Here is a 57671-nt window from a genome sequence, read left to right on the forward strand (position 1 = left end):
TGAGGAGAGTTGACTTATCCGGGGTTGCCAAAACAATATTTGTTAATAATTATCAAATATCTCGGCGAACCCGCCCCTACAAAAATTATTATGATATAAGGCCGAATCAAACGGAAATGATATCAGATCGTATCCAGTTGATCGACCATAGTTCCTGTAGGGGCGGGTTCACCAAATATCTACAAAGAAAACTAGAAAGTCACTAAACCCGCCCCGGCTTTAATATTACTCGCTTAACTCTATACTAAAATCAATTCACAAATTATATTAAACACCATTCAGGATGCTCAACCAACCAAAGTTTAAAAATTGCTTCACAGTCGAAATCATCAAATCAGTCGGAGTATTCCTGATCTCCGAGTCAGATTCCTTCGTCCTCTCAGGCCACCTTTACGAACTATTAACCCCCTTAATTAACGGTAACAACACCGCCGACGAAATCGTCAACCAACTGCGAGGTCAAGCCTCACCGCCAGAAATTTACTATACCCTAGCCCTGCTCGAAAAACAAGGCCACCTGATCGAAAACGACACCTCCCTCTCCGAAGAAACCGCCGCCTTCTACACCCTTTTAAACATCTCCCCCCAACAAGCCACATCCCGCTTACAATCCCTGAAAGTAGCCGTCATTTCCTACAGCCAAATCCCAGCAGAAGCTTGCATTAGCGCCCTAGAAACCCTCGGCATGCAAGTCTCAACCACCGCAGATATCACCCTGATCGTAGCCGACGATTACCTGCAACCAGAACTGGGCGAATTCAACCAAAAAGCCCTCCAAACTGGCAGCCCTTGGCTACTGATAAAACCTACAAGTTCCACAATTTGGGTTGGCCCAATTTTCCACCCCGAAACCACCGCCTGCTGGGAATGTCTCGCCCAACGCCTGAGAGCAAATCGCCCCACTCAAAGCTTCATCCAGCGTCAAAAAAACTACTCAACACCCTTATTAAATCCCCCATCTTACCTACCTTCCACCCTACAAATAAGCTTAAATTTAGCCGCCACAGAACTAGCCAAATGGATTGTCCAAGGCAACAATAAAACCTTAGAAAATACCATAATTACCTTTGACACCAAAACCCTCAAAACCACCAACCACACCATAACCAAACGCCCGCAATGCCCCGAATGCGGTGCACCTCCGCCGTCAGAAATTCAGCCCTTTATCCTCCAAAGCCAGAAAAAAACCTTTACCGCCGACGGCGGCCATCGCGGCTTTTCCCCAACCGAAACCCTGCAAAAATTTGACAGCCAAATCAGTCCCATAACCGGAGTTGTGCGCGGTTTACTCAAAGTTCCCCAAACAACCAATGTTTTAACACCAAACTACTTAGCCGGCCACAATTTCGCTACCATGTTCGATGATTTGTACTTCCTCAAAGAAAACTTGCGGGGAAGAAGTGCCGGCAAAGGCAAAACCGACGAACAAGCCAAAGCCAGCGCCTTGGGAGAAGCCATTGAGAGATATTCCGGCGTATTTCAAGGCGACGAAATCCGAAAAAAAGGCAGCTATCAAACAATGGGAGAAACCGCCATTCACCCCAATGATTGCATGGGATTTAGTGAAGCGCAATATAGCACTCGCCACGACTGGAATAAAACCTGTAAAAACTTCTTTCAAAGAGTCCCCGAACCCTTCGATACCAGCCGAGAAATTGACTGGACACCAATTTGGTCATTAACTCATCAACGAGTCAAATATTTACCCACAGCTTACTGTTATTACGGCTATCCCAAACCCGAAAAACCCGACTGTTGGGCAGACTCCAACGGTAGCGCCGCCGGCAGTACCAAAGAAGAGGCAATTTTGCAAGGCTTTATGGAATTAGTCGAGCGAGATAGCGTTGCCTTGTGGTGGTACAATCGGCTTAAAGTCCCCGCCGTTGATTTAGATAGCTTTAACGATTCCTACATTCAAGAACTCAGAAACTATTATCAAAGTATAGACCGCACTCTGTGGGTTTTAGACCTCACCAGCGATTTTAACATCCCCGTTTTTGCCGCCCTTTCTCACCGCATCGACAGAGAAATCGAAGACATTATTTTTGGTTTTGGCGCACATTTTGACCCCAAAATTGCCCTGTCTCGCGCCTTAACAGAAGTCAATCAATCTTTACCCGCAGTATTAACCTTTAACAGCGATGGTAGCACAAATTACGGCGTTTCCGACGGTCTCAGCGTTAAGTGGTACAAAACCGCCACCCTAGAAAATAAATCTTATTTAACGCCCCATACTTCCCAACCTTTAAAATTACTATCTGACTATCCCCCCTTAGCCAGCGATGATTTGAAAGCCGACGTTGAAAATTGCGTAAAAATAGCTGAAACATTAGGCTTAGAAACCTTTGTTTTAGATCAAACCCGGCCCGACATTGGCTTAAATGTCGTCAAAGTTATAGTACCAGGAATGCGGCACTTTTGGAAGCGCTTAGCAGCAGGGCGACTTTATGACATTCCCGTGAAATTAGGCTGGCTAGATGCACCAATCCCTGAACACCAAATCAACCCATTTCCGATATTCTTTTAATGTTAATTATGAGTGAAACCATCCCCCAAATTATCCTAACTTTTAAGCCAGAGATTTCTCTAATTGAGGATACCGAAAAAGGCTTAATCTTAAAAGCCCCCTACATCGACTTTAACCTCAACAAACTCTCCCCCGGAATTGTCGCCGCGATTAAAATTCTTTCTGCCGCAGGCGCAACCGAAACAGCCCTAACTCAAGTGGTAGTTGCTACCGATGGCAGTTCCGCCCTCGCTAAATTCTACTACTACCTAGAACAATTTGTCATCCTGGGTTTAGTTTACCATACCTTAGAAATAGACGGCAGTGCGATCGCTACAGCCGTCCCCATAGCCACACCCTATAAATGGCTATTATCAGAGACAATTACTGATAATAACTATCAACTTTCACGCTTTGCCTATTGCCACTCAGAAAAATCCCATTTAGTTGTCGAATCCCCCCTTTCCAAAGCTAAAATTATCCTCGAAGATTGGCGCAGTGCAGCTTTAATCAATGAACTCTCGCAACCTAAAGCCATCTCGGATTTAACCCAAATTCCGGGGATTTCTGAAGCCACGGCCCGATTATTTATCAGCTTTTTGTTAGCGACTGAAGTGCTATCATCTGTTAACAACAATAGCAGCTTAGAACAAAGTGAAACTCTAACTCAATGGGAATTTCACGATTTATTATTTCACTCCCGCAGTCGAGGTGGCAGACATTCCAATCAGATTGGTAAAACCTTTCGATTTTTAGGGCAAATAGAACCAACACCTGTGCTCAAAGACAAACCATCCAACGAGATTATTAATCTTTATAAACCCGACATAGACAGTTTGAAACAAACAGATAGACCTTTTACAGCAATTTTAGAATCAAGAAAATCCATTCGGCAACAGGGAGAAAAGCCGATTACTGTCGAACAATTGGGAGAATTCCTCTATCGTTCCGCGAGATTGCGCGAGATTGTCCCCAGAGATAACATGGATTGCAGCAATAGACCTTATCCAACCGGAGGCGCTTGCTACGATTTAGAGATTTATACTGCTATCAATCGCTGTGAAAATATTGATGCTGGCTTGTATTATTATGCACCCCAAGAACACCAACTTTGTAAAATTTCTGGGAAAACAAAGCAGGTAGAAGCATTGCTAAAAAGTGCAGGTTTGTCAGTACAGATAGAGGTAGAACCACAGATTTTAATTCTGCTATCCTCTCGGTTTTCGAGAGTAACTTGGGGCTATGAATCAATGGCCTATAGTCTAATATTAAAGCACGTTGGGATTTTGTATCAAACCATGTATTTAGTGGCAACAGCAATGAATCTCGCGCCGTCGGGGGTGGGCGGGGGAAATTCCGAGTTATTTGCAGCAGCGGCAGGATGCGATTATTTTGCCGAATCCTCAGTGGGAGAGTTTATCTTGGGGAGTCGGTGATTAGTTTCCATTGATGTCAACTTAACGTCAAACCATTAGTCCGACAGGGGTTAAAACCCCTGTCTCAAAGCGAAAGTCCTCTCAAAGAGGACTAATAGACATCTCCAAAAAAGCGATTTTTGAACAGGCAAGATGCCTGTTCCACAAGAAATATGGTCGAGGTAGAATGAGTTTTTCAGTCCTCTTCAGAGGACTTTAGCTATTAGCCAGGGACTTAAGTCCCTGGCGGTCTGGGAAACAGTAAAATGAATTTTACGACCCTAAATCATAACTGGGTGGCAACCATGCAGGCCGACTCAAGTTAAAGTTTTCCTCTAACATTAATTCTGCACTATTCAACGCTCCTTGCACCCATCCTTGCATATTTGAATAGGCTTCGCCACAGACATAAACATTAGCAGCATGAATCGGATGCCGCATCTGTTTCATCACTTCCCAAGGCTGACAGCGGGGGTTCCAAGAGTGCCACCCACCCCCGTAGGGATCTTTTTGCCAGTCGATATAAAGGGCGGTATAAGGTTCTGGAATATCTGCTAAATTGTGTAGGGCTTTGAGTTGTTGCTGGGCCGTCCGTACCATATCCTGAGAAGGAACTAAGGGGTCTGTGGTAATAGAACCATCACTTTTCAGAAAAGCTCTCAATTCCAGTTTTTCGCCTCGTTCTCCGCGAAAAGCTGGACGTTTTTCTGGGTTATCTGGATTATAGGCCATCGTTCGCCAGAAACCCGCAGCAATATTATCAGAAAAAACACTTAATAATAGGGAGTTTTGATTGTTCGGATCGCCCCCTTGTGCGCTTTCTGTACCGAAGTAGTAACACTTTTGCATCGGCAAATCTGTAGCTGAAGTACCACCATGAATATCTAGTGCGTGCCACCAAGGAGTATGATAGCCGAGGAAAAGTTTGTAAGCGGGATCGCCGCTAACGGTTTGGATATTATCCTGAAAAGTGGAATTGCTAAATAGGAAATTCTGCTGATTTTCTACGGCCAACAGTTCTAGCGATCGCTTCGGCATTGCCAAAATCAGATGTTTCGCGAATACAGGCGGGAGGGAATGGCCAGCGCGATCGACAAAATTTAACCTAATCAGCCCTTCAGAGGTGCGATCGAAGGTTTTTAAGCGATGATTTAGGCAAACTTCTCCACCCTCTCTCTCAAATTCTGTCGCGAGGGTTTTCGGTAATGTTTGGTAGCCCTCAGCCATCATGTACCAAGTATCGCTGTAGGGAAGAGACATACTGGTTGCGATCGCACTAGCCGCATTCCAAGTACCCAAATCCGAATAGAAAAAGCCCGTATCCAAACAGAGATTGTAAGCCTCGTTGCTAATTTCCTTCAGCAACACTTCCCAAATACTCAAATCATACAAGTGTTGACCGTCAATTGTCAGCGTTTCGCGATCGCGCTTCCACTCTTGTGAAGCAAAATAAGCAGGAGTTAAATGTTTCCCTGGAATCGCCCGCCCAACAGCCAAATCGAACAATTCCTCATATTTTTTACCTTCTTCATCAGGCCGTAAATTATAAGGTACTTTATCCGGTTGGTTAAATTCACTCATCAACAAATGCCGATCGCGAACATATGCCCGTACTCCCGGACTGCTAAAGTCAACAACCGTTGTCTTCAGGTTCAGCAACTTAATCAATTCCCAGACAATAGCCTGAGATTCCGTCACATACATCCCACCCAACTCAGCCTGAATGTGAGGCATCCCCGGCATTGTCATTGATAGTAACCGGCCACCAATGCGATCGCTCAATTCATAGAGACGAATCTTAGAAGATTTGTGATGAGATGCTAACCGCCAAGCAGCGTAGGCCCCAGAAACGCCACCACCCACAACTGCAACATCAATCATTTGATTTGGCTTAACTGCACTATTACTCATAAGTTCCTAGTAAAATTCCCACCTAAAAATTTACTTATCGATCGGCGTCAGGACACTCCAAGAGCCCATTAGCGTCAACTTAGCCTAAAATTACATAAATAGAAAAAACCCTCGTAATATAATCAGTCATTGGCAAATAGTAATGCGCCTCAATTTGATAGGGCTTTTACGGCATTGCATAATTTTGGGACGACTCTTATAGCCACGCAGAAAAATAAGGGTTTTCAGCTTTGATAAAATTCACAATCATCCCGCAAATATGCAACGCCTCACTTTCAACTACAAATATTTCTGCAACAACAAACCCATTTTCTCCTTAGTTGCGGCCGGCACTTGATCCAGCCGAGTCAGAATTGCATATTTCAAAGCTGAATGTGCATCAGATACTGGGGGATTTTCTGTTAGTCTACGGACTGTTTCTTGAATGACTTTTTGAGCATTCTCTGCATTGCGGTGCAAATTTGCTATTACCATTTCTACTGTTACGCTGTCGTGATCCTCGTGCCAGCAGTCATAATCGGTGACTAATGCTAAAGTTGCGTAGGCAATTTCTGCTTCTCTGGCTAATTTTGCTTCCGGCAAATTTGTCATCCCAATGACTGTGGCATCCCAACTGCGGTAAAGGTTTGATTCTGCTTTTGTGGAAAATGCGGGGCCTTCCATGCAGACGTAGGTGCCGCCCCGGTGGAGGTTAACGTCGGGAAGATTCAAAGATTCGATCGCACTTGCCAATACTTTAGCCAATTCGCCGCAAACCGGATCGCCGAATGTGATGTGACCGACTATTCCTTCTCCAAAAAAAGTAGAAACTCGATTTTTTGTGCGATCGATAAACTGATCCGGCACTACCATATCTAAAGGTTTCGCCTCTGTTTTCAGGGAACCAACCGCCGACGCTGAGATTAAATACTCAACTCCCAAACTCTTCATGGCATAAATATTTGCGCGATACGGCACTTCTGAGGGCAAAAAAGTGTGGTTGCGGCCGTGTCTAGCCAGAAATGCTACCGGCGTACCGTCCAATGTTCCCACAATGGCTGCATCCGATGGCGATCCAAAAGGTGTATCAATTTTCACCTCTTCAATATCCTTGAGGGCCTCCATTTTATACAAACCGCTGCCGCCGATAATTCCGATTTTTGCTTGTGCCATTTTTACCCTCTGCTTGAGTTTTACCACAGTGATTCTATCGGGCCATCGTTAAGTTGGCGTAAAGATAATTTAAGATTTGGTGACAACAGTCACCCCACATACACTATTTTGTCACCAAAATCATGTGATATTAATCACAAAGTAGCTTCACAAAATCTTTAAAAATAAAGGTACACAGTTCTGTTACTTATTTTTAGCGTCAGGAACCTCAGCCCTGACGGCATGAGGCTTGAAAGAGAAATCTAACAAGCCGTCCTGACGGGCCTCAGTCTTAACTGACTACGTTTTTTGAGTCACGACACCAGGCGAATGCGAAGCTAGTCCCCTGCTCTGTCGCTAGTAGTTAAACAACTTTAAGGTCACTGAAGTAGTGCTGCTAGCCGGCGCAAGCTCAGAAAACCTTGGCGAAGCTAACTTTACCCCAGAAATGGGAGTTTGAGGCAACCATACTTCATCGGAGGGGCAACCATACCCCTCCACCCCGCGAGGGATTTAAATTAATGTAAAGCCGTGCTCAAAGCACGGGGTTTCTACCCATTTTTATGATGACAGTCAGCTCTGCTAACCTCCCCAAAATCTCGATCGAGGCGATCGTCCAGCGCATCTTTGCTTTTCGCCAAATTACCCCCCTTGACAGACGACTGCTGAAATCAGCAATGCTCGCCCAGAAAGGTCTGAACGAAAAAGACCAGTGTCACATCAACCGAGTGTGCCAGGGCATCCAAAACGGCTTGATTTTAGTTGTAGAGTAAATTTGCAGCACTATCTCTTGCGAGCTCAAGAAGGTGTTTTAAAATTTGTGTCTGAGTCTGTATCTGCTAAAACTGCGTTCGAGCGCTGTTTTACTATTTTTCGGCGCGCGATTTATCAACCTCACAAATAAAATTATTTATATCGTTTCCGGTTGCATCGGAATTAATAAAATCGAGTCAACAGTTAACATTCAACCATTCAGTTTTGCGACCCCTCCTTCTACAGTTAGCAGTCAACAGTCAACAATCATTTCCCTCGTGCAACCGGAATTGATATTACATCTTATCGATCAAAATTCAACAGCCAAAAGCCTGTATAAGTCATCCCACTATCATCGGGCTGCACTAACAAAAAATGTAATCCTTTACTTAATTGCTTGCGCTGTTGGTAAATTTGGGCCGCCGCTTTCACCTCGCTATCTTCAAAAGTAGCAACAACCCACCTATCTACTAACCCAGCTTCCAATATCAATCCGTCGGGTTCTCCAGCAATATAATTCAAAGCAAAAGGTTTGGCATCCTGAAGCCATCTAGCCAACCGCATAGACTGGCGCCCCCCGTCAATCACCACTCCCGGTACGGGTACTGTTGAGGCCAAGCCCAAATTGAGCGGTAACAGCAATTCTGGCATTTCCAAGATTGGCAGGGGACGCCCTTGGAAAGCATCTTCAATGTCGCCGGCGGGTAGGGAAGCAAAACGCCAGCCATCGCCCCAGAGGTTTTCGGGTAAGGGTACGGGCGGCGGCGAGTCAAGGGCGATCGCACTGTAAGTTTCACCTGTATAATTAGGCATACTCGAATATTCTTTGGCGCGTTGTTGCAGCAACAATTTCAGAGTCGCAGTGCGCCGAGTCGCTTCCACCTTGACACCCAAAACTTTGCCCGCAGCTTCGATTAAGCCCAGAGACTGAGGCCTAAATACTTCAATCAAATCTGGCAAATTCTGAGTTTGAGCTTGCTGCTGCAACTGCGAGGCTAGCCAATTAGAATTTGCGTCCCCCTGGCTACAAACAGCGCTAAATTGAAAACTGCCTTCAGAGTCGCAAATTAAGAGTTCCCACAATGGTTTGCCAGTTTCGTCTTGGAGAGGGCGGCGGTAAAAATCGGCTTGCCAAATACGCATAAATAATTTAAAAATAAAATCTACAACTCCATAATTTTAATATAGCTTGGGGGCACTGCGATACAATACCGCTCCCCTGAGAAAAAACTTCGAGCGATATATTCTCAGTTCATACTTGAGTGTTATTTCAATATCTAACACCCGTGAAAAAAACTGCAACTGTAGGCCAGCGATCCAAACCGTGCTAATAATCAGTAATTCCCCCTTCTAAAATCTAAAATCTAAAATCCAAAATCTAAAATAGAATAACGGCTCGCTTAGCCATTTTTCCTTAGCAATTAGCCCTTACCAAATTTATTTAAGATGGTGAACCAAATACATATCCAAGTCGCCTTTATTTTTAGCATAAATTTTGCCTCGGTATTCGCATTCAAAAAAATCTCTAACTAATTCAAACGTTTCCTGAGAGATATTGATATTTCCAGGTACGCCGGAAGATTCCATCCGAGATGCAGTATTAACTGTATCTCCCCAGACATCATAGGAAAACTTTTTATTGCCAATTACCCCAGCAAGTATTGGGCCTGAATGAATGCCAATGCGGATATCCCAATAAGGAATATTTTGTTGAGCTTTCTGTATTTTTCTCAAATCCATGAACTGTCGAATTTCTATGGCAGCAAGTACAGCTTGATACTCCCCAGCCCTAAAGGGACGGGGATTCTTGAAGAGTCCAGATACGAACTTTCAAAGGCGAAATCAAAGCGCCCCTACTGACTCCTCTTAGGCATAGCCCTAAAGTTGCCGCTACTTTTCGCAAAATATTCGCAGCGCCATTGCCGTCTGCATTAATTTTGCTTCCATCTTTTGAACGATACAATCCACGATTAACGCGCTTTCCAGATTCTTTCCACCCTTCAGTTTTTTCACCGAACTTTGGTAGCTCATCTGAATCTAAAAAACTCGCCTTACTCGTATAACTTTCTTCGGTTTCAACAAATCGAATACCGTACTGTTCACAAAGCTGAGAAATCCTATCCTTCAATCGAGCGGTAGGAATTTGCACAAAGTTTTGATTCGTTTTACTGCCAAGATTTATTTCTTGACGCATCCCTTTGTTCCAGCCAAAAACGACTGTACCTATTTGGTTTTCAAGGCAATGATTCAACACTAATCTAGCTGCTTTATTAACGGCATCTCTGACCCGCCTATTCCGCTTTTCCGTAATTTTTGCCAATTTGTTAGACCAAAAGCCTTGAGGTCTATACTCTTTAATCGCTGCAACCCGTTTGTTATACCATTGATTTAATGACTTTAAATGCCGTCCATCTACGATAAAACCGGTTCCTATATTAGAAACACAAGTCAACCAATTATTTAGTCCTGGATCGATACCCAGAGCTTTACTCGCATCTAGTTTAACGGCGGTTGATTGAAGTTGGTAGACAAACTCGACATAAAATTGTCCGTTTCTTGGCAAAATGCGAATCTCTCTCATTGCCTTGTAGTCTAGGTTAGATGGAATTGGTAAATAAAATTCACCAATTCCAAACCATAGTTTAACCTTGCTTCCCAATGGGAACCTCAAATGGCCATTTTTTAATTTTACGTCTGCCTTTGGATACGTTACAAGTTTCAAGCTGTTCTTGCGATATTTTGGCAGTTTAGGATGTTGTGTCACTGTGCCACTGGCAACTCCCTTAAGTAGTCCAATGTACGATTTAAAAGACTCCGCAACGCCAGTCAACGTCTGTTGAGCAACATGGGAATATAGTGCTTTGAAGTGAATATTTTCTTTGAATAATTTGTGCAAGTCGTACTTGCCGGGAATCTTTCCAGTTTTGAAATACAGTTGTCGAGAGTAGTAAGTTCCGCAATTAGCTAATTTGTTTGACTCTTCGCATATAAACTCCAGAACGCTTCTCAATTCCCGACTTGGACTGATTAGATTTTGCTGGCATCCATAATTAGACATTTTTTTGATTCTCAATGTATTGCTTGATTACTGAAATAGGCGCACCGCCAACAGTTGCAATAAAGTAGCTATTAGTCCACAGGGTTGGCAATCGACTTTTAAGCCAAGGAAATTCTTGACGAAGATATCGAGAAGAACGCCCTTTCATGTACCGAATCAGCTTGGCAATCCCAAATTGAGGGTCGCATTCTATCAAGAGATGAACATGATCTGGCATTACTTCCATTTCTATTAATTCACTACCAAACTCAGTCGCAACCTCTAACAATTGACTTGAACAGGTTGGGGACGATGCCAAACCCCAAGTCAGTCAAGATTTCTTCGTACACTGCTTTGGCTTTAGGATCGGTAAGTTGCTCGTATTCTATAAGTGGAAAGTGTGTCATTGTTGTGTTGAACTTGACGGCAGTTAATTTGGGTTGGAATTTACGTGTTTGTTATGTAACACCACTCAAAGGGCGAGGTGACGAGCTATCTGGCCTTTAGTCGGATTGATGATAAAATGCACCGCTGTCAGCAAACCGCGAATCATGAAAATGAGCTAGCAACAAATCTGATTATTGAGGCTGGATTAAACCTGCAATTAGAGCAGTAACCGGAGCCAAGAAAGTTATGTTGCGATCGGGTTATAGTGCTAATTTTAGAGGTTTCCATTGGCGGCTGTCAAGTATGGGCAATTGATGGGGCGTGGCGGTGTGAAATCTTACCCAAACTCTTGAATTAGATAATGCTGTTCCGTTCGCTAATTTTTAGGCAAAAAACACTGTTCGATCGATCGCTCCGGCTCCACAAATGCCCTGAATCTTATACTCCGGCGGGCGCACAGGGGAAAAAACAAAATGCTGTGCGATCGAGTTTATTGAATTAATCAGAAGCTCGATCGACAACCCATGCCCCAGATAAGCTAGGCTAACGCCTGCGACTGGAGTTATTATGGGTAAACTGTAAACTTCTATCATTGTCGCTGCATTTGCTATGAACCCTGCCCTGACTCAATTTGGCGCTCAGATGTCCCACCTCACGGGAGTTCGGGCAATTATGAAAGATATTATTGAAACTCTCAGAGCCGGCAGCGGGCAGGAGTTTATCAATTTGAGCGCCGGAAACCCGGTGATTTTGCCGGAAGTCGAGCAGTTGTGGCGCGACTGCACTGCGGAACTTTTGGCGAGCCCGGAATACGGCGAGGTGGTTTGTCGCTACGGTTCCAGTCAAGGTTATCAGCCGTTGATTGATGCGGTGCGGACGGATTTTAACCAGCGTTACGGACTGAATTTGACCGATCGCAATATCCTAATTACTCCCGGAAGTCAATCGATTTACTTCTACGCAGCCAACGCTTTCGGCGGCTACACTACCAGCAAGCAGCTTAAAAATATTGTTTTACCGCTGAGCCCAGACTACACGGGTTACGGCGGCGTTAGCTTGATTCCCGAAGCGGTAGTCGCCTGCAAACCCACCCTCGATATTGATGCAGCCGCCCACAGGTTCAAATACCGCCCGGATTTCAGCCAATTGTCGATCGACCAAACCACCGGTTGCGTCATTTTTTCCCGTCCCTGCAACCCCACCGGCAACGTTCTCACCGACGACGAAGTTAAGAAAATTGCCGATTTAGCAGCCGCTTTCGACGTGCCGGTGTTCGTAGATTCCGCCTACGGCCCTCCCTTCCCGTCCTTGAATTTTACCGAAATGACGCCGATTTTTGGCGGCAATATCGTGCACTGCATGAGTTTGTCGAAAGCCGGATTACCGGGAGAAAGAATCGGAATTGCGATCGGCGATGAAAAAATCATTCAAATATTAGAATGTTTTCAGACCAATATGTGCATTCATTCGCCAAGATACGGACAGGCGATCGCAACTCGTGCCATTGCTTCCGGCGCTCTTGCGGATATTTCCATCAACGTAATTCGGCCGTACTATCAAAGCAAATTTGCGATCGTAGAAAGCACTCTAGAACAAGCAATGCCGAAAGATTTGCCCTGGTTTTTGCACCGGGGCGAAGGAGCAATTTTCGCATGGTTGTGGCTGAAAGATTTGCCAATGACTGATTGGGAACTGTATCAAGAGTTGAAAAAAGTCGGCGTAATTGTCGTGCCTGGAAGTTCTTTCTTCCCCGGTTTGCGCGAAGATTGGCAGCACAAACATGAATGTATACGCATCAGTTTGACTGCGACAAATGATGAGATTGAAACTGCTATGAAACGCTTGGCTCAAATGGTAGAAAAGCTTTATCAGTCAGTTGACAGTTGACAGTTGACAGTTGACAGTTGACAGTTGACAGTTGACAGTTGACAGTTGACAGTTGACAGTTGACAGTTGGCAGTTGACATTCCCAATATTTCCGCTATGCTGTTCCCGATCGACTCGTGCTAAGCGTAGCCAAAGTAATAAGATGTTCTGCATTTAAATGGTCTGTGAAAAAACAATCAAACTCTTGTGGGTTGGGCGTCTCGCCCGCCTCTAACAGGCAATTTAAATGGGGAGCATCTCAATGAAAGCAGCCACGCTAGAAATTCGAGTTAGGAGCCAGGAGAAAATAGTCAGAAGGAAGAAGGAAGGAGCCAGAAGAACTGTTTTTACAAATATGAGATGCTCCCATTTAAATGCGCGACAGCTTATCGATTTCGTACTGGGATAGATTCAGATTATAGGTTATGGAAAACATTCCCAAGTCCCCATTTTTCACTTAAACTACCCGATAAACAAAACTCAGAGTTGCCCAAACATTCACATCCAAAGCCAAATCATCCGTCGATATCCCCACTTTCTGCACCCCCGGAATGCTAGCGGCGTGCAAATCTTCGAGTACCGCCCGCGCCACATTTAAAGGATTCAACAACACTCGAATTGGCAGGGCCTCCCTCGTTTGCTGCATTTCGGCTTCTATTGCAGCCAGAGTTCGATCGAAGGGAGTCTCACTAAATATAATAAAAGTTTCCGCAAGTCCGATCGGCCCCGATACCGCCCACCCCATCGCCCCAGCCGCCGGCACGGTCAAATTCTCCCCAGGAGCGATCGCCCGCGACATCCCCCCCACAGCATCTTTGCCCTCAGCGCCGAGCACTGACAGCCGTCCCGCGCTGTCCGAGCAAAACACCGCAAAGTAAACCGGGCGATCGCTGTCGTTATACAATCTGTAGCGAAGTCGGCTGCCCTCTGCCAAACTTAGTATATGAGCGCTTGCAGATTTCTCACTTTCCCCGCTCAGCGGTTCCAGCCGATAATCACCGCCGGCCCGCACCGGCTCTCGCTGCGCCACAGCCCGCGCTTGCGGTGCGAGAGTTGCCAGAACCGCCCGCACCTTCAGGCGCGAAGACCCCTCATTGACTGTCAGCCGCAGCAACTTCCCCGCCTGCAGCGCTTTCAACTGCGGAGTCAAGCGCTGCACCGCCACCTTAACTGCTTCTCCCCCGTCGCCCTGAGTATCGGGAATCAGCATTTGAGCCAAAGAAAACAAACCGTAACGGCTGGGATACGAAGCAGGCTCGTGAGGCGAGACTGTTTCGGCTAAAGTTGTTTCCGGGAGTCGGCCGAACCGACAGTCAGCCAATTGCTCGCTGCCTACCGCCGAAACTTGTGGCAAAGTCGCAAAGGCACTGGTAGCGTCCACGCGCTCGATGCGTTCCAAACCTGAGTCCAAAGCTACTGTCAAACCGATGTTTCGCGGCAATACCCGAACTTCTTCCCTCACCAGTTGGCCGACTGTTAATTGGCCGAAAGTTCGATCGAACCCGTCTAAAACTTGGGCTTTAGCAAAGAGGCCCGTGCGTCCCCGCAGCAAAAGCCTCGCGCCCTCCGAAGAATCCACTGCAAACACAGAACCCCCGGAGCACTCCAAAACCGAGGGCGACAACCCCCCCAGCCACAACTGCACAGTTTTGCCCCCCTCTTCCACCGCCGTCACAGCGCCGTCAGATGCAGGGGAATTGAAGATTAAATTTGAAAAATTTACCGCCGGCGCGGTTGTTAAATCGTGATTGAGAATTTGCGGTTGCTGCGATAACCCCGCCAGCTTGCTGTAAACATTGCCCGCCGCGCGGCTGAAACTGACGCTGAAGCTGCTAGCGGGAGTTGCCCACCACAAAGTTTGGGTGAGGGCGTAGGTAAACAAACCTGCGGTAAATCCGTTCCACTCTTGTTCGGCGGCGAGTGCGGAATTAGCGCCCGCAGCAAGTACGGCGGCCGCAGGACGGAGATTTGGGCGGGAGCGGAGGTCTTGGGCAAACGTTAATTCTGCGAGGCCCGGCTGCCCGATGGTGGGGCGGGGGCGGGAGCGAATGCGAAAGTTGCCGTTTTTGGGGAAACCCGGATAGGTGTAGCTGGTGTCGAGGATGGCGATCGCATTTTCTGTCGCGAGCGATCGCACCAACAGCAACAGCGTTTCCTCTAAAATATCGTTCACCGCCCGGTTTGCTAACAGTGGCAAAACATCATCCGCCGGCACCAAACTGTTTTGTATTTTTCCGGGAGACTCGCCCAAACTGACTCGACTACCGCAGCCGCTAAAGTGAAAAACTACCACGTCACCGGGTTTTGCTTGTTCGCCCAAGTGAGTTACAAAAGCCGTCTCGATATTTTCCCTGGTAGCTTGAGCGTCAGTCAAAGTCAAAATGTCCGACGGCACAAACCCAAACCGATATATCAGCAGTTCCCGCTGCATTTCCACATCCGTGACGCAGCCGTGCAGGGGCGAGTCTGGATATTTGTCAACGCCAACCAACAAAGCCAATTTCCTGGCTGTCGGCTGCGCTAAGGCTTGGAGGTAGCGCGAGCCCAACGGCAGCCACAAAGCCTCGCTGATGCCGATGGCGGCCAGCACCCGGCCAGCTTGCTGCAAAAATTCCCGCCGCTTGAGTCCCATTTTTAAATAGCTTTGAATTTTAAGCGTTGAATTTTAAGTTAAATTCCCCTCACTAATTTTAGGGGAATTAATTAGATTGTGACTGTTTAGGATTAAGGGAGTTTTTAAGTTTTAACTTTTGAGCTTTAAGTTTAAATTTTCCCATTTAAAACTCAAAACTCAAAATTCAAAACTATGCAGAATGTCGCCCCCACCAATGTTCAAGATTTAAATCTCGTAATTGAAAATATTCATGGCCTTGGCTAATTCTGCGGCGACTTCCGGCCGGGAAAACTGCGGTGGCGGCAATTTTCCAGCGCGCAGCATTTCCCGAACTTTGGTTCCCGACAAATGCACCCGTTGTTCGGGAGTGCTTGGGCTTGTTTTAGTTGTAGCCATTTGTTCCGTCAGCGTGCAATAGAAAGCGTGCTCGAATTTCATCGGCACAATTCCCAATTCTCCCGGCTCAAATTCGTCAAAAATATATTGGGCATCGTAAGTGCCGTAATAATCGCCAACTCCAGCGTGATCGCGCCCCACGATAAAGTGAGTGCAGCCGTAGTTTTTGCGGATTAAAGCATGAAAAATTGCTTCTCGCGGCCCGGCGTAGCGCATCGCCGCCGGATTAATTGCCAAAATTACGCGATCTTTTGGATAGTATTTTTCTAGCAGAATTTCGTAGCAGCGCATCCGCACGTCAGCGGCGATGTCGTCATCCTTAGTCGTCCCGACTAGCGGGTGCAGGAACAAGCCGTCTACTGTTTCTAAGGCGCATTTTTGGATGTATTCGTGGGCCCGGTGGATGGGGTTTCGAGTTTGGAAACCGACTATGGTTTTCCATCCTTTTTCTGTGAACAGCATTCTCGATTTCGCCGGGTCAATTTGGTATTGGGGAAAGCGGACATCTAGTTCGCGTTCCAGCAGCCAAATGTCGCCTGCGAGGTTAACAGGCCCGGATTTGTCTACTACCTGGACACCCGGGTGTTTGAGGTCGTCGGTGCGGTAGACGTTGAGGGCTTCTTCTTCTTTACTGTAGTGATATTTTTCTGCAAGTTCCAAGAGCCCGACAAATTTGCCCGCCGGCGAGTCGAGGCGCACTAAAGTTCCTGCTTTCAGGGGGGCGGCGACTTCTTCTGTTACCGAGAGGGTGATGGGAACCGACCAAGGGAGGCCGTTGGAGAGGCGCATTTGTTTAACGACCGATCGATAATCAGCTTCGTTCATGAACCCTTTGAGGGGACTCAGGGCGCCGATGGCGATCATTTGCAGGTCGGAGATCGATCGATCCGACAACTGGACTCGCGCCAGGGACTCTGCTTTGTCGAAAAATTCTTGTCTTTGGTCTAGTGTGGCAATGCGGTTGACCAGGATGCCGCCGTGAGGGGCAATGCGGTCTGAATGCTGGCTCATCAGAAAAATGGGTAGAAACCCCGTGCTTTTAGCACGGCTTTACATTAATTTAAATCCCCTCGCGGGGTGGAGGGGTATCGTTGCCCCTCCGATGAGGTATGGTTGCCTCAAACTCCCATTTCTGGGGTAAAGTTAGCTTCGCCAAGGTTTTCTGAGCTTGTTAGGCTAGCAGCACTACTTCTGTTACCTTAAAGTTGTTTAACTACTAGCGACAGAGCAGGGAACTAGCTTCGCATTCGCCTGGTGTCGTGACTCAAAAAACGTAGTCAGTTAAGACTTAGGCCCGTCAGGATGGCTTGTTAGATTTCTCTTTCAAGCCTCATGCCGTCAGGGCTGAGGTTCCTGACGTCGATTTGAAGTTGTGGGTTTTAGCTGCCAGAGTACATAGTATCAAGCGGTGGCTGCAATTCTACATTTTTTAATTGTTCTGGACTTATGCAGAACGCTACTTTGGGGGCGCTGTCATTCTTGAACTGTCAACTGGCGCGCTCAAAACTCTAAACTTTCCCCTCAAGTCTGGACTTGAAATTCTTCGGGATCTATTCCCCAATTTACCCAGCTAATCGCTTCTTTAGCCGATCGCACTTTTGGCGGCACTCGCAAAGCATGAAGGTGTCCCGTACTCGGACAAGTCATCTTTAACAAATAAATTGGCTCTATGTCAATATTATTCTCAATTTTCAACAAAGTATATTCTTGGTAGGGGTAGCCCCCCGTGGCTACCCACTTATCCAATTCAGTTGCTTGCAATTCATGACAAATTCTCCGATAGCCGATCGCCTGAATCAAAACTCGCCGCACTTCGGCATTATGTTCTGTTAACAGCCATGAAGCTTGCCAAGACTGCGGCGGAACTTGACCGATTATTTCCGGCATTCGGACGCCACGATAAGAGTATACACTGAACTTGTCAGCAAATTCAACCGCTGGTTGACCTTCTGCGTGGAGCAAATATTCGCTATCAAAATGAAGTTGGATCGGGCGATCGCACACAAAGCACTTTTTCTCAAACGGGTAAATCCAGCCGCACTTTTCCACTAAGGATTTAAAGGCTGAGTATAAAGGGCGCTCTATCTCCAAATTTAACACTGAAATGCAAAAATCAACCCAACTGCCGTTACAAGCGGACAATTCTGAAACTATGCAGTTATTGTTGTAAAATTGGCGGTTCAGGATGCTGTCCCAATCGCTACTATCTAATTCGCCGATAAATCTGTTTAGAAGTTCATCTTTAATTTGACTGTGCAATTGATATATCGGGTCGTACAGCCGGTTGTAAAGTTGGCTGTAAAGTTGGTTTTGCAGTTCGCTGCCGAGTTGATACCTCAATTGATTATACAATTCAATGTGAATTTTCTCGCGAATTTCCCTGCCCAACTCGCTGCCCAAATCGCCTTCTATTAGCGGTTTAAAAGCTTGCAAAGCAGCGTCAGGGCTGTCACAGAAAATAATTTCCGGTTCAGGAAAGCCGATGATGTTGTAGGCGGTGTTGATGGCCGCTGTCGCTTGCGGGCGATCGATCGGTATTATCGAAAGTCCAATTTGTCGCCACTTCTGGCGATAAATCGGAATTAGCGCTGTTTGTTCTGGAGTCATTGCGATTATTGGTACAGATATATTATTTGATTTACGCTCAATTTTTTTCGCTCTCGCCTCTGGTAAAAAAATATCATTAAGTTTGTAATAACAACGTAATTTTCCCTACCAACCTATTTTATTAGAGGCGTCAAATTATTCGTATAAATTAACGATTGTTTGCAAAACACCTAAAATCATAGGAACATTATCGAGACAATAAACATCAACATCAATAATTAAATTATTTCCTTCTAATTTAAGAAACCGCCAGACAACGCCAGTAGTTACGCAGCCATATACTGCAGGTATGGAATTGTGTTCGCGTTCGTTAAATAGCTGAGCCGCTACCATTTGTGCTGCACACTGGGGCAGACAAGATTCTATTTCTCCGCTTTTCGTTTCTCTCAATGCAAAAATAGGCACTTTAATTTCAAAATCCAACGGCACGGAAGACAATAGAAAGTCGCATTCCCCATTCAATCCCTGCTCAGCATCTACATCAAATGACCAACCCGAAAAAAGAGAAAATTGTCGGTTGTTCCTTTCTCTCAAATCTAACATGATTGGTGAAATAATCCGTTCGGAACGTTCTTTGGCAGTTGTAACAGCAGTATTAGAACTAATTTCGATGGTTCTCCAAAGCCATTCGGAGGGTTCTACAGGAACAACCTTGGCACTCAAAATAGGACTGAGTGATAGATCCAATCCAAACAGCTCTTTTAATTGTTGGAAAGTAAAGGATTTGTAAGGCATATTTCTCTAATACCTAGGTGAAAATAAAGATTACTTCGAGATAGAAAGCGAGTAGAGAAATCCTAAATAGGATTGTAGAAAAACTTCCACCAAAGAAACCTGGGTTCTGCGAAAAATCTTGGTTTGGTAGCGAAGTCTCTAGGAAGAAACCCGGTTTCTCACCGCGTAAGTCCTAATATAGCAACCCTTGCAGAATTGGTAAACCTCTCTTTTCTTCCTTATTCCCTCTTCTTTCTTTCGCCCGATCGCTCAATCCTTCTACCGTCTTTTTTCTGCCCTCTTTGTTGTTTCTTCTTTCTTCTATCCGTTACATCCCGTACATTGCTCGTTGCCGAACTTCCCTCTAAACATTTAACCACTCAAGGAGTACCCTGGGCGCCGGCAACAAAATCATTAACAAAAGCCCGATCGCCACCAACCCCAAAAAATCCCGCCGATTATCCAATTCACTGACATCATTCAACGCCGGTTCGTCGTTTAGCGGCGTGAAAAACAAAATAATCGCCCACAGCAGCAAACCCTGTTCCAAAAAAGAAAGCAGCAGCATACAAAGTCTAGCAACTTGCCCGATCGCCATACTCGCTCGCTGACCGAACATCGCGTGTACAATGTGCCCGCCGTCGAGTTGTCCCACCGGCATCAAATTAAACGCCGTCACGATCAAACCCAAATAACCCGCCACCGCTACCGGATGCAAATCGATCGCAGTTTCCGCATTGAAAGCACCACCCAAGGTTAACTTGCTCAAGAGACTCATCAGCAGCGAAAAATTGGGTTTGAAAGAGTCAAAATTTAACATTCCCGACTTGTCTGACAGCGGTACAATTGTCGAATGATCCAAACCCCAAATTAATAATGGCACTGCCGCAACTAAACCCGCCAGGGGCCCGGCAATACTAACATCAAATAAAGCTCGGCGGTTGGGAATTGGGCTTCGTATTTGAATGAAGGCGCCAAAAGTTCCCAAGAAAAAAGGAATCGGAATAAAATAAGGCAAAGTCGTGCGAATTTGGTAAAATCTGGCAGCTAAATAGTGGCCGGATTCGTGAATTCCCAAAAAAGTAATTAGAGCCAGCGAGTAAGGCAAACCCTGCAGCAACATTGATGGGTTGGACTGCAAAGCTTGTTCAGTAACTCCAGCAAGTCGCGCCCCGACAAGCGTAGTCGTAAACACTGTGATTAGCAGCAAAGCTAAGGCGAAAAATGGCCGGGTTACAGATTCGGTTGTGACAGGAGTTTCCCCTGATTGGTGGCTGGGATTGGGAACTATAGCAAAAAAAGGTTGACCGCTCAAGCTGTTTTGAAATACTACTAAAAAGCGATCGCCAAAAAGCCTCTCCACATTCTCCCGAATCGCCTGATAAGCCGCCTCCGGGTTCGTCCGCAACTGTCCGCGACAAATTACAGCCTGCGGCCGAAATTCCAAATCTCGCAAAAAGTAAATTGACCAAGGAAAACAATCGCGCAAACTCGCTTCTTCTTCTTGATCGATCGGGCGCACGGGCGGTTTTGGCTTTACAGGTTCAGTCTCCGAGTCTGGTAACTGCTCAACAGTTTCGGCGGTAATTTTCTTGCGCCCCAACTGTACCAAAAACCAATACAAAAAAGGGCAAACCAGAAAAGGTATAATTACCAACTCCGGCGGTACAGTTTTGCTCGTGCCGTAAACTAAAATCCAACCACTCCAAATCAGCGCGGGCGCCATCATTACCAGCCACAGCAGCCATATCGGAGTCCTGGTGATGCGGCTGGTGCCGTTTTGCAACAAGAAGTACGATATCAGCCCCAATACGAACAACCATAGTAAAAAGAACATAATATTTATCCCATTCCCTTCTGAAATACTTCCTTGAAACAACAGAGTTCAGTCTCCAAACAACCCAGGCCCGTGCTCGACAATATCCTGGCTTTCCCCCCTAACCGGGATACCCTGGGTGCAACAGCCTATTTCATTGTAGAAAACCAAACTAACATCCTGGTGGATTGTCCCGCTTGGGATGAGATTAACCAAACATTTTTGCGGGAACACGGCGGCGTGCGACTGCTGTTTCTCACCCACCGTGGCGCTATCGCCAAGGCGCGGGAGATTCAGGAAGCCACGGGGTGCGAGATCCTGATTCAAGAGCAGGAAGCTTATTTACTGCCGGGTGTGAAGGTGACGGTTTTTGAGCGAGAATTTGTTGTGAGCGATCGAATGAAAGCATTTTGGACTCCCGGCCATTCTCCTGGTTCCTCTTGCCTTTATCATAGTGGCAGCGGTGGAGTGCTGTTTTCGGGTAGGCACTTGCTCCCCAACCGAGAAGCCGCCCCAGTACCGCTGTGGACGGCAAAAACTTTTCACTGGCCCCGGCAAATTAACAGCGTGAAGTCAATTATCGATCGATTTTCGCCGGAAACTTTACAGTATATTTGTCCCGGTGCAAATACTGGTTTTTTGCGGGGAAAAGGATCGATCGATCGAGCTTTTGAGAAATTAGCCAATCTTGATTTAGCTGTTTGTTTGCAGTCAAAACCTGAACCCTAAATGTATGCTACAACATCAAAAAACGATCTGACGCGCTAATTATAGCGGTAAGGTGCGCCCTTACGCACCCTACATTATTCTTCAGTCTCTTAGAAAGGAAGTTCGTTGGTGAAGTAGCGGTTGAAACCGCCGATTCTTACCGTGGAAAAAACTGTGGAAAAAACCGAAAAACAAAAAATGCTCGCCGGCGAATTGTATTTAGCTGCCGATGAGCAATTAATTTTAGATCGCCAGCGAGCCCGCCGCATCGCCAGAACCTACAATTCAACCCGCGAAGACGAACCAGACAAACGGTTAGAAATTCTCGCAGAATGGTTCGGTGCAGTTGGCCCAAAAGTTGAAATCGAGCCACCTTTCTACTGCGACTACGGCAGTAATATTTATGCGGGAAACGGATTGTACATGAATTTTGGCTGCGTGATTCTCGACTGCAATCGAGTTAACATTGGCGAGAATTTGCTGTGCGGCCCCAACGTACAAATTTACACCGCTTTTCACCCCACAGACCCGAAAATGAGGCTTTCTGGCCTAGAACTCGCCGCTGAAATTAATATTGGCAATAATGTTTGGATTGGCGGCGGCAGTATTATTTGTCCAGGAGTCACTATTGGCGACAATAGCACGATCGGCGCAGGCAGTGTTGTTGTCAAAGATATTCCCGCAAACGTCGTGGCGGCGGGGAATCCTTGCCGAATCATCCGGCATCTACCTTGATGTGGTACGATCGACACAATCGTGCGATCGGCTCCTTGGAGCTTAACCAAAAAATTTTAGGTATTAGAACAGCCGGTTTGAGATTTTTCACGTAAAATCCCCGAAAAAAACCGTGGAATAAATCTAAAATCTAAAATCTAAAATCCCTTAATTTCTCGTTCCCGGTTTCCACACTACCAAGCTTTTCTTATGACGACTGCAACAGTTTATCCCAACGCTCCCGACCTCTGCACCGACGACTACATAGCAGTCGGTGTAGCTACCTGCTTCATCAAAGAAGAAGGCGAAGTTTTTGAAGTGCAAGTAATCGAAGCTATTCCCTCAGCAGCTTTAGAAGCAATTGTGAAGGGAATACCCACATCTTATTTAATGGTTTGCGGGACGACTTTGGGAGCAGTGCTCGACGGCGAAACACCCAAAATGTTGCCAGAATTCCCGACATCAGCTCAGTTTAGCGAAGAATTTGGCTTTCGGGCGATCGCCGCTGCCCGCACTTACAAAATCCGCCCCCAAGCTCAACTTCACATTCCCTTGGGAACAGTTCGCAACGACTTTACTTATTCCTTAGAACGCAAAAGGGTGCTCAACTCCGAGCGCATCATTCGCACAGAAGACAATGTGAAACAGCACGAACACACTCACAAGGTTCTTTAAACAAATCCCGCAACTGGGGCAATTTAGCAGTGCCTCAGCCAGCGGCTGCACCGAAAATTATTTTGAGTGTTGAGATGTAAATTAAAGATTTAATAAGTTTTTCGTTCATTAATGAAGGAAAAACTTTTAATATTGCGTTATTAAGCAATACTGCATACTGTTTGGGATTACCAACCGTAAAATAAGAGTTTCACGGCGATTGCGTACTCGAAATACCAACCGAAAATCAAGGGTTTCAGACTAGGAACTAAAAACAGTCTGGACTATTGATTAAGACACACACCCAACATCTCAACCTAAAAAGTCTAAGCTGTTGTGCATTTAAATTGTATATTTCGAGTCCCGATAAAAAATCGTCAAATCCCCTCCCCCGATCCCCATCGAACCCTCTCCCTCTCTAATACCATAGGCAATCTAGATGCAACACAGCTTACTGCTCACATCACCTAAATAACATAAATTATTAACGACTGTAAAAAATAATTAAATAGTTGATGAAATTTTTTAATTTGTCAAAAATGTGGTATAATATTATTCCTGTTTAACAAAGTGATATCAAATCGGGTAGCATCGGAATTAATATTACCCACCCCCTGGACACGGCAGTGCCGTGTCCCTACAATTAATCTGGGTATGGAAACGGCAGTGCCGTGTCCTTTATATCATTCCCGTGCAACCGGAAACGATAGGAGCCGCTCGGCGGGAAAAAATAAAAAAATCCCCGCAATTATTGAATGCTAGTAGTTTAAGACTACTGGCAGGCGCGCGAGTAGATCGTAGGTGAGCTAAGGATTTCAATCTCACAAATTGGTCAAATCATGCGAAGCTTTGCGAGAGTAAAGTGGTGGAAATTAACTAGACTATTGCCAGCGGGATTAAAGGGCGAATACCATCTTGGGTACCAAACTGCGCTCTTAATTTTGGGCGTAACAATTCTGGCAGCTAGCATCACTGGTTGTATCAGCTATCAAAGCGTTCGCCGCTTGATTATCACCAAAAGCGAGCGAAATGCTTTGTTAGAAGTTAGGGAGCGGGCCAATAAGATCGATCGCTGGCTCGGCACTAGAAAGGCTGAGATCGAAATCCTCGCCCACACTCCTCCGGTTCGTTCGATGAATTGGTCAGTGGCAGAGCCTTATTTAAAATCGGAAGTAAATCGACTGCAAGAATTCCAGCACTTGGCATTAATTGATCCCGACGGTTCTTATTTCACCACCAAAGTGGGCAGATCCTTGATTAATGTTAGCGACCGCCAACACTTCAAAAAGGCAATGGCTGGGGAAGTCTATGTTTCAGATCCTACCATTTCTCGCACGCTCAAAAAACCAAGAAGGATTGTTCCCATTTCGGCTCCAGTGTGGTCAAGTTCGGTAAATTCTCTTGATAAAACAACCGAAAAGCCGATCGGAGTAATGAACGGCGTCATTAGCATGGATCGAATTGCCGAAGTAGTAGGAAAGCTGGAATATGAAGCAGGAACTTACGCTTTTGTTCTCAATTCTCAAGGAGTGCCAATTGTCCATCCCGACGCTCGATTAATCGGAAATATCGACAAGCCGGCTCCGAGTCTTTTAGAGTCCGCAGATACTAATTTGGCGAATGTAGCCCGGCAGATGGTTTATCAAAAAACGGGCATTGTGCTGACTCAAATCCACGACGCCAGAGTTTATGTTGCCTATCTTCCTTTAGAACAAGCTGAATGGTCGATCGCCGTCGTAATTCCCCGCGACAATCTCGAAAAAGAACTCCTTCCTTTCAAGATACTAGCAGTAGCCGCCGGCGTACTTGCCGCCGCAGCTATTTTCGCAACAATGGTGGCGCTCAAGCTGTTTGTCCTAAATGGCATTCGCAGTCGCACAGAAGCCCTTCTCCACCGCTTGACCGGCCGCATTCGCGCTTGCTTGGGCCTCGATCGCATCCTCCAAACTACAGTAGACGAACTCGGTACTTTACTGAAGCTCGATCGAGCAATTTTCGCATGGTACGACCCCCGACAAGATACTTTAGAATTTGGCTGGGAATATTGCCGGGAAGGTTTGCCGGGGCGCTTGGGAATCTTTGGTGTTCCAGGAGGGCCCTCTGGAGATTTAGCTGCACGGCTTCACCGCTGCGAAACGATAGTGCTACATAAAACCGCCGCCCCTGATGCCACAGCGTCTGAGGAACACGCCCATATCGAACTCACAAATCGTCACTACGCAGCAGTACCCGTACTAACTCAGAATCATCGGCTTGGATATCTGTTCGCCTGTGCAAAGCGCCGGTTTGCGACTCCCGACGAGGTGGAAGTTTTGGAAGCAATTGCAGACTCGCTGGCGATCGCAATTTCCCAATCCCAACTCCACGGGCAAATTCAAGAAGAAATCCAACTTTTGGAAGAAGTATTAGCCAAACTCAGAATCACCGAAGAGCTTTTAGTACAAAGCGAAAAAAATACAATTGTGGGTCAACTAGCCGCCGAAGTTGCCCAGGAAATTAATAACCCCATTAACTTTATTTACGGTCGCCTGATTCACCTCAATGATTATATCAAAGATTTGCTTAGTATAATTCGCCTCTATCGAGAACAATATCCCGAACCTGTGCCACGAATTGCCAAAAAAATAGAGCGTTGCGACCTAGATTTTATCAGCAAAGAGTTGCCACAAATCCTCAATTTTTTGAAAATAGGAGCCGATGGCATTCGCCAGATAGTCCTGGCTTTGAGGAAATTTTCACTTCCTGACGAAGCCAACAAAGAACACGCCAACGTTAATGAGAGCATCGACAATCTTTTGCTGTTGCTGGCTCACAGACTGGAGCAAAAAATATTAGTAGTCAAGGAGTACAACAACCTGCCACCAATTTTGTGTTATCCCGGTCAACTGAGCCAGGTATTCGCGAGTCTGATAATCCATGCTATAGATGCAGTTAAAAATATTGAAAATTCCGCTCAAATTATTACCATCAAAACCGATATTGTCGATGATTATACAGGCAGGTTTATTGTTGTATCGATATCCCACAATGGCTCAAAAATTCCGCCGGAAATTCAACACAGAATATTTGAGGAGTGTGGCCCTACTAAATCCTTTAAAAATTTTACAGGATTGGCTCTGTCGGTGTGCTATAAAATTATTGTAGAATTGCACAGTGGCAGCCTGACAGTTGAATCTCCGGTTCAACCTCAAATTAAATCTCAAACTGGGGGCGGTGCTGAATTTAGGGTAAAATTGCCGATCGTTTGATATCGCATTTGGCCGCCAGAGAAACCCGTCGCAAATCTGGCTAGCAAGCTGCGCGAAAAGCTTAATTTCGGTTTGTACTGATACCAATTTTTTATGAGATTGCATAGAATCCGATCGCCCCTAGCCAAGAGGGCGGGCACTCTTGGCACCGCCCATACAAAGGGGAGTAGGGGGTGGGACAAGATTCCTCTCAAAGTCAACACATACTCCCCAACAATCAGGGGGATTTAGGGAGATCGAGATATGTGCAACTTCACATTAAATTGGTATGAGGACTTTAGTCATAAAACAGAGGGCTGAAGTCCTCACTACAAACCTAACGCTCATTTGTTAACCCAAATTGCTATGATAGGATTAGGGAAATAATAAAGGTGCAACCACAGCAAACAACCAACCTCCCATTACCAAGACTTCCGCAACAATTAATAAAATATTTCTGTTCATTTTGAAATTAATCATTTTCACATTAATCATTTTCACATTAAGAGCGATCGACCAAAGAGCGAATTTTCTTCCACCAAGCAGCCGGCGAATCCTCCGGGCGATACGCGGCATCAAACATCGACAAAATTAGCGGCAAACCCCCCACCTTCGCACTCATCAACAAGTGCATTGCCAGACAAAATACCAATACCACCCAACCAGAAGCGTGTAAGTAATACCAAACCTGCGTCAATTCCCCAGCCGGCAGCCATTCTTCCTTAACCATACTGCCAGAAGCGATCGCCCAAGTCAGTGCCAGCAACATCAACGTATTCACAATCCGGTGCAAGCTGTACCACCAAATCGGTTTTCCCAACTGCGTTAGTTTCCCAAAAGAATCCGGCTGCACCAAGCGTTTTTGACCTGCGTGGAAACTGTACAATGCAAAAGCCGGCATTATTCCTAACAGCAACATCTTGCCAAAAGTGCCGTGAATCCCGATAATATCTGCAATCTGGGGCACGGGGACTTTGCCAAACCGCCCATCGTAGGTGTTGTAAACCAGAAATGCGCTCAAAATTGCTAAAAGGGCGATCGCAGCGTTAGCCCCGTGCAGTAACCTGAGCAGCAGTGGCTGGTACAATCTAGATGGTGGCATCGTTAATTCTGCTAGTTGATAAATAATCTTTTACATAATACAGCTAAGCGCCAATTTTTTCAAGCCTCGCCAATTGTGAAATAAATCTGAAAGAAAAATGAAAACATTATGATAAAAACGCAATTTTATCAAAATTAAGTGTAAACTAAAACAGTCAAGAGGAACACTTTATTTATAACACCTAACACTTTACAAAAATGGATGCAGCCACTACCATCTTACTTTCCTTGGGACTAGCAGCAGATGCTTTTGCTGTCGCTGTTTCAAGCGGCTTAGCAATCAAACACATGAAGGTCAATAAAGCTTTAAAAATTGCCTTATTTTTCGGAGGTTTTCAAGCTTTAATGCCCGTAATAGGATGGTTAATCGGTCTTAGTTTTAGTTTTTTGATAACACCGATCGACCATTGGATAGCTTTTGGGCTTTTGAGTTTCATTGGCGGGAGAATGATTTATGAATCGCTGCAAAGCGAAGAATGCGAGAAAAAGTTCAATCCCTTAGATACGGGGACTTTGATAACGCTGTCGGTGGCGACGAGTATCGATGCTCTTGCAGTTGGGCTCGGATTTGCTGTCCTGAAAGATTCTATTGCTCTTGCGGTGACTGCGATCGGATTTATTACTTTCTTTTTAACCTTTGCCGGCGTTTTTATCGGGCACAAGTTCGGCAACTTGTTTGCCAATAAAATTGAGATATTGGGCGGAGCAATTTTGATTTTCATTGGCAGCAGAATCTTGTTTCTGCACTTGACAGAACTGCCATTAGTTATGGGCAATTAGTCATTAGTCAGTAGTCATTAGTCGAACAGTGACATCAAAGTATCGGGTGGCTGCAATTTCCAATTACCCATTCCCAAAAAATGCTATAACAGCAATATTGCGTTAAAGGATAAAATTTCGTGCTGAAACTTTACGGCCCAGGTCGCAGCAGGGCCTCAATTGTCCAGTGGTATCTAGAAGAAATAGCGGTTCCCTACGAATTTGTCACCCTCGATATGCAAGCAGGGGCGCACTTGCAGCCAGAGTATCTCGAAATTAACCCGATCGGCAAAGTACCCGCGATCGCCGACGGAGATTTTAAACTTTGGGAATCCGGCGCAATTCTGCTGTATTTAGCTCAAAAACATGGTAAAATGCCCGCGACTTTGGAGCAGCAAGCTCAAATCGTGCAGTGGGTCACGTTTGCTAACGCCACCCTGGGGCCGGGAATATTTACAGAAGCAACTCGCGATCGCGAAACTCCCAAGTTGTTAAAACCGTTAAATGAAATCTTCGAGAAACAGCCGTTTTTAATGGGTGATGAATTCGGCGTCGCTGACGCAGCAGTCGGGTCAATGTTGGCCTACATTCCGATGATGCTAAAACTAGACCTCAGTGCTTATCCGGCCGTTGTAGATTACATCAAGCGGATCTCGGAAAGGCCGGCTTTCAAAAGTGCGATCGGCGGTAGCTGAAGGAAGGCACTACACGGATTTTGACACGGATACACGGATGAATTATTGAGGGTGACTCAGGAGTCAGGAGTCAGACAGCAGGAGTCAGGAGTCAGGAGTCAGGAGTCAGAGGGCAGAGTCATAAAACTTAACATCTAAAAGCAGGGGCAATTCTGGAATTGCCCCTGCTTTTACTAAAATCAAACTTATCTGAATCCTACAGCCGCCTGCCAAACAAAAGCCAGCAGCAAGAAAAATACGGGAATGACCGGCAAAACATTAACCAAAGGCTCAAAAATCGAATAAGCTTCGGGCAGTTTTGCTAAGAGTAATGCAGCTTCCATGAATCAACCTACCTATCCAACACAATTTTAATAATTGTCGCATATCTTCACCCAAGGCAATCACGATCGATCGACTGTCGGTGCAAGCCAGTGGGCAAACTCTTCAGTAAATCGATCGGCAAAAATCGCCTCCCGCATCCTCCCAGTAAAGCGAATCAACTCCGTCACATTGTGAATAGCCAGCAAAGTATAGCCCAGCACTTCGTTAGCGCGCGCCAAATGGGCCAAATAAGCCCGACTGAATTTTTGGCAGGTATAACAAGGACAAGACTCATCCAGCGGAGCAAAATCCTCCCGGAACCGAGCATTTTTCAAACTCCAGCGTTCCCCACCAACAAAAGCCGTCCCGTGGCGGGCCAGCCGAGTCGGAATCACGCAGTCAAACATATCTACGCCACTGGCCACCGCCAGCGCCATTTCCCGATAAGTCCCAATCCCCATCAAATAACGCGGTTTATTTGCCGGCAACAGGGGCGCAGTCACCTTCACAATCTCTGCGATCAAATCCCCCGATTCCCCCACACTAACGCCGCCGATGGCGTAGCCTGGTAAATCCAAATCTACCAACTGGTTCGCCGCGCGCGATCGCAAATCGGGGAAAACGCCCCCCTGCACGATTCCAAACAAAGCTTGATCCGGGCGCGAGTGAGCTTGAATGCAGCGTTGCAGCCAGCGGTAAGTACGATTTGTGGCAGCCTCCACCTCCTCCCGCGTAGCGGGGTAAGGGGGACACTCGTCAAAGGCCATAATCACATCAGCGCCCAACTCATTCTGAATTTCGATCGATCGTTCCGGCGTCAAATTAATCATTCGGCCATCGCGGGGAGAGCGAAAAGTCACCCCATTCTCAGAAATAGTCCGCATTTGGCTCAAGCTAAACACCTGAAAGCCGCCCGAATCCGTCAGCATCGGGCCTGGCCAAGCCATAAATTTATGCAATCCGCCCGCGCCTGCGACAATTGCTTCCCCCGGCTGCAAGTGCAAGTGATAAGTATTTGCCAAAACCATTTGAGAACCCGCCGCCTCAAGATGTGCAGGTGTCAAAGTTTTGACATTAGCTAGCGTCCCCACTGGCATAAATTTAGGCGTTTCCACAACACCGTGGGGAGTGGCAAAAACCCCTGCACGCGCTTGGGTATGGCTGCAATTAGCCTGACATTTAAAAGAAAATTTCGCCTTGTCCTCAGTCATTAGTCCTCGATGCTCGTTAACCGCTACTCGGCCGTCCGTGTTATTTGAGATGTTGCACCATTCTCAATTACTTGTTTAGGAACAGGCTTTTCGGCCTGTTCCACAAGAAAATTCACTCTTTGTGGAACAGGCCGAAAAGCCTGTTAAGCGAGAATGGTGCAAGATGTGAGTGTTATTTAATCTATTGTTGATGACATCGCGACAAAAAAAACCATGACCGAGAATTTCTAGATGGTACCCGCCACGTGATTTATCCGTGGAATCAATCCAAAACCGACAATCGAAAATCCTCAAGCCCCCGAATTTATCTCGCGCAAGTCAATCCAAAATCGACAATCGAAAATCTAAAATCGAATGACCCCGCCCAAAAACGGAGACAAGTTTCCGACAATCGTCGTGGAGGGCAAAAAATTTTAGACCTTAGTTCTAACTCCCAGATTCACGGCGCTGCAAGTAAATCTAAAATCTAAAATCTAAAATCTAAAATCGACTGACTGACGATTAAAACGGGGAATCATCCTCATCCAATTGCAGATCCCAGTTCCCGGAGAGAACCTGATCGACAACCGCATCCAAAGCCGCGGCATTTAAATTCCGGGCGAATTGCTCTTGCAAAGGATTGGAGAGGGGAATTAACCGCAACTGCCGTCCATCTTGAATCAGGTCAAAATAAGCACCATCCACCGGGGACTGTTTCAGTTCCAGGTAATCAAAACTATACACGTTCAGATAAAGCGCATGGTTGGCAATCAGGGTAGAACGGTGGGGGTTGGCGAAGACTTCGAGTACATAACCTTCCCCTTCGCTATAAATCTGGCCATCTTGTATGTGAAGGTAGCGGACACGTCCTAAATCAAACAGCAATCTTTTGATATCGCGTTTGTTGACGACAATCCCTGTATCGATGATGCAAGGAGCAACTACCCTGTTATTCAATTGATCGTGACTCATGGAGTAAAAGCCTCTGTTGTAGTGTATGTTCCCGTCTTGAAAATCAGGGAGTTAGCTAGAATTTTTGGGAAGGGAAACGCGGATCTGGAGTTTAGTCTTTTTAGATAGGGAGCTTGGGGATCGCTGCCGACAGAGGTTTTCCGGGGAAAAGAGCGGGCGACAGGAGGAATGCTCGATCCAAAAAACTAGGGTGTTACAGTCCAATTCTGGCACACACTAATCGATTGACAACTGCATACCTGATGAAAAACTTTCTATCTTATGGTGGATGATAAATGGGTTCGGTCTACGAGCGACTTTTTCCGGAATCAAGGGGCTGCCATCGCAGGCGCAGTCGCTTTTTATACTTGTTTGCCGGTACCGGTGTCTTGGACTTTGGAGTTTCGGGGCATTGCCCGCTTGGCACCAGCGATCGGGCTTTTGATTGGGGGGATGCTGGGGCTGGGGGATGTTGGGTTGCAGTTGTTGGGAATGCCTGCTCTGACTCGATCGGCCTTGGTGGTAGTCTTGGGCATCGCCGTGACTGGCGGACTGCACCTAGACGGCGCAATGGACGCGGCGGACGGGCTGGCTGTACCCGACCCGGTACGCAGGCTGGAAGTCATGCGGGACAGCGTTACAGGGGCTTTTGGGGCGATGGCTGCGATCGCGATCGTGCTGCTGAAAACTGCCGCTCTCTCGGACTTGAATAACTATCGCTGGCTGGCTTTGATGGGTGTCGCGGGTTGGGGGAGGTGGGCCCAACTGGTGGCGATCGCCCGCTATCCCTATCTCCGGGCCGAGGGTAAGGGAGCTTTTCACAAGGAATCGATTTATTCTCCTTTTGATTTTATCCCCGGAGTGCTGTTGCTGCTGAGTTTGAGCGTGGTGCAAGTTGTCTTGGAGGGCGATCGGTGGCTGTTGGCGGTGGGGATGGCTTTGGGGGGAAGTGCGATCGGAATTTTTGCCGGAGCCTGGTTTAACCACCGTTTGGGCGGCCACACGGGCGATACTTACGGTGCTGTAGTCGAGTGGACGGAGGCTTTATTGCTGTGTCTTTTGGCGGCTTTGGAAGGTTGATTAACAGTAAGAGTTTTTCTGACATTTGCTAACTATCACTTACATTTGCCTTCTTATCTTCATGTCATATAGAATGAATTTAGCCACTCAGATGTAGGTGAAAAACCTTGGTAGTACGCAACCGCTATATAAATAAGTTGCCTCTACATTATCAAAGCAAATAATCAGATTGGCTAAGAGCTGTAAGCGATAACCAAGCTGAAGGCAAGAATATAAGTGCTTGTAGAAATTTCTACGGGCATCGGTTGATACGCCTTGGTTGAGATACGATCTCAAATTATGTATTTGTTAGCAAATGTTAGCAAAAAAGTATCGGTTAAATTGTTTCTGAGTTAACGGCACCATTCTGCATCATCCAAACGAAAAAGCTGAGGATTTGCTCGACAGGGGGCAGAGGATAGACGGATAAGTCGATCGTCACAGTTTGGTTTTCGAGTTTGATAAATTGCCATTGAATGCCATTACTCACACTCCCATAAATGATGGGGATGTTTTTTTCTTTGGCTTGATTGAAGCGTTGAACGGCAACCATTTCGGCAATACACTGACCCAATCCGCTTTTGAGGTCGGTCTTTTTAGCTTCGACAATTACAACGGCGGGGGCTTCAATTTCTAGGACTTCGGACGATCGCGCTAGCAGAAAATCAAACACTCCATTCAGTCCGACAGCTTCGTCGATGGTGAAATCTTCGCCGGAAAAAAGGCTAATTTGGCGATCGAGAATCCGCCTCACTTCCAGCAGTACGGGATAGATAATTCCTTCCGATCGCGCTTTTTCACTTCCCGATGTGGCGACGATGGGGAGGCTATCTTTGAGAGTACCGCTGAGAATGTCTGAGGGTGCGATCGGGTTTAGCGGAGGTATAAAGCGAGATCCCTCTTGGACTGTGAGACCGAAAGCTTGTTTCGCTTTGGCGATCGTAGTAAATTGACTGTATGGCATAATTTTTTCTAGTTGACCATTATAGGTTTTGTTTCGCTATTAATTACTGTAAATGATATTAATCGCGGCTACAATTCTCCTCGAACGGCACCGTGTTGCAAGGAAAATAAGTCATCGAGTTGAGTGACGGATTATTTGTCGGGTTGTCCAGTTTTGTCGAGTACATTGCGAATCGAAACTCTACCCAACAAAAACAGGCGTTGCTGATTTACGGTATAAAAGGCTAAATATGCAAGTCATATCAAATCCGTTAGCATCGGAATAGTAAATTCGAGTCAACAGTCAACAGTCAACAGTCAACAGTCAACAGTCAACAGTCAACATCATTCCGGTGTAACCGGAAATGATATCATAGAAACCACTATCCACAAAGCTTCTGGATTTTTAACTGATTTTTTTCATACCCTGCTTAAGCAACTCCGACCAGTTTAATATACAAAATTTAATTAAACTTAACTCTTGTTTTTGAAGCTTTTACCTATTGTTCAAGCATTATTTTCAACCAATTTTACAAATAGTAGTGAGATTAGCGTGCGCCAAGACTTTGCAGGTGACGAGAAACCGGGTTTATACGACAAATTTCGGTTGAGGACGAAAAATACACTCAGAAACCCGGTTTCTGAGATTAGCGTGCGCTCTAATTCCTGTCGTTGGGTGGCGAGAAACCGGATTTTTTCACCTAATACCCCGGACTGTGATGGCATATTTTGGTTAAAAAACCCGGTTTTAAATGAAGGGAAAATCCCATGCAAATTTTCCATTCATTCTCACTTTTTAGGCTTTCGGCTCAACCCAAATCGTCATCCCCTCAACCCTCAAACCTTTGCCGCGAGTGCCGCAATATTGACCGTTAGCAGTAACCGGAGTATCGCCCACATTCTGGATGTGAGCAGTATAAAATACGTCATACTTATCAGCTTGCGGCCCTGTCAGCCGCGCGGCAATTCCCTCAATGCGCTTGGCTTTGCCCCGGAATCCAGCTAACTCCCCTTCCGAGATCCAAGCAGTGTCGCCAACTCCTTCAACGTGAGCCATGTACTGCAAATTTAAATCGGCAACGGGAGGCTCTATTTTAATTTGAAATCCTTCGACGCGGCGGCCTTGAGCTTTAGTACCCGCATATTCTCGATCGCTAAAAGTTCGATCGCCAATTCCTTGAATATGCGCCAACACTTTTAAACCCACAGGGGCCGCAGCTTGGGAACTCGCAGACGGCGCGATCCAAACTTTGATGCCCTCTATTCTCAAAGCTTTGCCGCGAGTACCGCAATATTCGCCATTGGAGGACACGTCGGTGTCGCCGATATTCTGAATGTGAGCGTTATAAAATACGTCGTATTTATCAGCTTGCGGCCCGCTCAACCGAACCGCAAATCCTTCAATTCGTTTCGCTTGACCCCGAAAACCGGCCAATTCTCCCTGGCTGAGCCAAGGAGTATCGCCAACACCTTCGACGTGAGCCATGTACTCGACATTTAAGCCGGGAATTGGGGGATCGATACTAATTTGAAATCCTTCGACGCGGCGCCCTTGAGCTTTAGTACCCGCGTATTCTTGAGCACCGAAAGTTCGATCGCCAATTCCCTGAATGTGCACCAAAACTTTGATTCCCAAAGCGCCCTCTACTGCTACCGCTGGTTGAAGGTTCCGGGGTGCCCCAAAAACAATGTTCCCCGAACCGGTTGTCTGGAGGGACTTAGGTACTTCCACGCTGGGAACAATAATCACCTCGTGCATGGGGGCAGAAGGTGCGGGGGATTCCAAAATCTGGATCTGTGGCGCAACTGTAACTTGTTTCGGTGCCACATTTCCTGACGGGATGACAATCACTTCTGGCAAAGGTTCGGCGCTGATTTTTTGTTCTGGCGCTGGTTTAAATGCGGGTTCGACTTTTGCAGGTGCTGCTTTTACCATCTCAGCAATGGTTAATTTGCCTCTGGAAATGGCTACGGCTATTTGTTTGCCAAAAGCGGCGCTGACTGTTTCTTCGAGGATTACCCACTGTTCGTCGTCTAATTTGTCTTGCTGTTCCACCAGGGCGAGCACTGCTGAAACTGGGTGTTTGCCGCTGACTAAGGATTCTGCGTCGGAATGCAGTTGAGTTGGGGTTGATTCGGAAATCGCGCGCTGCAGTTCGCGGGCTCTGGCATGAACTGATTGTAAGGGTGCGAAGTCGCTTTGTTCGCGGTGGGCGATCGCCAATACTCGATCGATCACTTTCAATGCTGCATCGCGAATTTCTGCTTTACCTTCGGAAGCGGAGGCAGTCTCGACTAAGTTTTGAATGTCTTTGAGGGAAGTAATTTCTCCTGGGGCGATCGCGGATTTGTTTGCTTCGAGAGCTTGTTTTTGGACTGCGGCAAAGTTGCGGCTGTAGGCGGCTACTTCTTGCAGCAAACTGTCAGAGGGAGGAAGGCCGGAGTCTTGCAGTTGTTTTGCTGCCATTGATAGGCGATCGGCCAAATTAGCATAAGTTTCAGATAGTCGGGCTATTTGTTGTAGCAAATCTTTATGAGCTAGTTCCATATGGGTCTTGCAGTAAATATTTAACTTGCTGATTATAGACGTTGAGCGTCTTCTGAAGGTAGAAGGCAGTAGTCATCAGTCATTAGTCCCAGGGAAGAAGAAAAATGCTCCCACTCTCCGACTCCCCCACTCGGACACTCTCCGACTCCCCCACCCAGACACCCGGACACTCTCCGACTCCCCACACTCCGACTCCTCCTCTGGCATCCCCCACGTGATCTCCGTCACAACCGTGCAAATAATTAGTCACACTCTGCGACTCCGGCTGTCACGAGTGGCCCGTAACAATGTCACACCTATCGAGCAATAGCCGTCACTGCTGATTCTGTGAAAACAGTTGATACTTAGGCTTGAACCAATAAAATCCCGAAGTGTTATGGTGCTAATTCGCGACCTCGCCCAGCAAGCTCTGGCTCTGGGCTATCTAACCCTTGAAGCCGAAAATCAACTGCGGCGGATGTTAACTACCACCAAGTATGACTTGGAAGACTTAAATGCTTTTATGGCTTTGCAACTAGCAGCTATGTCCGGAGGAGTGAAACAAGAGTCTCGCGAGCTGAAAAAATTTGAAATCTTTGGCGAGACGGCTTCCGAAAGTTCCTGTTAGTAATTAGTTGGCTTTTGATTAGTTAAAATTTAGTAAGTAACATTTCTATTATGCGGATTCGTGAAGTTGTCAAACAAGCTATGGTGGCGGGTTTTCTGAGTTGGGAAGCGGAAAATGAAATGCATAAAATTTTTTCCTCACCCAAGTGTGATTTGGAAGATTTGAATGCTTTTATGAGCTTGCAGTTAGCTGCCATGGCGGGTCGCGTCAGAAAAGAGTCTTTGGAATCGATCCATTTGCCCAACTTTTCGGGAGAAAGTTAATCAGCTTTATTCATTCTTCGGGCTGGATATATCTTAACTCCTGTATCCGAAAATATACTTAGATGATAATTTAATTCTCTCCTAAATTTTATACGGTTTAGAGCTAAAATTGGGGTAGATTTAGAGCGCGGGGTGTTAATTTACATCTACTCATTTTTAATAAATTAGTTAAGTTTGTAGTGAGAATTGAAGTCCTAAAAGACAATGGTTGGATGACTGCAAACAATTTTATGAAAATGGAGTAACTACACTTGCTGTGAAACAGCTATAGCAATCCTCGCATCAGTTTCAATAACTGGTTAACTTCCAAGCTCTGCCTGGGAACCGATGTAAGCGAGGCTCTGCCTCGGCCCAGACTATGGAGGCTCTTCCTCCGGATATGCGTTACCAGGCTCTTCCTGGTAACGAGTATAATCATTTAGGATTGCTATAATATTAGGTAACTTGGCTCGATCGCAATCAAATTTGTTGGTAATAAGGACTTTATTCCTCATAAAAGTCCCTCGGACTGAAGGCTCAGTAAAAACGTTAGAACGGTTGTTTTACCATACCTTATCCATTGGTAACCAGTTAAGCTAAGAAAGCATTTGTCAATCAGCAATTATGCTCAATATTTACTCGGATTTTGGGCATAAAACTGAGATTTGGGCGATCGAGGAATCATGCCGAGGGTGATATTTATACTTACTCCCTGTCAAATCGTGAATTTTCCACTCTTAAAAAAGCAGTTTTTTTCAGTAATATTACTGATTGACCATTGGTAACAAGTTAAGCTAAGAAAGCATTTGTCAATCAGCAATTATGCTCAACATTTACTCGGATTTTGGCCATAAAACTGAGATTTGGGCGATCGAGGAATCATGCCGAGGGTGATAAGTAGTAAGACACAATTAATTACACAAAGCTATGGGCTACAAGCCTTGTCTAGCAAAGAATCAGTGTGTAATTAATTCTGTCCATTTACTTATTTATACTTACTCGCTCTCAAATCGTGAATTTTCCACTCCTAAAAAAGCAGTTTTTTTGAGTAATATTACTGATTGAAAATGCAATTAAGTCTTAACTTGTCACCAATGCTGATTGACAAATGCAATTAAGTCTTAACTTGTCACCAATGGACTCTAGGCTTAAATATCTCTAAACTCCTCGATTATGCTTAGTTTTTCCTATAGGAAGAGTATGAAATCGCTAGAACCAGGGTTTATACAAATTTGACAAATCCTGCCCATTTATATTGCTCTTGTAAAGATTAGCTTTAGGTACTTGCATAATTTTGGTACCACTGTTACAGTGAAAATGTGGAATAAAAAAAGGTTCCAAACAAATTCATCTCAAGTCACTCGACCCACAACAAAGGGGGTTTTGATCCAATGAAAACTACATTATTAAAAGCACTGTGTCTCGCATTCATCTCTCTACCAGTCGCATTACAACAAGCTAAAGCTGATACCCTAACTGTAAACTTGAGTGATGTAACTAATACTAATACTGGAAATTACCCTACACTTAGATTCACCCTTTCAGATACTGGACTTGCGGCTGGCACTGTCAAAGTTAAAGTTGAAGTAGTACCCGGTCCCACCGGTGGTATCGCTGACTTACGTGGTGTTTTCTTTAACATACCTAGTGGCGTAACTGGTGTTTCGATCACTCCGAGCGGAGGAAGTGGTATTACTCGACAAAGTACCACTGGTACCAGTTCTTTTAGTAGTAGTGCAAATCTAAACGGATCGGGCGCTACTTTTGGTGCTGGTGTTGAAGTTGGTGCTCCAGGCATCGGCGGTAGTCCTGCTGACGACTGGAGAAGCACTGAATTTACCGTTAGTGGTACAGGTTTGACCTTGGCTAAATTTGCTTCAATGCAATTCGGCGGCAGAATGATGAGCGTTAGCACTTCCGCCGGTGGCGCTAGAACTGCGAGCAGCAAGACTCTGGGTACTGCACCTTCTACTGTTGTAGCATCAGCGCCAGCACCAGCCCCAGCGCCAATATCACTAACGCCCTCACCAGCGCCAGCACCAGCATCAGCGCCAGCACCAGCGCCATCACCATCACCCGCAACTGAGCCTGAACCAGTACCAGTTCCAGAACCAATCACAATGGTAGGTATGGGCTTAGGTTTAGGCGCACTGGTCGCACGTCGCCGGCATCAAAACAAAAAGAACTAACTGACACTTAGACTAAAATCCCGCCTTAGCTTTAAGCTGGGGCGGGATACTTCATTTTTGGGATTAACTTTTTATAGCAGAAGTCTGAAGTCTGAAACTATTTAAGGATAATTATATTATTTCTGAGTACAGGGGAATTATATATTTTGTGGTGCGGGCCGGAAAGATAGTAGGGTGCGGAGCGTAAATAAGCGTTTCCCATGTATAGTCAGTGTTCTAGGTGACGCACCTTACCTAGAGCGTTAATGGTTTAAATGCGTAACAGCTTAGCTAATATTAGGTAACTTGGCTCGACCGCAATCAAATTTGTTGGTAAGGAGGACTTTATTCCTCATAAAAGTCCCTCGGAATGAAGGCTCACTAAAAATGTTATAACGGTTATTTTACCATACCTTATACTAATTCTAAAAAATCATGCAACAGTAGCTGTAGGGTGCGTCGCTACCCTTAAATTATCAAAAAAAGCGACTATCTCACAGATCCGCACCGGTGCATACAGTCTTTCAGGAAACAAACCAAAAACTTATAACTGTTCCAAGATTTGGGATAGTTGGTATTATTATATAATCACTGAGACTATTTCCTACGACTCCGACGCTCTAACTCTTTAATTACTCTCAGAACAAACAGCGACATTAAAGCGCCAATTAATGCCAGTTGCCACAACCCGCATCCTGCAGCAGTTCCTAAAGCTGCTGACACCCAAATAGCGGCGGCAGAGGTGAGGCCGTGAACTTCAACTTTGCCTCTTTCCTGGTGATTTTGCCGCAGGATTTCTCCGCCTCCCAAAAACCCAATCCCGGCAGCAATGCCTTGAATTACGCGCGCTACAGCATCTCCTCCGTTTTCATTTTTCCCCATTGCCAGCGGCATTAAAACAAACAGCGCACAACCCATACTTACTAGCATATGAGTTCTCAATCCCGCTGGTTTGTTTCTGAGTTGGCGCTCCCATCCAATAATTCCGCCAACAAACATGGCTAGGCACAACCTTAACAGTATGCCTAGCCAATTATCGGGAGACCACAAGTTAGCGATCGACAATGTTTTACTGCAAATAATTAATCCCAAGATTCCAATATTAGCGGAGCACGATGTCCGATCGCAATCTCACTGCCAAATCTTGTTCCGGGCGAATCACCAGCACGTCAACGCTGCGCCGCCCCAACAATACTCCCGCTAAAGCGCCGATCCCAGCGCCTCCCAATACTTCTTCAGTCGCGATCGCTTTGTCCCCGGTAATGCCTGCGAGTGCTGCTGCTGCTGCTGCACCCAAGGCTGCACCTTGCGCTAGTGAACCTGTGCCAGCACCTTTTTGGACTCTTTCGGTTCTGGTAATAATTCCTGAATTTCCGTCAATCCGATAGCGTTGGCGGCGGCTGATAATTAACTCTCTGGCAACAAATTGAGTACCGATTTGATTGCCTCTTCTGACAGGTTGCAGTACCCCGACTATCTGGCTGCCTGCGGGGATTAATACTCTGCCTTGAGGTGTGCGGATGTCTTGCGCTACTGTTAAAGTTAAAGGTGCAGTTTCTTCGCGGGTGACAACTATTTTGTCTTTTTCATAGCTAACTGGAATTACACTGCCCGACGGAATTCGGATGCTATCAAATTGGGAAATTCGTTGTTGGGCTTCTGCGGGAGTAGCTACCACTAGCGGCACGCTGGTTCCAACTGTAATGCCCAGTGCGAGGATTGCTGCTGTTGCTGAACGCCATTTTTGAGAAGTAATCATATAAATTGTCTCCTTGCTTCGGTTTTTGTTTACTTAGGAACGCACTACTGCTAAATTTGTTTCTGGTTTCGCATTCATCTGATGTTTTGATTATGGCAGGCTGGAATTCTAGAAGTTGGGAAGATAAGGTAGATAATCCAGAATTTTAAAATTTGGAAAAATAGATAAAATCGGCAAGAGTGGGAAGATAAGGAGGATAAAGGAGAGATTTCGGTTCATCGTCTCCCTTAGCCTCTAATTAGTTAAGGTGAAATCTCAGCATGAAGCCTGGGGACACGAGATTAATTGTTGAGAGCGTTTAAGGCTAGCAATCCAGCACCGAAAGCTGGTTCGTATCGGGGCGAAATTACCTTAGCTTTTGGGGCGATCGCACTTATGGCATCTTCAAACCGACCTCGGCAATTTGCCTCTCCGCCCCACACACCTCCTACGATCACAATTTCAAATTCTTCTGTTTGGTTAAATAGCGCTGAAATGGCTATTTTTGTTGAATAGGTTAATTCGGCCACAGCATTGTTGATAATGCTGTCAGCGACGCGATCGCCCTCTGCTGCGGCTCCCTCGACAATCGGCGCTAAAGCTGCAATTTCTTTGACTCCCCAACCGCGCCCGTAAACGACTTCTACCAATTCTTCTAGGTTATTGAGGCCTAAATGCTTTTGAAATTTTTCCGCAAGCACGGTAAAATCTTCGCGTCCGTCATAGAACTTCAAAGCAGCTTGCAAACCCTCAAGGGCGATGTTATATCCGCTGCCTTCATCGCCTAAAATATATCCCCAACCGCCGACTCGTTTAGTTTTCCCGTGACGGTTTTGCCCGAAAACAATCGAACCGGTTCCTGAAATAACGGCGATACCCACTGGATGGCCTGTACCGCCCGCAAGTGCGATCGCGCAGTCGCTGGAAATTACTATATTCCTGGGCAGGAACGATCGGGTTACTGGTAAAGTATTCGTCAACTGCAAGTTCTGCACTACAAATTGCACTATTTCACGATCTTTTGGACGCCCGACGCCTGCTAGTCCCAGACCAATTGCTTCTATGTTGAGATTGCCTACAGCCTCGACCTGAGCGGACAGAACTGCTCGTTCGATCGCCAATTGGATGGATTGTTTTGCTGTCTCAATTCCCAGGGTTTGATAATTTGACGGCCCTGCTTCACCGCGTCCTAAAACAAGGTGGTTGTCATCCATTAAAAGGCAGATTGTTTTAGTGCCGCCGCCGTCGATGCCGAATACGTAGCTCATGAATAATTTAGAGAATAATAGAGCAACCCAGATTAACAGATATCTCTCTATTCTACGCTTTGTACAATCAGATTAAACTGAGATGTTGCACCATTGTCAATAAGCCTTTTATGAACAGGCTTTTCGGCCTGTTCCACAAGAAAATCTACTCTTTGTGGAACAGGCCGAAAAGCCTGTTCTTCAGAATGGTGCAAGATGTGAGATTAAATCGACAGAGCAATGCTAATAATAATTAAACCTAATAATGCTAACCAAACCAGATGGCGCTGACACCAATTTTTGATTGATTGTGGCCAGCCGCCGCTGCTGTAAGGGATCGTCTGTGGCACAAGTGGCTCAGCTCGATCGTGATAAAGCGTGCATTCTTTGGCAAAGGGACGCTGCGGGTAGTTGCAAGTGTCGTCTTCGTGATAAATACAGGTAGTGCACAGAAATTCTTCGGGTTTCGATCGATAAAGAGGGATACCCGGATGACCGAAAGCTTTGAGGGGGATTTTGCAGTGTGGACAGGCGAGCGCTTGGGCGTCTACAGGTTGGTGACAGCGGGGGCAATCAGGCATAGACAGCAGGGTGATGGGGTAATGTGGTGGGTAGGCTCATTAGCGGGTTTTCCGAACGCCGAGAATGGGCGATCGCCTCGCCATCAGGCGGCTGGATGCTCCAAAATAGAAAGGTAGGTGTGCGCTGATGTAACTTTAAGTTTACAGATGGTTTCGCAGCGACAGCAGGCGACCTGAGCCGATCGGGTATGAAAGGGCAAACATTAGGAAAAATCTATGGATAACAATAGCAACTTACTCAAACAACTGGTAATGCTGGGCATTGGTACTACCTCCCTGGTGGCCGAGAAATTGCAGGAAGTCAGCGAGCAATGGGTCAAAGATGGCAAAATCAATTCCGAGCAAGCCAAAACCTTTGTGGATGACATGACGGAGCACCTCAAGTCTGAACAGGGCAATTGGGAGACGCAGTTGCAGCGGCAACTACGGAATATGCTGCAAGATATGGGAGTTCCCCGACAGTCGGAAATGGATGAGTTGCGCGGAAGGCTCGATCGTTTGGAACGTCAGATGCGGGATTTAGAAAACCGTAACTGGCGCTGAGTTCGATCCTCTTCTGCAAGCTTCGCTAACGCCCGCGAGAAGTTCGCTGCTATCTTGTGATAAGATTGTCACCCGAAGGCAGAAGGCTAAAAAAGGCACTTATGTAGAAGCCATTTATGTAGAATTACAAACATTTTGACTTCATACTTTGGCCTTGAAAATTATCTGGTACCTGCCGTTTTTTGGTGGAAAAGTTCAGATAACATTTGGTAGTTCTTGTTGTACTAGATGTCTTAGATATCTGAGATATCGCGGTTAAAAGTATTAGGAGGATTAATTTTGCGAGGAGTTCTAGTCAGCTTGGGAGTAATGCTGGTTTGCTTTTTGTTTTTGATAGTCGCTCAAATGGGCGGTTCTGGGTCCCAAGCAGTTGCAGCCGAATTGAACAATCTTTTACCCGAGACTGCTATTGAGAAGTTGTCAGCGCAGTCTTTGAATGAAAATAGCTTGCTAGTAGCTGATGCTACTTTACCGGAGGTACCAGCTACTATCGCTGGCAATAACATGACTGATAATACTGAGAAAACTGTTAATACTGAGAAAACTGTCACCACAGATTCAGGTCTGAAATATGTTGAATTGAAAGAGGGTGATGGGGCGACTCCAAAAACCGGGCAGAAGGTTGTGGTGCACTACACGGGAACTTTGGAGGATGGCACGAAGTTTGACAGTTCGCGCGATCGCAATTCTCCTTTTCAGTTCCAAATTGGCGTGGGTCAAGTAATTAAGGGTTGGGATGAAGGTGTCGGTACAATGAAAGTTGGAGAGCGCCGCAAGTTGATTATTCCCCCTGAACTCGGTTACGGCGCTCGCGGTGCGGGCGGGGTGATTCCTCCTAATGCTACGCTGATTTTTGATGTGGAATTGTTGAAAATCGCTGACTAGGTAGCTCAATCTCATTCAACGTAAAACTTTTACGGTGTTTAGAAACCCGGTTTTTTTTTAAGAAACCGGGTTTTTGTGTATGTTCTGGTTGATTTACGATCGCTTCGGAGATGCGAGATTGCGAAAGCAGGTATATTGGGCGTCAAATAATAGTTTGATGATTCCTGTGGGCCCGTTTCTGTGTTTGGTAATAATTACTTCTGCAATTCCGCGATCGGGCGAATCAGGGTTATAGTATTCATCGCGGTAGAGCATAATTACTAAGTCGGCGTCTTGCTCTATGGAATTATGGGCATACAAACCTTGTGTGGCAAAGCTTTCAATATTTTCTACTGTCATATCGTAAACCATTTCTTCGCCACAAAAATTGATTTCTCTCACCTTATCCCAATAGATATCGCTAACAGCTAGCTTGAATATCTCTTCGGCATCCAAAATATTCCCCAACTGATATGCGCGTTCTCGACCAATATCACATTTGTAATCCGTTGTGGCTGAATAACGCATACCTAAGCAATCTTGCATCTGTTTGACGGTTAAACCAAGGCGCTTTTGGGCAAGATTGACTTGAGTTCGCCAAAGTTCATTCGGAATTAAATCCCGATTAGTCTTCCCACTATCAGCATTATTTAAATATATTTTTACCTCTTCCAAACTAGATCTTTTATAATTACCAACTGCACCAATTACATTCGCAAATATTTCTATGTCTGATTTCCCTCCTAACCAAACTTGATATTGTGCGCGCCCTTTTTTACCTTGAGAAATAACTCTGACAGCCGCATTGATGTTCAGTCTAAGCAACAGAGAACGGACTCCTCTGGCTAACTTCTCGCTACTAGAAGCATAATAAATAGCTGGATAAAGACATTTCTTCCCTTTAGTCGGTTTGATACAACCATCAGTTGCCCATAGGTGTCGAAGGAAAAGAGCGATCGATTCTTGCGGTTGGGTAAATACTAAACTGGGAATAAATTTTTCATGGGAACGTAAACCAAATATTTCTAATTGTTCGAGCCATTTAGTAATCGGATTTTTAATATTGGGAGCGAGACGATAACTAGCGGAGAGATAAACTTGATACCAATCGCGTTCGCGTTTAATGCGGGGATTAATTTTATCACCAAATACTTCTCTAGCCAAATGTGCAACTAATTCAGCTAAATCTAATTCTCGCGTCGTGTACTGAATGGTATGTCGGGGTAAAGTACAACCATCACCAATTAAATGTCCTAGTAAAGCTAATTCAGCATTACCCATCGTCTGCACTTCACTACAAGGAATTGATCGAGGTGTAGCAATTCGATCGCCTATTTTTAATTCATCTAACCGCTTCCAACCATCTGATGTAAAGAACTTATGATTGCCTGTTGCTGTAATCGAATTTCCCAAGCAAGTCGTCATCTCCCAGACGGGCTTGACTCCAGTACAAAAAGCATTAGTCACCATCGCTTTTTCCTGTTTCAGGGTATCTGAATTTAACCCCCAAACAGCAAAGCCAGATTTGCCGACTAAATCACGAATCGGGACTTCTAATCCACTATCCGCCAGGGTAACTAAACTATCGCCACCGAGACAGCCGCTTTCGCGTAAATCAGACATCATGGGCCGCTTGTTTGTCCTTGCTTCCACACCCCGACTCAACTGAGATAAGGCAATAATCGGCACGTTGAGTTCGCGGGCTAAACCTTTAAGACTTCTGGTAATTCGAGATAGTTCTTGCACGCGGTTGTCGCTGCTGCCTTCCATTAATTGCAGGTAATCTAGCAAGACTAATCCTAGGGTTCCGCCTTGTTCTGCTTGGAGGCGGCGGACTTTCGATCGTATTTCTGTGACGGTAATATTGGGAGTATCGTCAATAAATAGTGGTAGTTCTGATAAATTGCCAATGGCTGTACTGATTGGTTCCCATTCGTTTTGACTGATTCTACCCGATCGCAACCGATTACTTTCTATTTTGGCTTCGCTGGACAGGATACGCTGCACTAGCTGTTCTTTCGACATTTCTAAGCTGAAAACGGCAACCGGCAATTTCTGCTGTCCGGCGGCGATGTGGTGGGCGATGTTGGTACAGAAAGCAGTATTGTGAACGCAGATATCGTTAGCCACAAAATTGTGCGTCTCCGGGATAGTTAAGTCGTAGACTTGCTTGTCTCCCATCGGTTCTATAGAAACTATTTCATCCCAGTAAACCTCGCTATCTGCCAGTTGTTTCAGCCATAAATTATCTAAAGCCGTTGCTAAAACTAAAAATCTTTCCCTGGACAGCGCACGTTTACCAACGTGGATATTTGAGTGACCTTTGATACCTGCTCGTTTTGCTAAGGATGCCCAAGATTCGTTGCCTTTTGCTAATGCTAGGTATTCCCAGGCCTCGACAGGAATTAAATCGCGGTTAGTTTGGTATTCTTTATTTTCTAATGCTTCTTTTACTTTGAATAATGCTACCTCTTTGCCAAAAATACCAATTTCTGATATGAATGTTTTGATTGATTTTGCGTCAGTAATATCGATTTGCCAAGCTGGTATGCGAGTATTTTTGTATTTGACAGAACGCTTTTTGAGGGCAGCAATGATGCCAAATCTCAGCAGTAGATGCTGTACTTGTCTGGCTAGTTCTTCGCTGACAGAACAGTAGCCTAGCTGAGATTGACCGCTGGTAAGTAGGGTGGCCCACCCATCAGTGGAAAAGAGACGGTTGAGGAAAAGGGCAATTTGCGATCGCTCCAATTTAAAAACTATTTCTGGTACAGTTTTCTCATGAGCATTTTTTCCCATCAGACCTAACTTTTCTAACCAATTTCTCAGGGGATTTTTATGACTTGTATTAATAACATCCATTCCCTCATCGGCTAGGTGTTCTGGATCTACTCTTAAAACTCTGCAAATGCCACTAAATAATTCTTGATTGGGAAATGCTCTTCCTTCCACCCAAGACCGGACTAATCGCGGTGGAACTTCCAATTCTAGCGCTAATTTTTTAGAGTCAAAATTTCGTTTTAAAAGGATTATTTCTAAATTATAACCAAAGTTTTTTATACTATCTGTGTAACTTTCTCGATCGCCCATGACATAATATTCTGGTGCGCGTCTCCCTTTATCGTTGAATCGCAGCTTAAGACCTCCGAAGCTAGTAGCAGCTTCAGCAAAATCTTGTAGTATAGCAGTATTTCCATTGGTGAAGTGTGGCGCGCTGCGTGTCAAACACCCATCGCCAATTAGATAAGCCAATAATTTAACTTCACAGTTTCGGATGGTTTCTTTACCAAAAAGATTCATCCTGCGGGGAACAGCAATCTTATCGCCTACTTGTATTTCCCTCAACTGCCGCCAGCCCTTAATTGTTAAAAATGGGTGTGTAATTGTAGTTTCTATAAAGCGTCCCAGTCTTGTTGTTACCCGAAATACAGGCTTAATTCCATCATCTATAAAAGCTGATGGTCTAGTTAGGTGAAATTGCCAATCTTCTCCTAATGTTAGTAATTCAGCTTGACGTTTTTGATAGATTTGTTCTATACTAGAAACACTTCCATCACTTTCTACTATTACGGTAGAGGCTGCTTGGCACTTTCCCATCGCCGGCCTAGCTGCAACGATGATTAAATCCGATCGCTGAAAGCCTCCTGTCATAGCATCTAAGTCATAAAAACCGCACGGAATACCGGGAAGTGTGAGGCCTTCATTGCGATTTTCTAGGTCTTGAAATGTTTGGTTTAGTGTTTCGCCGATCGATACTAAATCTTGTTGCGGGCGTTCTTGAGTTATGCTAAAAATTTCTTGTTCGGCGCGGTCTAAGACTGTTTCTAGCGGTACGGCTGTCTCGTAACCTAATTGTACTATGTTGTTGCCAGCTTCGATTAATTTGCGGCGCTGATATTTGTCTTCTACTAAAACTGCATATTGGTCGATGTTGACTGCGGAAACTGTGCGATCGACTAATTGTGCTAATTTAGTTAGTCCTCCTACTTGCTCTAACTGGTTGCGGTCGGTTAGCGAAGTTGTTACCGTCATTAAATCGGTAGGTTGACCCTGTAAAAATAGCCCTAATGCCGATCGATAAATGACTTGATGAGCGGTGATGGCAAAAAACTCCGGTCGCAGCAGTTCGGCAATTCGGGAAATAGCTTCGGGGTCAATTAAAATCCCGCCCAAAATTGCTTCTTCTGCCTCTATATTTGTCGGCATCAAATCGCTCATTAGTCAATAGTCCTCAGTCAGTCGATTTTAGATTTTAGATTTTAGATTTTAGATTTACTCTACAGATGAATCTGGGAGCTTGAACAAGATCCTAAAATTTTAGGTTCGACTCTCATGAGCGTCGGGGCTTGTGTCCGTTTTTCCGGCGGGGTCATTAGTTATTATCAGTGTAAGGTTTTGTAGGAGTGCGATCTGTTACGAGCTCGCGTTTATACCCGACTCACGCTCTCTCGATCTCGCACTCCTGAAAAAATGCTTCTTACTCTCTGCTGAGATGCTCCCGTTCTCAATCTGCAAATTAGCGTTATTGAGTCCTTACTTAGCAGTGCTTAGTTGTTAGCTAATGACTAACAACTAATGACTAATGACTGATGGCTGATGACTCTTAATTACATCGGAACAACTTGAATATCAACTTCGGCAGTAACTTCGGCGTGTAGTTTGATTTCAGCTTTGTATGTACCAGTTTGGCGAATTTCGGGTAGGGTGATGCCGCGCCGATCGACTTCTTGACTGGTAGAGTTGAAAATCAGTTCTGCTACTTCTTGGTTGGTAACAGTACCAAAAATCGCGTCTGCTTCGCCAACTTGCTTGGAGATGATGAAAGGCCCAGCCGATTGGAGGGCGGTTTTGCGGACTTCAGCTTGCTGCTTGAGCTCTAGCTGGCGCAGTCTTTCTTCTTCACGGCGGCGCTCTGCTTGCTTGAGAATGCCCGGAGTGGCTTTAAATCCCATTCCTTGGGGTACTAGATAGTTGCGGGCGTAGCCTGGGGCTACTTCTACTACGTCGCCAGCTTTGCCGAGTTTGCTGACATCTTTGTTTAAAACTAATTGGACGCGCTTGGCCATGATCGTGGGTTGTGGGGTTTTAACTGCAACTTTTTATAATAGCGAAGTTTGAGGGGCGATCGCAAGGGAGACGGTTGACGGTTGACGGTTGACTGCTGACGGTTGACTGCTGACGGTTGACAGGCATACTATTAACTGGCAAATTCAGTTGGAAATTCGCCAAACGGGGAGGTGCTGGTCTTGAAGCTTATCTACCAAAGCGTCGCGAGCGATCGCTCGGCGACGATCGATCGCGCTACAGTAGCAACTAACTGGGTCGGATCGATCGGCTTGGCTAAGTGTTTGTCAAATCCGGCTTGCAAAACTTGACGCTCGTTCGCTTCTCCAGCATAGGCCGTTAAGGCGATCGCCAACAACTGCCGATACTCAGGCGCAAGCTGAGTGCGGATGCGCTCGATCAACATATAGCCGTCCATATCGGGCATTCCAATGTCGCTGACGAGCAAATCCGGTGCAGTTAGTTCGATCGACTGTAGCGCCTCAGCAGCAGATGACAGGGAAATCACCTCTGCACCCGCTTCCTCAAGCACGAAAGCGACAAAATCTCGCGAGTCGAGTTCATCATCTACCACCACAATTCTCAATCCAGCTAGCGGCAAGGATGAGAGATCGGGACTAGCAGCCCCATGACGTTCTTCCTCCTCCTGCCTTCTAGAATCATCATTTAATAGCGGTAATCTCACCGTAAACGTCGCTCCTTGACCAACTCCTGCGCTTTCTGCAAACACCGTTCCGCCGTGAAGTTCGATCAGTTGGCGGACGATCGCCAATCCCAGTCCCAAGCCGCCAAATTTGCGAGTTGTCGCGCCATCTTCTTGTCGGAAATGGTCAAAAACATAAGGCAAGAAATCGGGAAGAATACCTTTACCCGTGTCCGTGACTTGAATTTGAGCTTGGCGTGCGATTTGCCCTAATCGAACTTCTACTCGACCGCCTTCGGGCGTAAATTTCACCGCATTTGATAACAAATTCCACACAATTTGTTGCAAGCGACTTGTATCGCCGAGAACTTGCCCGACATCAGAATTTAAGATTGTTTGGATTTGAATTTTTTTAGCTTCGGCTGCTAATTGCACCGTTTCCACAGCAGATGGAATAATGGTTGCCAGATTCACCGGAACCACATTCAATCTGAGTTTTCCTTGCAGAATCCGAGACACATCAAGCAAGTCTTCGATTAATTGAGATTGTAGTCTGGCGTTGCGCTCGATCGTCTCAAAGGCCTTGGCAGTTTGACTCGCCTTCAGCTTGCCACCGACGAGCAGTTGCGACCAGCCTAAAATCGGATTTAAGGGCGATCGCAACTCGTGAGAAAGCACCGCCAGAAACTCGTCTTTAATGCGGTTAGCTCGCTCGGCTTCCGCGCGGGCAGTTTGTTCTAATTGGAGAACCATATCGCGCTCGGTTTCCACTTGTTTGCGCTCTGTAATGTCGATAACAGAGCCGATATAACCCTCAAATTGTCCCCTTTCGGAAAATCTGGGAGCAGCCGCATCAATCACCCAAGAATATCGGCCATCCTGGCGCCGGAGGCGATATTCCACGCGGAAAGATTCCTGGCGATCGTTGGCGGTCAAGAACACATTTTTGGCCTGTTCTAGGTCTTCTGGATGCGCCGCGTTTACCCAACCCAATCCCAAACCTGTTTCCTCAGTTTGACCTGTGAAGTCATACCAGCTTTCGCTCAAGAAAGTGCAATAGCCTGTGGAGTCTGTTACCCATACCATAAATGGAGCGTTGTTAGCCATATTGCGGAATCGTTCTTCGCTTTCTTGCAGCGCTGATAAAGCTTGTTTGCGTTCTGTGATATCGCGACAGACAATCACTCCGCCTTTGATTTCGCTGCTAGCATCAACTACCGGATAACCGCTCATACTGATCCAGCGACCTTTGGCATCTTCGCGGCGGACAAATACCTCTACATCATTGACATATTCACCTTTGATTGCTCTGGCTAGAGGTAGTTCAGCGTCGGGGAAAAGGGTTTTTTTGTCTGCCAAAAATAGTCCGTAGGTGCTCGACCATTCCTGATGGGATTTTTCATTCGATAGCTGACCGAATATCCCCACGGCGGCTCGGTTAAACAGCACAAGCTCCCCTTGTTGGTTTGCTAAAATTAAACCATCACCAATGCTGTCAATGATGACTTGCAGTAACTTAGTTTGTTCTTGCATGGCGACTTCGGCTCGTTTGCGATTGGTGATTTCGCTGGAGATGCCAATCAAGCCGATGACTTCTCCCGCCTGATTGCGGTATGGAGCTTTCATTACCAGAAATGTCCGAATGCCATCGTGAGATTCTTCGAGGACTTCTGTTTGGCCGGATTCCATAATGCGCCGATCGTTTTCCGTGACTGTGACTGCAAGTTCTGTTACTGGGTATAAATCGATATCGCGACCACCAATTACTTCAGAAGCAGATTTGCCCATTATTTCCAGCGTGGCTGGATTGGCATAAATAATCTGTCCTTCTCGATTTTTGACAAAAATTGGCGTGGGTGCTGACTCGTTAATCACGTTCAAAATCGCATTCTTTTGCCGCAGTTCTTCTTCCGTGCGTTTGCGATCGCTAATATCCATAAAGGCCGCCACACAGCCGCGAACTGCGCCATGTTCGTCAAACAACGGCACCGCATTCACCAACCAATCAAAGGCCACCCCGTCCGATCGCACCATTTGAATTTCCACATCTCGCACTTCGACGCCGGAAGCCACGGCCAGTTGCATTGGGAGTTGTTCTCCCGGAATTTCTTCTCCGTTGCGGAATCGTCTAAACGGAAGGGCCCAGGCTTGCTCTCCGGTTCCAGAAACATTGGTATCGGCCGGCACTATCAACATCGACTGGGCAAATCGGTTAGCGCGAATTACTTTACACTGTGGGTCGTCTGCGATCGTAATGCCAACGGGTACAGCATCAAGTATCGATTCCAGTTCATTAATTCGTCGCTCTAGTTCTTGGTTGAGCCGTTCAATTTCTTTTTTAGTAGCTTTGCGATCGGTAATTTCTAGCACCGTCACATTCACTCCCAAGACGCGATCGTCCTCGGCCCTGAGCGGATAGAGACTCAACAGCCAATCGCGATCGACTCCCGGCTGTGCTGAGTTCGTCCTGCGAAGTTCGAGCTGTTGAAGTGGAACTTTAGTTTCAATAACTTGTCGGTAAAGCGGCTCTAACTCATCTGCTTGTTCTGGCAAGATTTCGCGCAATGTTTTGCCGATGTGGGCGGCGGCTGGAACTCCGTTAATTTCTGCTAGCCGATCGTTGATGCGGACAAACCGCAACTCAGTATCGAGGAAGCAAAGTCCGATCGGCGCACTAGCATAAATCGCCTCGATTTCTGCTAGTTGTTGCTGCACAGTTGGCGCTTGTTTAATAACAATAGCCCGCTCCGCTTTCTCCTCGGTCACATCTTGAAAATAAACGGCAAGTCCCGATGGGATGGGATAGGCTCGTACCGCATACCAAGCATTGAGCGGGGGATAAAAAGATTCAAAACTAACCGTAATTTGTTCCCGAACAGGCAAGATGCCTGTTCCACAAGAAGAAAATTCATCTTTTGTGGAACGGGCATCTTGCCCGTTCTTGAGAATGGTGCAAGATGCGAGCTCAAACAAACTGCCCACTGATTCGGGAAACTCTTCCCAAATGTTGTTGCCAATCAAATCTTGCGAGGGTCGATTTAGCCACCGCGCTGCTTGCGAATTGAGGTAGGTAAATCGCCAATCTCGATCCAAAGTAAAAAACCCGTCCGAAATACTTTCGAGGGTGTCTGACAGTTGGGGCGCGGGCGCGTTACAGACTGGTTCAGGCTTTTGTTGAGCGATAGGAGTGAAGGTGGTTACTACCGCATAGGGAGTCGATCGATCTCCCTGAAATAAAGGTTGAGAATTGAGCGTCAACCAAACCAATTCTCCCTGTGGCCGCTCAAAGCCCATGATGACATTTGAGCATGGTTGCCCGGTTTGCAACGCCACCATCGCCGGATGCGTCTGGCTGGGAAAATCCGAGCCATCTTCACGCAGAGTCTGCCACCGACTGTTGATTGAAGTGCATAAGAGCATCTGTTGTGCTGTCATCCCCAACAGCTCCTGGGCGTGAGAATTGCAGCCCTGAATGCTACCATCTGCCAATTGCAGAACCATCCCTACATCAGTTGACAAAGGCGCGGCTGGGTAGAACGCTTTGTTAGAATCCGTTGAAACAGATGGGTCGATTTTTGCTTGGGGTTCAGTATTGCGTGGGTTTTGCATCGGTTTCTAACAACGCTCATTTTACTTTGGGCAAAGCCAATCGCGGTCAATAATAGGGAAATAACCAGAGGCACTTTTGATTTGAGCGGGGTGACAATTCAAACCTCCGATGGATGTCGATCGTTGTGCGGTAATATCAATATCTAGACAATTTATTTTATCGTAGAGTCTCACGTCTGAACCATTTGCGGGCTTGATCGCAGGCGACAGGCAATTTTCTGGCTGTTTCAAATCCGAGCAAGTATAGAAAAACCGCGATATTGAAGATATAGCGGTTCTCAGGAAAGTAATATCAAATCCGGTTGCATCGGAATTATCCATCTCTGTATTCTCTCCCTCTGCGTTCTCTGCGCCCTCTGCGGTTAAATCATTCCGATGCAACGGGAAACGATATAAGGCACTCTTCCAATGCCCTGCGCGGGTCAATGCCCAATGCCCAAGAACACCCCATGTTACTGAGAAAGGCTATATGTCAACTCAAGTGATGCACCTTCTTATCAATACCGAAACCGTGGGAAAGCCCCCCCAATGAATTATGGCTCGATATTGTGATATTTATTGTTTGCAGTGTTGAAATACTCACCGTCCTGAAGGAGCGGTGATTCTTGACGCTTCATCGGGTTCTGCTAACCGTTGCTAGTCTGACAATCCCTCTGCGCCCATTTTGAGTCGTGGCGATTCCCCATCCCGACTATGTATCGTTTTGTTTAAAAACATTAACAATACTTTGTTTTGCTTCCAGGTTGGATTTTAACCATTGCCCTTGGGTCTTTCCCTATTACTGGATCAGTCCCGGTTTCAACTCAAAATAAGTATATATCGCTGCAATCTTAGGTGGGGATTTCAACCAATTAAACTATAGCATAAAGCCGTCCTAAAATGACGGGGCTTGTATCCCATTTTTTTAGTCAAAATTGGTCTTTCATGCCGCGCAATCGAGCGAAGGTTTGCACTGGATCGGAGGTGTTGGCGGCTGATTGGAGGTTGGGAAAATCCCAGCGCAAAAATGGGTTTGTGCTTTTTTCGAGGCCGATCGATGATGGTATTGTAGGTTGCGATCGACTGCGCGCTTCCTTGACTTCGGCGAAGCGCTGCTGTAAATCGGGATTGTCGCCATCCACACTCAAGGCAAATTGCAAGTTTTTCAGCGTGTATTCGTGGGCGCACCAAACTCTCGTACTATCGGGCAAGTTTCGCAGTTGCCCCAGAGAGGCTAACATTTGGGCGGGAGTGCCTTCAAATAGTCTGCCGCAGCCTCCAGCAAATAAAGTGTCGCCGCAGAACAATTCGCCGGTTTCCCCTGGGTTGCTGGGGGGGAAATAGTAGGCGATGTGAGCTTTTGTGTGGCCGGGTACGAAGAAGATTTCGGCGCTTCTGTTGGCGAAAGAAACGCGATCGCCCGCTTGTAAAAACACTTGCTGTCCGGGTATTCTGCCTCGGTCTTCTGCGCCGCCGTAAACTTTAATTTGGGGAAAGCGATCGATCAGTTGCTGGTTGCCGCCTACGTGGTCGCTGTGGTGGTGCGTATTGAAAATTGCTGTTAATTCGGCTCCGAGCGAGATCAGTTGCTGCAAGACCGGCTCTGAAGCGGCTGGATCGACGACTGCTGCTGTGTGGCGATCGGGGTCGTGCAGCAAGAAAATGTAATTGTCGGACAGAACCGGAAGCCGATAAACCTGCATAGAAAAGTGCCTCTCTAGGAAAAATATTATATAATTAAGTTACTCGGAACGCTATCCGAAGGCTGATTGCAGATTTATTAAGTCCGCATATCTATCTTGGGAAGTAAAACTCTGATAAAACTCTGATGCGTTATTTCTGCTGTTGAGCAAATTGATTTGCGGTCGGGTAGGCACCATTTTTGAGTCAAGAACTGCAATCGGCTTTAACTATTTTGGCATAAAAGCGATCGAATAAATGCGAACATCTCACAACAAATCGAACTTAACAATTTCTCAAAAAGTCGATCGGATTGTAGCGTCTGGCAAGATCAGTCGCAGGGAACACTTAGTTTTGACTTCGGCTATCCTGTCAGATGATAAAATTTCCGAAGAGGATCGACATCAAATCAATCGGATATTTGATTATATCCAAATTGGTCGCCTCAAGTTTATCGAGTGAACTTGTAAACTCCCCGGATAAGTAGGGACACTCCAAAAGCCCATTAGTGACAACTTAAGTTCAAACCCAGTCACAGATTGCTGTTTGACCATTAAACTTAGCTCCCCCCTAACCCCCCTTAAGAAGGGGAGTAGGGGGGTGGGACAAGAGCCTTCTCTTTCGTCCCCCAACAATCAGGGGATTTAGGGGGATCTAGACTTAGGTAAAAGGGCGATTTATCAAGGTTTTTAGTATTAAGTTGACACCAATGGGCTTTTGGAGTGTCCCTACCGGACTTCTTGCAGCTACAGTAAACAGGCAGAATAAAATGAGTGCAGACAAACAAACTATTTTGGTGACGGGCGGAGCTGGATATATTGGCTCTCACGCGGTATTAGCGCTGAAAAACGCCGGTTACGGTGTGGTGATTTTGGATAATTTAGTTTACGGTCACAGAGATTTAGTAGATCGGGCTTTGCAGGTGGAGTTAGTAGTTGGCGACACGAACGATCGCACTCTTCTAGACAACTTGTTTGCTACGCACAAGATTGATGCTGTAATGCACTTTTCTGCTTACGCTTACGTGGGCGAATCTGTTACCGACCCAGCTAAATATTATCGCAACAATGTCATCGGCACTATTACGCTTTTGGAAGCAATGATCGCTGCTGGGGTGAAGAAATTTGTGTTTTCTTCTACTTGCGCGACTTACGGTGTACCGCAGAAAATTCCGCTCACAGAAGACCACCCGCAAAACCCGATCAATCCCTACGGTGCTACTAAGTTAATGGTAGAACGGATTTTGTCGGATTTTGACGCTGCGTATGATTTCAAGTCTGTTTGTTTCCGCTATTTTAACGCGGCTGGGGCTGACCCGAACGGGTTGTTAGGAGAGGATCACAATCCAGAAACTCACCTGATCCCGCTGGTGTTGTTCGCGGCTTTGGGGAAACGAGATTCGATCGCGATTTTTGGCACGGATTACGATACTCCTGACGGTACTTGCATTCGGGATTACATTCACGTTAACGATTTGGCATCTGCTCACATTTTGGGATTAGAATATTTGTTAAATGGTGGCAAATCTGATTTCTTTAATTTGGGCAATGGCGGCGGGTTTTCGGTGAAAGAGGTGATAGAAACGGCTCGTCAAGTGACGGGCAAAGAGATTAAGGCTGTTGAGTGCGATCGGCGTCCGGGCGACCCTCCTGCTTTAGTTGGTAGCAGCAAAAAGGCGATCGAAACCTTGGGTTGGTCTCCTGAATATCCCGACATTAAGAATATTATCTCCCATGCTTGGCAGTGGCACCAAAAACGCCACAACTCTTAGTCTTTAAGGTGCGCTGGGCGCACCTTACCATTACAGCCAAGTTTGAGGAAATGATTGTGGGGAGTAGGGTTGGGCGTCCCGCCCGCCCCAAAAATACAATATGCTAATAATATCTGCTAAATCGGGACAGCTAGGCAACCGACTGCTGCTTTTTGCTAATTTCATTGCTTGGGCGATCGAGCATAATTTGACTGTTCTCAATCCTGCTTTTGACGAATATGCAGAATTCTTTGTGGGAACCGCTGGGGATTTTTTGTGTTGTTATCCTCCTCCATATTTTACCGCACCAGGCAACAAGTTGGTCAGAAGTAAATATTATAATTTTATTAAGTATTTAAGCCAGAAAAAAATCTTCAAAACGCAAGAAATAACCCGAAAACAACCTTTTAGTTGGCTCAAATATCAGGACATCGAACCAATCAAGCAGGGTTCAATTGTTTTTTTTCAAGGCTGGCTATTTCGAGATGGCTGGTTTGTAGGAGATATCCCCTATTTACACAAGTACGCCGACCCGATTAGAGCATACTTTGCGCCATTAGAGCGATATAGAATCAATGTAGAGCGTGTGATATTGAATTTAAAAAATAACTCTGATATCGTCGTCGGAATTCACATCCGTCAAGGGGATTATGCTCAGCATCAAAAGGGGAGATACTTTTACACAACTGAGCAATATTTAGAAGTCATGAATTCTGTGGTAAGGCTATTTGACGGCAAAACTATCAAGTTTTTGATTTGTTCTAATATTCCGCCAAATCCGAGTTTGTGTGATGATTTTAACTGTGGATTTGGCAGCGGTAATTTAATTGAAGATATGTATGCTTTGGCTGAGTGCGACTATGTTGTCGGGCCGCCTAGCAGTTATACTATGTGGGCTTCTTTTTATGGCGATAAACCTCTTTACATGATCCGCGATGTCAATAAAACAATT

Annotated in this window: 47 protein-coding genes and 2 pseudogenes (1 of these 49 only partly in view); 19 read left to right on the plus strand and 30 right to left on the minus strand. The window is 45.9% G+C overall.

From position 1 onward, the window contains the following. Positions 1-283: 283 nt before the first annotated feature. Positions 284-2527: a TOMM precursor leader peptide-binding protein gene (locus QT992_RS03565; protein WP_333335130.1), complete on the plus strand. Its 2244-nt coding sequence runs from the start codon at positions 284-286 to the stop codon at positions 2525-2527. Between the two features lie 8 nt (positions 2528-2535). Beyond that, complete coding sequence (locus QT992_RS03570) at positions 2536-3942, plus strand: SagB family peptide dehydrogenase (RefSeq protein ID WP_333316011.1); 1407 nt, start codon at positions 2536-2538, stop codon at positions 3940-3942. A 252-nt stretch (positions 3943-4194) separates the two neighbouring features. On the opposite strand, the gene QT992_RS03575 is transcribed toward QT992_RS03570, so the two are convergent. Further along, complete coding sequence (locus QT992_RS03575) at positions 4195-5832, minus strand: FAD-dependent oxidoreductase (RefSeq protein ID WP_333335134.1); 1638 nt, start codon at positions 5830-5832, stop codon at positions 4195-4197. 279 nt (positions 5833-6111) lie between these two features. Further along, positions 6112-6984, minus strand: a complete 873-nt coding sequence (locus tag QT992_RS03580) for an S-methyl-5'-thioadenosine phosphorylase (protein ID WP_333335137.1) — start codon at positions 6982-6984, stop codon at positions 6112-6114. Between the two features lie 542 nt (positions 6985-7526). Between QT992_RS03580 and QT992_RS03585 the strand changes: the two genes are divergently transcribed. Continuing rightward, positions 7527-7736 carry a hypothetical protein gene (locus tag QT992_RS03585; RefSeq protein WP_333247010.1) on the plus strand — a complete coding sequence of 70 codons (210 nt, stop codon included), beginning with the start codon at positions 7527-7529 and terminating at the stop codon, positions 7734-7736. A 283-nt stretch (positions 7737-8019) separates the two neighbouring features. On the opposite strand, the gene QT992_RS03590 is transcribed toward QT992_RS03585, so the two are convergent. The 6 genes and pseudogenes from QT992_RS03590 to QT992_RS03615 all read right to left on the minus strand — a co-directional run bounded on the left by QT992_RS03590 (position 8020) and on the right by QT992_RS03615 (position 11733). Then, on the minus strand, positions 8020-8859 hold the full coding sequence (locus QT992_RS03590; protein ID WP_333335141.1) for a Tab2/Atab2 family RNA-binding protein: 840 nt from the start codon (positions 8857-8859) through the stop codon (positions 8020-8022). A 294-nt stretch (positions 8860-9153) separates the two neighbouring features. Then, positions 9154-9480, minus strand: a pseudogene (locus QT992_RS03595) (adenylate/guanylate cyclase domain-containing protein); the annotation flags it as partial. 25 nt (positions 9481-9505) lie between these two features. Continuing rightward, positions 9506-10774 carry a transposase gene (locus QT992_RS03600; RefSeq protein ID WP_333335144.1) on the minus strand — a complete coding sequence of 423 codons (1269 nt, stop codon included), beginning with the start codon at positions 10772-10774 and terminating at the stop codon, positions 9506-9508. Beyond that, positions 10767-11036 (minus strand): annotated as a pseudogene (tnpA, locus tag QT992_RS03605) (IS200/IS605 family transposase); the annotation flags it as partial. The gene QT992_RS03600 and the pseudogene tnpA, both read right to left, overlap by 8 nt. Then, positions 11023-11160 (minus strand): hypothetical protein, encoded by a 138-nt coding sequence (locus QT992_RS03610; RefSeq protein ID WP_333316016.1) that lies wholly within the window; start codon positions 11158-11160, stop codon positions 11023-11025. The gene QT992_RS03610 and the pseudogene tnpA, both read right to left, overlap by 14 nt. A 363-nt stretch (positions 11161-11523) precedes the next feature. After that, on the minus strand, positions 11524-11733 hold the full coding sequence (locus QT992_RS03615) for a hypothetical protein (protein WP_333316017.1): 210 nt from the start codon (positions 11731-11733) through the stop codon (positions 11524-11526). A 16-nt stretch (positions 11734-11749) separates the two neighbouring features. On the opposite strand from QT992_RS03615, the gene QT992_RS03620 reads away from it, so the two are divergent. Further along, positions 11750-13027 carry a valine--pyruvate transaminase gene (locus tag QT992_RS03620; RefSeq protein WP_333376551.1) on the plus strand — a complete coding sequence of 426 codons (1278 nt, stop codon included), beginning with the start codon at positions 11750-11752 and terminating at the stop codon, positions 13025-13027. Here the strand turns inward: QT992_RS03620 and QT992_RS03625 are convergent. From QT992_RS03625 to QT992_RS03650, 6 genes are all read right to left on the minus strand, one after another. Beyond that, the gene (locus QT992_RS03625) at positions 13013-13180 is read right to left on the minus strand and encodes a hypothetical protein (RefSeq protein WP_333335150.1); all 168 of its coding nucleotides are present in this window, start codon (positions 13178-13180) and stop codon (positions 13013-13015) included. The two genes, QT992_RS03620 and QT992_RS03625, sit on opposite strands and share 15 nt — an antisense overlap. Positions 13181-13463: 283 nt before the next feature. Then, a complete protein-coding gene (locus QT992_RS03630; protein WP_333316020.1) occupies positions 13464-15638 on the minus strand; it encodes a caspase family protein in 2175 nt (724 codons plus the stop codon). Positions 15639-15845: 207 nt separating this feature from the next. Then, a complete protein-coding gene (gene sat, locus QT992_RS03635) occupies positions 15846-17027 on the minus strand; it encodes a sulfate adenylyltransferase (protein WP_333335156.1) in 1182 nt (393 codons plus the stop codon). A gap of 510 nt (positions 17028-17537) precedes the next feature. Then, entirely contained in the window at positions 17538-18623 is a 1086-nt protein-coding gene (locus QT992_RS03640; RefSeq protein WP_333376553.1) for a DUF6745 domain-containing protein, read from the minus strand. 135 nt (positions 18624-18758) lie between these two features. Beyond that, positions 18759-19358: a hypothetical protein gene (locus QT992_RS03645; protein ID WP_333376555.1), complete on the minus strand. Its 600-nt coding sequence runs from the start codon at positions 19356-19358 to the stop codon at positions 18759-18761. Positions 19359-19701: 343 nt separating this feature from the next. Continuing rightward, entirely contained in the window at positions 19702-21174 is a 1473-nt protein-coding gene (locus QT992_RS03650) for a site-2 protease family protein (RefSeq protein ID WP_333376557.1), read from the minus strand. A gap of 33 nt (positions 21175-21207) precedes the next feature. Here QT992_RS03650 and QT992_RS03655 point away from each other — a divergent pair, with 33 nt between their 5' ends. The 4 genes from QT992_RS03655 to QT992_RS03670 all read left to right on the plus strand — a co-directional run bounded on the left by QT992_RS03655 (position 21208) and on the right by QT992_RS03670 (position 26477). Further along, positions 21208-21882 carry an MBL fold metallo-hydrolase gene (locus tag QT992_RS03655; RefSeq protein WP_333316025.1) on the plus strand — a complete coding sequence of 225 codons (675 nt, stop codon included), beginning with the start codon at positions 21208-21210 and terminating at the stop codon, positions 21880-21882. 153 nt (positions 21883-22035) lie between these two features. Further along, a complete protein-coding gene (locus tag QT992_RS03660; protein ID WP_333335169.1) occupies positions 22036-22596 on the plus strand; it encodes a sugar O-acetyltransferase in 561 nt (186 codons plus the stop codon). 189 nt (positions 22597-22785) lie between these two features. Continuing rightward, positions 22786-23250: a hypothetical protein gene (locus tag QT992_RS03665; protein ID WP_333316027.1), complete on the plus strand. Its 465-nt coding sequence runs from the start codon at positions 22786-22788 to the stop codon at positions 23248-23250. 920 nt (positions 23251-24170) lie between these two features. Continuing rightward, positions 24171-26477, plus strand: coding sequence for a cache domain-containing protein (locus tag QT992_RS03670; RefSeq protein WP_333335172.1), 2307 nt, complete (start codon positions 24171-24173; stop codon positions 26475-26477). Between the two features lie 481 nt (positions 26478-26958). On the opposite strand, the gene QT992_RS03675 is transcribed toward QT992_RS03670, so the two are convergent. Further along, positions 26959-27558 carry a cytochrome b/b6 domain-containing protein gene (locus tag QT992_RS03675; RefSeq protein ID WP_333335174.1) on the minus strand — a complete coding sequence of 200 codons (600 nt, stop codon included), beginning with the start codon at positions 27556-27558 and terminating at the stop codon, positions 26959-26961. Between the two features lie 197 nt (positions 27559-27755). Between QT992_RS03675 and QT992_RS03680 the strand changes: the two genes are divergently transcribed. Beyond that, entirely contained in the window at positions 27756-28337 is a 582-nt protein-coding gene (locus QT992_RS03680) for a manganese efflux pump MntP family protein (RefSeq protein WP_333316030.1), read from the plus strand. Positions 28338-28456: 119 nt separating this feature from the next. Beyond that, positions 28457-29011, plus strand: a complete 555-nt coding sequence (locus QT992_RS03685) for a glutathione S-transferase family protein (RefSeq protein WP_333335179.1) — start codon at positions 28457-28459, stop codon at positions 29009-29011. Between the two features lie 185 nt (positions 29012-29196). Here the strand turns inward: QT992_RS03685 and QT992_RS03690 are convergent, their stop codons facing one another. The 3 genes from QT992_RS03690 to QT992_RS03700 form a co-directional block, all read right to left on the minus strand. Next, entirely contained in the window at positions 29197-29334 is a 138-nt protein-coding gene (locus QT992_RS03690) for a photosystem II reaction center protein K (RefSeq protein ID WP_006634808.1), read from the minus strand. A gap of 60 nt (positions 29335-29394) precedes the next feature. Next, entirely contained in the window at positions 29395-30525 is a 1131-nt protein-coding gene (gene tgt, locus QT992_RS03695; RefSeq protein ID WP_333316032.1) for a tRNA guanosine(34) transglycosylase Tgt, read from the minus strand. 501 nt (positions 30526-31026) lie between these two features. Further along, a complete protein-coding gene (locus QT992_RS03700) occupies positions 31027-31476 on the minus strand; it encodes a hypothetical protein (protein WP_333316033.1) in 450 nt (149 codons plus the stop codon). Between the two features lie 261 nt (positions 31477-31737). Between QT992_RS03700 and cobS the strand changes: the two genes are divergently transcribed. Continuing rightward, a complete protein-coding gene (gene cobS, locus QT992_RS03705; protein WP_333316034.1) occupies positions 31738-32535 on the plus strand; it encodes an adenosylcobinamide-GDP ribazoletransferase in 798 nt (265 codons plus the stop codon). Positions 32536-32851: 316 nt separating this feature from the next. Here the strand turns inward: cobS and QT992_RS03710 are convergent, their stop codons facing one another. Both QT992_RS03710 and QT992_RS03715 read right to left on the minus strand, forming a co-directional pair. Then, a complete protein-coding gene (locus QT992_RS03710) occupies positions 32852-33478 on the minus strand; it encodes a hypothetical protein (protein WP_333335182.1) in 627 nt (208 codons plus the stop codon). Positions 33479-34252: 774 nt separating this feature from the next. Further along, entirely contained in the window at positions 34253-36004 is a 1752-nt protein-coding gene (locus tag QT992_RS03715) for a hypothetical protein (protein ID WP_333335184.1), read from the minus strand. A gap of 376 nt (positions 36005-36380) precedes the next feature. Between QT992_RS03715 and QT992_RS03720 the strand changes: the two genes are divergently transcribed. Then, complete coding sequence (locus QT992_RS03720) at positions 36381-36611, plus strand: hypothetical protein (protein WP_333316038.1); 231 nt, start codon at positions 36381-36383, stop codon at positions 36609-36611. A 50-nt stretch (positions 36612-36661) separates the two neighbouring features. Next, entirely contained in the window at positions 36662-36874 is a 213-nt protein-coding gene (locus QT992_RS03725) for a hypothetical protein (RefSeq protein ID WP_333316040.1), read from the plus strand. A gap of 1495 nt (positions 36875-38369) precedes the next feature. Here the strand turns inward: QT992_RS03725 and QT992_RS03730 are convergent. Beyond that, a complete protein-coding gene (locus QT992_RS03730; protein ID WP_333335188.1) occupies positions 38370-38972 on the minus strand; it encodes a hypothetical protein in 603 nt (200 codons plus the stop codon). Positions 38973-38982: 10 nt separating this feature from the next. Here QT992_RS03730 and QT992_RS33535 point away from each other — a divergent pair, with 10 nt between their 5' ends. Then, positions 38983-39042 (plus strand): hypothetical protein, encoded by a 60-nt coding sequence (locus QT992_RS33535; protein ID WP_445301191.1) that lies wholly within the window; start codon positions 38983-38985, stop codon positions 39040-39042. Between the two features lie 576 nt (positions 39043-39618). Here QT992_RS33535 and QT992_RS03735 read toward each other — a convergent pair. From QT992_RS03735 to QT992_RS03750, 4 genes are all read right to left on the minus strand, one after another. Continuing rightward, positions 39619-40020, minus strand: coding sequence for an MgtC/SapB family protein (locus QT992_RS03735; protein WP_333085418.1), 402 nt, complete (start codon positions 40018-40020; stop codon positions 39619-39621). 103 nt (positions 40021-40123) lie between these two features. Then, a complete protein-coding gene (locus tag QT992_RS03740; protein WP_333335191.1) occupies positions 40124-40780 on the minus strand; it encodes a hypothetical protein in 657 nt (218 codons plus the stop codon). 281 nt (positions 40781-41061) lie between these two features. Continuing rightward, the gene (locus QT992_RS03745) at positions 41062-42027 is read right to left on the minus strand and encodes a BadF/BadG/BcrA/BcrD ATPase family protein (RefSeq protein ID WP_333316048.1); all 966 of its coding nucleotides are present in this window, start codon (positions 42025-42027) and stop codon (positions 41062-41064) included. A 203-nt stretch (positions 42028-42230) separates the two neighbouring features. Next, positions 42231-42587, minus strand: a complete 357-nt coding sequence (locus QT992_RS03750; protein ID WP_333316050.1) for a zinc ribbon domain-containing protein — start codon at positions 42585-42587, stop codon at positions 42231-42233. Between the two features lie 216 nt (positions 42588-42803). Here QT992_RS03750 and QT992_RS03755 point away from each other — a divergent pair, with 216 nt between their 5' ends. After that, positions 42804-43130, plus strand: a complete 327-nt coding sequence (locus QT992_RS03755; RefSeq protein ID WP_333108801.1) for a phasin family protein — start codon at positions 42804-42806, stop codon at positions 43128-43130. Positions 43131-43409: 279 nt separating this feature from the next. Continuing rightward, on the plus strand, positions 43410-44015 hold the full coding sequence (locus QT992_RS03760) for an FKBP-type peptidyl-prolyl cis-trans isomerase (protein WP_333335196.1): 606 nt from the start codon (positions 43410-43412) through the stop codon (positions 44013-44015). Positions 44016-44108: 93 nt separating this feature from the next. Here QT992_RS03760 and QT992_RS03765 read toward each other — a convergent pair whose 3' ends face one another. The 5 genes from QT992_RS03765 to gloB form a co-directional block, all read right to left on the minus strand. Continuing rightward, entirely contained in the window at positions 44109-48212 is a 4104-nt protein-coding gene (locus tag QT992_RS03765; RefSeq protein WP_333335199.1) for a replicative DNA helicase, read from the minus strand. 389 nt (positions 48213-48601) lie between these two features. After that, positions 48602-49060 (minus strand): 50S ribosomal protein L9, encoded by a 459-nt coding sequence (gene rplI / locus QT992_RS03770; protein ID WP_333108796.1) that lies wholly within the window; start codon positions 49058-49060, stop codon positions 48602-48604. Between the two features lie 191 nt (positions 49061-49251). Continuing rightward, on the minus strand, positions 49252-53310 hold the full coding sequence (locus tag QT992_RS03775; RefSeq protein WP_333335202.1) for a PAS domain-containing protein: 4059 nt from the start codon (positions 53308-53310) through the stop codon (positions 49252-49254). A gap of 21 nt (positions 53311-53331) precedes the next feature. Continuing rightward, complete coding sequence (locus QT992_RS03780) at positions 53332-53631, minus strand: hypothetical protein (RefSeq protein ID WP_333316057.1); 300 nt, start codon at positions 53629-53631, stop codon at positions 53332-53334. A 587-nt stretch (positions 53632-54218) separates the two neighbouring features. After that, positions 54219-54992, minus strand: a complete 774-nt coding sequence (gene gloB, locus QT992_RS03785) for a hydroxyacylglutathione hydrolase (RefSeq protein WP_333316059.1) — start codon at positions 54990-54992, stop codon at positions 54219-54221. Positions 54993-55227: 235 nt separating this feature from the next. Here gloB and QT992_RS03790 point away from each other — a divergent pair, with 235 nt between their 5' ends. From QT992_RS03790 to QT992_RS03800, 3 genes are all read left to right on the plus strand, one after another. Continuing rightward, positions 55228-55431, plus strand: a complete 204-nt coding sequence (locus tag QT992_RS03790; protein ID WP_333144783.1) for a hypothetical protein — start codon at positions 55228-55230, stop codon at positions 55429-55431. Positions 55432-55738: 307 nt separating this feature from the next. Then, entirely contained in the window at positions 55739-56740 is a 1002-nt protein-coding gene (galE, locus tag QT992_RS03795; RefSeq protein ID WP_333316061.1) for a UDP-glucose 4-epimerase GalE, read from the plus strand. Positions 56741-56840: 100 nt separating this feature from the next. After that, positions 56841-57671, plus strand: partial view of an alpha-1,2-fucosyltransferase gene (locus QT992_RS03800; protein WP_333335206.1) — the 5' portion only. It continues 93 nt past the right edge of the window; only the first 831 of its 924 coding nucleotides appear in the window; it begins with the start codon at positions 56841-56843; its stop codon lies off the right edge, out of view.

This window comes from Microcoleus sp. T3_D1, assembly GCF_036700405.1.
Taxonomy (GTDB): Bacteria; Cyanobacteriota; Cyanobacteriia; order Cyanobacteriales; family Microcoleaceae; genus Microcoleus.

Bases quoted from the DNA above. Each gene is read 5' to 3' on its own strand.
- QT992_RS03565 (WP_333335130.1), top strand. From the start codon at position 284: ATGCTCAACCAACCAAAGTTTAAAAATTGCTTCACAGTCGAAATCATC.
- QT992_RS03570 (WP_333316011.1), top strand. From the start codon at position 2,536: ATGAGTGAAACCATCCCCCAAATTATCCTAACTTTTAAGCCAGAGATT.
- QT992_RS03575 (WP_333335134.1), bottom strand. From the start codon at position 5,832: ATGAGTAATAGTGCAGTTAAGCCAAATCAAATGATTGATGTTGCAGTT.
- QT992_RS03580 (WP_333335137.1), bottom strand. From the start codon at position 6,984: ATGGCACAAGCAAAAATCGGAATTATCGGCGGCAGCGGTTTGTATAAA.
- QT992_RS03585 (WP_333247010.1), top strand. From the start codon at position 7,527: ATGATGACAGTCAGCTCTGCTAACCTCCCCAAAATCTCGATCGAGGCG.
- QT992_RS03590 (WP_333335141.1), bottom strand. From the start codon at position 8,859: ATGCGTATTTGGCAAGCCGATTTTTACCGCCGCCCTCTCCAAGACGAA.
- QT992_RS03600 (WP_333335144.1), bottom strand. From the start codon at position 10,774: ATGTCTAATTATGGATGCCAGCAAAATCTAATCAGTCCAAGTCGGGAA.
- QT992_RS03610 (WP_333316016.1), bottom strand. From the start codon at position 11,160: ATGACACACTTTCCACTTATAGAATACGAGCAACTTACCGATCCTAAA.
- QT992_RS03615 (WP_333316017.1), bottom strand. From the start codon at position 11,733: ATGATAGAAGTTTACAGTTTACCCATAATAACTCCAGTCGCAGGCGTT.
- QT992_RS03620 (WP_333376551.1), top strand. From the start codon at position 11,750: ATGAACCCTGCCCTGACTCAATTTGGCGCTCAGATGTCCCACCTCACG.
- QT992_RS03625 (WP_333335150.1), bottom strand. From the start codon at position 13,180: ATGCAGAACATCTTATTACTTTGGCTACGCTTAGCACGAGTCGATCGG.
- QT992_RS03630 (WP_333316020.1), bottom strand. From the start codon at position 15,638: ATGGGACTCAAGCGGCGGGAATTTTTGCAGCAAGCTGGCCGGGTGCTG.
- sat (WP_333335156.1), bottom strand. From the start codon at position 17,027: ATGAGCCAGCATTCAGACCGCATTGCCCCTCACGGCGGCATCCTGGTC.
- QT992_RS03640 (WP_333376553.1), bottom strand. From the start codon at position 18,623: ATGACTCCAGAACAAACAGCGCTAATTCCGATTTATCGCCAGAAGTGG.
- QT992_RS03645 (WP_333376555.1), bottom strand. From the start codon at position 19,358: ATGCCTTACAAATCCTTTACTTTCCAACAATTAAAAGAGCTGTTTGGA.
- QT992_RS03650 (WP_333376557.1), bottom strand. From the start codon at position 21,174: ATGTTCTTTTTACTATGGTTGTTCGTATTGGGGCTGATATCGTACTTC.
- QT992_RS03665 (WP_333316027.1), top strand. From the start codon at position 22,786: ATGACGACTGCAACAGTTTATCCCAACGCTCCCGACCTCTGCACCGAC.
- QT992_RS03675 (WP_333335174.1), bottom strand. From the start codon at position 27,558: ATGCCACCATCTAGATTGTACCAGCCACTGCTGCTCAGGTTACTGCAC.
- QT992_RS03680 (WP_333316030.1), top strand. From the start codon at position 27,756: ATGGATGCAGCCACTACCATCTTACTTTCCTTGGGACTAGCAGCAGAT.
- QT992_RS03690 (WP_006634808.1), bottom strand. From the start codon at position 29,334: ATGGAAGCTGCATTACTCTTAGCAAAACTGCCCGAAGCTTATTCGATT.
- tgt (WP_333316032.1), bottom strand. From the start codon at position 30,525: ATGACTGAGGACAAGGCGAAATTTTCTTTTAAATGTCAGGCTAATTGC.
- QT992_RS03700 (WP_333316033.1), bottom strand. From the start codon at position 31,476: ATGAGTCACGATCAATTGAATAACAGGGTAGTTGCTCCTTGCATCATC.
- cobS (WP_333316034.1), top strand. From the start codon at position 31,738: ATGGTGGATGATAAATGGGTTCGGTCTACGAGCGACTTTTTCCGGAAT.
- QT992_RS03710 (WP_333335182.1), bottom strand. From the start codon at position 33,478: ATGCCATACAGTCAATTTACTACGATCGCCAAAGCGAAACAAGCTTTC.
- QT992_RS03715 (WP_333335184.1), bottom strand. From the start codon at position 36,004: ATGGAACTAGCTCATAAAGATTTGCTACAACAAATAGCCCGACTATCT.
- QT992_RS03720 (WP_333316038.1), top strand. From the start codon at position 36,381: ATGGTGCTAATTCGCGACCTCGCCCAGCAAGCTCTGGCTCTGGGCTAT.
- QT992_RS03725 (WP_333316040.1), top strand. From the start codon at position 36,662: ATGCGGATTCGTGAAGTTGTCAAACAAGCTATGGTGGCGGGTTTTCTG.
- QT992_RS03735 (WP_333085418.1), bottom strand. From the start codon at position 40,020: ATGTTTGTTGGCGGAATTATTGGATGGGAGCGCCAACTCAGAAACAAA.
- QT992_RS03740 (WP_333335191.1), bottom strand. From the start codon at position 40,780: ATGATTACTTCTCAAAAATGGCGTTCAGCAACAGCAGCAATCCTCGCA.
- QT992_RS03745 (WP_333316048.1), bottom strand. From the start codon at position 42,027: ATGAGCTACGTATTCGGCATCGACGGCGGCGGCACTAAAACAATCTGC.
- QT992_RS03750 (WP_333316050.1), bottom strand. From the start codon at position 42,587: ATGCCTGATTGCCCCCGCTGTCACCAACCTGTAGACGCCCAAGCGCTC.
- QT992_RS03755 (WP_333108801.1), top strand. From the start codon at position 42,804: ATGGATAACAATAGCAACTTACTCAAACAACTGGTAATGCTGGGCATT.
- QT992_RS03765 (WP_333335199.1), bottom strand. From the start codon at position 48,212: ATGAGCGATTTGATGCCGACAAATATAGAGGCAGAAGAAGCAATTTTG.
- rplI (WP_333108796.1), bottom strand. From the start codon at position 49,060: ATGGCCAAGCGCGTCCAATTAGTTTTAAACAAAGATGTCAGCAAACTC.
- QT992_RS03775 (WP_333335202.1), bottom strand. From the start codon at position 53,310: ATGCAAAACCCACGCAATACTGAACCCCAAGCAAAAATCGACCCATCT.
- QT992_RS03780 (WP_333316057.1), bottom strand. From the start codon at position 53,631: ATGGATAATTCCGATGCAACCGGATTTGATATTACTTTCCTGAGAACC.
- gloB (WP_333316059.1), bottom strand. From the start codon at position 54,992: ATGCAGGTTTATCGGCTTCCGGTTCTGTCCGACAATTACATTTTCTTG.
- QT992_RS03790 (WP_333144783.1), top strand. From the start codon at position 55,228: ATGCGAACATCTCACAACAAATCGAACTTAACAATTTCTCAAAAAGTC.
- galE (WP_333316061.1), top strand. From the start codon at position 55,739: ATGAGTGCAGACAAACAAACTATTTTGGTGACGGGCGGAGCTGGATAT.